The following is a 57671-nucleotide window of genomic DNA, read 5'->3' on the forward strand; positions in this document are numbered from 1 at the left end:
TCGGGGCGAAGCCTGCCTCATGCGATTCTCATGATGATGCCGCCGGCATGGGAGAACGACATCTCGCTTGATCCGGACGTGAGGGCTTTCTACGAATACAACAATTCCCTCATCGAGCCTTGGGACGGACCGGCCCTGATCGTCTTCACCGACGGAACCCAGGTCGGCGCCCAGCTGGACCGCAACGGTTTCCGTCCCGGTCGATGGCAGGTCAGTGACGACGGATATGTGGTGCTTTCCAGTGAAGCCGGCGTGCTTCCCGATGTCGATCAAGGCCATATCGTCGCCAAAGGGCGTTTGGAACCCGGCAAAATGTTCCTTGTGGACACGGCCCAGGGGCGGATCGTTCCCGACGATGAAGTAAAGCATGATTTGGCGTCCTTGCACCCGTATCGCGAGTGGATCGCCAATGACAGCGTCAAGCTTGACGAGCTTCCCGTTCGGGAACATGTGCGTCATTCAGGCGTGTCCGTGGCACGGCGTCAACGTGCATTCGGATATACCGAGGAAGAGCTGAAGATGCTTCTCGCGCCCATGGCGAACACCGGCAAGGAGCCGATAGGCGCGATGGGCAACGACACGCCTCAGGCGGTACTGTCTTCAAACAACCGACAGCTCTTCGACTATTTCACTCAGAAGTTCGCCCAAGTCACGAATCCACCGTTGGATTGGGAGCGTGAATCCATCGTCACTTCGCTGAATTCCGCAATAGGGCCGGAAACGGATATCCTGGAGGACATCGAGCCCGGAGCCCGTAAAATCATCATCGAGCAGCCGGTCGTGGATTCCGACGAGATGGCTCAGCTCAAGCGTCTCGACAAGGCCCCGGTCCTCGGAGGACACTACCGGCCCTTCGTGGTGCGCGGGCTGTACCAAGTGGCCGGAGGTGGTGCGGCCTTGGAGGGAAGACTCAGGGAGATATTCGATCAAGTGGATCGGGCCATAGCGAAAGGATACAATTTCATCATTCTTTCCGACCGTGACTCGAACCATACCTGGGCGCCGATACCCTCGCTGCTCCTCACCAGTGCGGTCCAACATCATCTTCTTGACACCCATACCCGTCCGGAGATATCCATGGCCGTGGAGGCGGGAGACGTGCGTGAGATCCATCACGTGGCGCTCCTCATCGCCTATGGCGCTGCCTGCGTAAACCCCTACCTTGCCTTTGAATCCGTCGAGGACCTCGCCCGTAGCGGCATGCTCACGGTGGATGCCGTCACTGCGGTGGACAACCTCAAAGCTGTGCTTTCCACCGGCGTGCTCAAGATCATGAGCAAGATGGGCGTATCGACGATTATGAGCTACCGTGGCTCCCAGCTTTTCGAGGCCGTGGGCCTGAACAAGGACGTCATCGATACGTATTTCACCGGCACGACTTCGCGGGTGGGAGGCATAGGTCTCAACGAAATCGCAGAGGAAGTGGCCATGCGTCATCGTGTGGCATATCCGAATCAATGGATGGCCTCGACGGCCTACAACAAATTACGCACCGGAGGTCAGTACAAGTGGCGGCGAACAGGAGAAGACCATCTTAACGACCCGGAAGCCGTTTTCCTGCTGCAGCAGTCAACCCAAAGGGGTGATTACGGGCTGTTCAAGCGCTACAGCGCACACGTCGACGACACATCCAACCGCATCATGACCCTACGTGGGCTCATGAGGTTCCATCCAACCAGGAAGCCCATAGCGCTGGATGAGGTTGAAAGCGCCAGCGAAATTGTCAAGCGTTTCTCCACAGGAGCCATGAGCTATGGGTCCATATCCAAGGAGGCGCATGAGACATTGGCGATCGCCATGAATACGATAGGTGCGCGTTCCAATTGCGGTGAGGGCGGAGAGGACGACGAGCGCCTCGCCGATCCGATGCGCAGCAGCAGGATCAAACAGATAGCCTCGGCCCGGTTCGGGGTGACCAGCAATTATCTGGTGCATGCGACCGATCTGCAGATCAAGCTCGCACAAGGAGCCAAGCCTGGCGAAGGCGGTCATCTGCCGGGTGCCAAGGTTCCGCCATGGATAGCCGAAGTTCGGCATTCCACACCCGGTGTAGAGCTCATCTCGCCGCCACCGCATCATGACATCTATTCGATAGAGGATCTCAAGCAGCTCATCAACGACGCGAAAATGGCCAATCCCGAGGCTCGCATCCATGTCAAGCTGGTTTCTGAATTCGGTGTGGGTACGGTCGCCGCGGGTGTGGCCAAATGCCATGCGGATGTGGTCCTGATCTCAGGTTCGGACGGTGGAACGGGCGCCGCGCCCCTAAACGCCATCAGACATGCCGGCACGCCGTGGGAGATAGGCCTTTCCGAGGCCCAGCAGACATTGATACTCAATGGGTTGCGTTCCAGGGTCGTGCTTCAGTGTGACGGCGAGTTGAAAACGGGCCGCGATGTGGTCATCGCCGCGCTGTTGGGCGCTGAGGAGTTCGGATTCGCGACCACTGCCCTAATGGCCGAAGGGTGCGTGATGATGCGGGCCTGTCATCTCAACACCTGTCCGCAGGGCATTGCCACACAGGATCCGGAGCTTCGCGCACGTTATACCGGTAAGCCACAATACGTCATCAACTTCTTCATGTACATCGCACAGGAAGTTCGCGAGATTTTGGCGCAGCTCGGTTTCCGCACCTTGCAGGAAGCCGTCGGGCACGTCGAGTGCCTGGACCAGGATGACGCAATCAGACGCTGGAAGTGCGACGGCATCGACCTGACCAACGTGTTGGCTCAATCAGGGCCGACGCCGGGCACCGTGCTTCACCACACCACGGCGCAGAACCACGAACTCGACGGCGTCCTCGATAGAAAGCTTATCGAACTGTGCGAGCCGGCTCTGCAACGGCGTGAACCGGTGCGCATCGATATGCCGGTGCGCAATGTGAACCGGACCGTAGGCACCATGGTGGGTTATGAAATCACCAAACGCTATGGGGCTCAAGGTCTCCCTGACGATACCGTGGATATGACGCTGACAGGTTCGGGAGGGCAGTCCATCGGAGCCTTCATACCCAAGGGGGAGACGTTGCGCGTGTATGGCGAAGTCAATGACTATGCGGGGAAGGGGCTTTCCGGTGGGCGCATCATCGTGCGCCCGGACCTCGACAGCTCATTCGACGCCCACACCAACGTCATAGCCGGCAATGTGACCGGTTTTGGTGCCACATCCGGTGAGATGTTCGTCGCCGGCCGTGCCGGTGAACGTTTCGCAGTACGCAACGGCGGCGCGACGTTCGTGGTCGAGGGCGTGGGTGACCACGGATGTGAATACATGACCGGCGGGACCGTGGTGGTTCTGGGGCCCACGGGGCGCAATTTCGGTGCGGGTTTCTCCGGCGGGAATGCATATGTGCTTGATCTCGACGAAAGCGACGTCAACCCCGATGCCTTGGCGGAAGGTTCACTCCTTCTTGAGCCGCTTACAGAGGAAGACGGTCTCATGCTGCGCTCCTTGGTCAGGAGACATGCCGAAGAGACCGGATCTGCGTTCGCCAAGGCTCTGGCGGATGATTGGGTTGATGCCTCCTTGCGGTTCACTCATATCGTGCCCCGGCAGTTCGTTGCCATGACGCGGGCGATGGCGCAGGCCAAAGCGGATGGCATCGATTTCACCGAGCCGGGTGCTTGGGAGACCACGTACGAACAGGTGATGATGGAAGGAGCGAATGCATGAGCGACCCCAAGGGATTCTTGAAGGTACGTGTCCGTCATGAACCGGCGGACCGTCCCGTCGCTGAACGGATACGGGATTGGGACAGTGTCCATGCCGAAGACGGACTACAGGAATGGACTTTTGAACAGGCCGCCCGTTGCATGGATTGCGGCACGCCTTTCTGCATGACCGGCTGTCCGTTGGGCAACCTCATTCCCGAGTTCAACGACTTGGTGAGTCGGGGCAAGTGGCAGGAGGCCTTCGAAAGGCTTTCGGCCACCAACAATTTCCCTGAATTCACAGGTCTGGTTTGTCCCGCTCCTTGTGAGCAGGCCTGCGTCTTGGGTATACACCAGCCGGCGACGATGATCAAAAACGATGAGGAGACCATCATTACCGAGGCGTGGAGGCGTGGGTACGTCAGGCCCATGCCTCCACAGAGGCTGACCGATATGACCGTGGCCATCGTGGGCTCGGGGCCAGCGGGGTTGGCCTGCGCCCAACAGCTCACCCGCGCCGGACATACTGTTGTGGTGTACGAGAGGGACGAGAAGGTCGGGGGGTTGCTTCGGTACGGCATTCCCAATTTCAAGTTGGACAAAACTCTCATCGACAGGCGAGTGGCGCAGATGGAGGCCGAAGGAACGGTGTTCCGCACGGGGATGGAGATTGGACGTGACATCGGTTGGGACGATTTGAGAAGCCGCTATGATGCCGTGGTGGTTGCCATCGGTTCAGGGGTTCCTCGCGACATAGCCGTGGAGGGGCGCAGGCTGCAGGGCATCAATTTCGCGATGGAATACCTGCCCGACACGACGCGACGACTTGATGGTGCCGCTACCAGGATGGGATTGGATGCTCGGGGCAAGAGAGTGGTCATCATCGGAGGCGGAGACACCGGATCCGACTGTCTTGGAACCGCTCTGCGGCAAGGGGCCGAAAGCGTCACGGTGCTTCAGATCAATCCCAAGGAGCCCCAATCGCGTCCTGATGGGCAGCCGTGGCCGACCTATGCACGCACTTATCAGAAGACGACCTCTATGCAGGAGGGAGGCGAGTATCTGTACAATGTGGACACGGTTGGTTTCATCGCAGACGCATCGGATCGCGTAAGCGGCGTGCGCGTGGTCGAGGTAAGGCGCATGCCCGATGGGGCCTATGCTCATGTCGAAGGCACCGAGCGGGTCATTGAGGCGGATATGGTAATCATTTCCACCGGTTTCCTTCATCCCGATACGGCAACCCTTGTCGATCAGATGCAGGTGGATCTTGATTCACGCGGCAATGTGGCGCGTAACTGCGTATTTGAGACCAGCCGCGAAGGCGTGTTCGCATGCGGCGATGCGGGAAGAGGACAGAGTCTTGTTGTCTGGGCCATAGCCGAAGGTCGCAGCTGCGCCAATGCGGTCGACACCTTTTTGGACAGATTGTCGAACGACGGAAACAAGCGCAGGGACGAATCGGTAGGTCTATACCGCAGCGAACTGCCTACACCAATTTCGCCTTCCCAACGCCCTATGTCCCTGCCAAGACCGTGATGCGCGCCTCCGCATGTCCTGTGTGCAGCGACTTCGGAAACGCCTAGGAAACGCTGGTCTCCTTCATGACGGTGTTGGCATGGTTCGTATTAAACTATGAAGGTATTGATTAGAGTTTCGTGTCGAAAGGAATCGTCATGCCGAATCGTGCTGAACGCAGGGCTCAGGCCAGACAGAGCCGTAAGGGTGGCTCGCCGGATCAGCAGGTCCGTGGGCGCGGCGCAGTCAATGAATACACGCTGCAGGAGCGTTCGCGTCGTCTGTCTGAATCCGGCGAAGCCGAGTGGAAACCCTCGGGCGGCAGCATCGTCGACCTCAGTGATGTATCCAGCGCCTCGAAGAAGCCTAAGTCGGTTAGCGCTCCCCATTCGATACGACAGTGGCTGCGCGTCGTCACGTGGACGCTCATTGTGCTTTCAGGCATCGCGTTCCTTATCGTGATGTGGTTGCCCAAGTCCCCGATGTGGCTCATCATGACGGTCTCGATCGTCTTCGTCATAGGTGTGCTCAGTCTGTTCTTTACAGCGGGCGATCCAAAGGACAATCCCAATCTGGACGCAAATGGCACAGCCGTCTGAGAGCCATTTCACCGCGGCATGAAGGTACTGGATGCTTCGTCAGGGGAGTGTTGCGCCTCGGCAGTTCGTCACGGACCTTGAAACCGGTCATGAGGAAGGTCGTCATATGCAAAGGAACGCATTGCGCTTAGACCGCGTTGAATTCCGTCGCGACGGCAGGGTCATCCTTTCCGACGTGAATCTGAATGTCGGTGTCGGTGAGAAATGGGTACTTTTCGGCCCCAACGGCATTGGGAAGTCCACATTGGTCAAGATGATGGCGTCCAGGGGCTTTCCCTCGGAAGGTACGGTCGATATTCTAGGCAATCGTCTGGGAAAAGTCGATGTATTTTCATACCGTAATCGCATCGGTCTGAGCTCCCTTGAGCTTTCACGCACCTTCCCAGCCGATGAGGATCCCCTGGACGCCGTCGTCACCGCCTTGAATGCCGTCGTCGGTCGTTGGAGGGACACATACGACGAAGAGGATTACGCGAAGGCTCGAAGGCTGATGGACCGGTTCGGCATCGGCTACTTGGAAGGCAAACGTATGCTGAAGCTTTCGCAGGGGGAGATGACCCGTGTGTTGATTTGCCGCGCGCTCATGGCAGACCCGGATCTGCTCATTCTTGATGAGCCGACCACCGGCCTTGACCTAGGAGGACGTGAGGTGACGTTGCGTGCTCTTGGAGAGATTGGCATGGATGCCACGTCCGACCGTGCCGTCGTGTTGGTCACCCACCGCTTGGATGAGATTCCACGAGGGTTCGATCATGTGGCCATCATGGGTAGGATGGGCGGTGGATCGGTCGAACACGGTGAGATTCGGCCCGTCGATGTTGATCCGAACATGGGAAGCGACCAGGTCGGACGAGCCGACCCTCAGCCGGGTACCATTATCTATGCCGGTGACCTTGCACATGGATTTACTTCCGAGCGGCTCAGTGCGTTGTTCGGCTTCAGGCTGAGGGTAATCCATCATGACGGGCGTTGGGACGCTCATGCCGAGTAGCGCCTCAGGCGGAGCATGGTGATGGAGCCGTCTTTCCGTGTTGGACTTCCGAAGGTTGGTTTCCGGCAATGCCGGTTTATGACCATGCCTTGAGACACCATTGAACCGTACGAACGGAAATCTGGACGAGGAAAACGGAGAAGCATGGTGAGGCATGGAGCGCTTGAGATCGGTGAAAAGGTGCAATTCACGGACCGAAAGGGCAATAAGATAACCTCACAATTGAAACGTGGAGGAACCACCCAGACATCGCACGGCATCATCCTGCATGACGAAGTGATCGGCATGACCGAAGGGGTTGTCGTCACCACTGTCCGTTCCAAGCGGGAGAACCTTTCCGAGCGTGATCGGTCCAAGCCTTGGAAGGCCACCAAGGCCATTGGCGGCTGGGATTTCGTGGTGATGCGTCCCCGTCTCGCGGATTATGTGCTCTCCATGCCTCGTGGGGCGCAGATCATGTATCCCAAGGACATCGCACAAGTGATCCAGCTCGGTGACATCCGCAGTGACATGCGCGTGCTGGAATCGGGCGCGGGTTCGGGTGCGATGAGCATAAACCTGCTCGACGCCGTGGGGGAACGTGGCTGCCTCACCACCATAGAGTTGCGTCCGGAATTCGCCAAGGTGGCACGGGCTAATGCCATCCTGTATTTCGGAGATCAGCCGCATTGGTGGGATCTACGTACCGGTGACTTCGATGCCGTCGCCGCGACGTTGCGCGAGCATTGGTTCGATCGCATCGTGCTTGATATGCTCGACCCCTGGAATCGACTCGAACAGGCTTGGCGTGTCATCGCACCGGGCGGTATCCTTACCGCCTATGTCACGACGACGACTCAGGTGTCACGCTTGTGCGAGGCGTTGCGCGCCGCAGGGTCTTGGAGCGAACCTGACGTGCAGGAGACTTTCGAGCGCAAATGGAAGGCGCAGGGGCTGGCGGTGAGACCGGATCATGAGATGATAGGCCATACCGGATTTCTTGTGGTTTCGCGTGCCATGGCCGAAGGTTTCGAAGCGTTGCGGCGGCGGGACCGCGCCACGAAGGACACCCGGACGGATGTTGATTCGATGAGCGAGGACGAACGTGCACAGCGTCTGGAGGACCTTGAACTGCGCGATATTTCGGATAGAAAGCTGAGGCACGTGCTGCGTGATCTTGGTGAGCAGGTCGGTGTCCTAGGCGTGGCAGAGGGTCGTGCAACGACGGAACGCTCTTCATGACCTTCCCTTATAACATGAATTTATAACGACACCTCAGCTGAGCCAATGCCTCATTGGCGCTCGTATTTGGTATTCTCAGAGCAGTGATCGGTCGGATTTTGGAGGATTCATGCCCACGTTAACATCAGTATCAGGTTTCCCTCGCATTGGCAGGGACCGGGAGCTCAAGAAGTCCATTGAAGCCTACTGGAAAGGCAAAACCGGTTTGGCTGAAGTGCGCGCCGTAGGTAAGGCCTTGCGCGCCGAGCATTGGAGGATTCAAAAAGACGCGGGCATCGACCTCATACCGAGCAACGACTTCAGCTACTACGACCAGATGCTCGACACGGCTATCCTGCTTGGCGCAGTGCCCCAACGTTACAAGCGGTTGGCGTTCGCTGACGACGAGGACACCCTTTTCGCCATGGGGCGCGGTTATCAGGGAGTCCAGGGTGATGTCACCGCATTGCCGATGAAGAAGTGGTTCACGACGAATTATCACTATCTGGTGCCCGAAATCTCCGCGGACACGCATATCCAGCTCAATTCGACGAAGCCTTTCGATGAGTTCAACGAGGCCAAGGCGTTGGGTATACTCACCAAACCTGTGCTTATCGGCCCCTATACTTTCCTTAAGTTGGCCCGTAATCCGCAGGCCGAGGAACTGGAGATCGACCGAGGCCTGATCAATGAGGTGGCTTCCGTCTACGCTGAGGTATTGGGCAGATTCTCCGAGCTTGGTGCCCAGTGGGTGCAGTTCGACGAGCCTTATCTGGCCCTTGACAAAGAGGACGGAGATGTCGAGCTTTTCAAGTCTTTGTACAGCATAGTCCTGCGGGCCCGTAATCGGTACTCCGAGGGGAGTGCCGCCGTGAAGGTGCTGCTCAACACTTATTTTGGCCATGTCGCTGACATTTACGAGACGTTGAAGCTGCTTGGATTTGACGGCATCGGGATGGACTTCGTCGAGGGGCGCGATGAGAACCTTGCTGCGCTGAAGGAGTACGGAGTCAGCGAAGATACTACGATTTTCGCCGGTGTCGTCAGCGGTCGCAACATTTGGCGCAATGATTACGCCGACAGCCTTGGCGTCATTGATGCCATACGTACCGTGACCGATCGTGTGGCAGTTGGCACGGCGTCGTCGCTTTTGCACGTGCCGTTCAGCACGCAAGGCGAAGACGGCTTGAATCCTACTGTGCTTCGTCACTTCGCCTTTGCCGTGGAGAAGCTTACCGAGGTCAAGGAGATTGCCTCTCTTGCTACCGCCACCGAGGAGGATCGCAGGGGATCGAGGGAGCTGGCGGCGAACCAGTCGCTGTTCGACGGTACTCGGGTGGTCGCCGACCGCCAGGTGACCGAGCGTCTGAACAAACTCACGGAGTCCGACTTCACCCGCAGCCCAGCCCGCGCCATCCGACGTGAGGCGCAGCACGAGGCACTTGGTCTTCCTCAACTGCCGACGACGACGATAGGTTCATTCCCGCAGACGGGTGAGGTGCGTTCCGTACGTGCAAAATTGCGTCGTGGCGAGATCTCGCAGGATGAATACGATCGTTTCATAGCCGGACAGATTGATGAGGTCATCGAACACCAGGAACAAATCGGCTTGGATGTTCTGGTTCATGGAGAGTTCGAACGCAATGACATGGTCGAATACTTCGGACAGCATCTGAACGGTTTCCTTTTCACCCGGAACGCGTGGGTGCAGTCATACGGTACCCGTTGCGTCAAGCCCCCGATCGTGTGGGGCGACGTATCGCGCGCCGAACCCATCACCGTACGTTGGAGCAAATATGCCCAAAGCCGTACCAAGCATGTGGTCAAAGGCATGCTGACCGGTCCGGTGACCATTCTCAACTGGTCTTGGCCGCGCGAGGACGTGAGCCATGAAGTACAGACCCGTCAGCTGGCCTTGGCCATCCGTGACGAGGTGCTCGACTTGGAAGCGGCCGGCATCAAGGTCATCCAGATCGACGAGGCGGCGTTGCGCGAGAAACTTCCGTTGCGTCGCACCGACTGGCATAAGAAGTACCTCGACTGGGCGGTGCCCGCCTTCCGTCTGGTGCACTCCGGAGTCAAGCCGACTACGCAGATACACACGCACATGTGCTACTCGGAATTCAATGACATCATCAAGGACATAGATGACATGGACGCGGATGTCATATCGTTCGAGGCATCCCGGGGCGATTTGGTGGTTCTGGACGCCATTCAGGAAGCGCGATTCGAGACGGAGGTCGGTCCGGGGGTCTACGACATCCATTCTCCCCGGATTCCAGGCACGCAGGAACTCGTCGAGCGAATCCATGCGATTTTGAGAAAGGCTGACCCAGACCGCGTGTGGATCAATCCGGATTGTGGATTGAAGACCCGAGGCAACGATGAAACCTGGCCAAGCTTGGAGCACATGGTGGAGGCGACCAGGCAGGTGCGTGGCGAATTGTCCAGCTCGTCGCAAGTCTGAGTGAAATGGAATGGGCCGCCTTCGAATGAAACGGGCGGCCGTTTGTGTTAAGGAAGTGTAGCGTGCATTCGCCGATTTTTTCGTTGGAGGTTTTCCCTCCGAACACCAGGACCTCGGTAAACACCATCTATGACACGATGGACGGTCTTAAGGAAGTGGAGCCTGATTTCGTTTCCGTCACATATGGGCATGGCGCGTTCAAGGATCGCACAAGAACCGCATGCATCGCCGCTACCATCCATAATGAGTATGGTTTCCCTGTCGTTGCGCATCTGACCGCGTTGTACAGCGATGAAGCCATAGTCGATCAGGCTTTGCAATATTTCCATGAAGCGAAGGTGGCCGGTGTTTTGGCTTTGCGGGGCGACCCCGTGGAAGGTAACGAACCTTGCGGGGTGTTTGAACATGCCAGCGATTTGGTGGCCTACATTCGCAGCAAAGAGCCGGGCATGCCGGTTTTCGGCGCCTGCTACCCCGAGGGGCATGTGGAATGCTCGTGTCTGGAGGAGGATATCGCGAACCTCAAGCGGAAGGTGGATGCCGGAGCCACCCATCTACTTTCCCAGCTGTTCTACAAGAACGACGACTTCTACCGTTTCCTTGACCTGGCGCGTGGTTCAGGGATAGAGGTTCCCATAGAGGCCGGCATTATGCCGGTGGTCAACGTGCGCAATGTGGAAACGATGAACCAGCGGAACAGCACTTCGATCGCACCGGCTTTACAACGCATGATCGACCGCTGGGGGAGCGACCCCAAGGCGTTGCGGCAGGCCGGTGTGGTGTATGCTTCGGAGCAGATCGCGGACTTGGTGGCCCATGGCGTGGATGGAGTGCATCTGTACACCATGAACCGGCCTTCGGTGGCCCGCAGCATTTGGCAGAACGTCGAGGGTCTGTTCGGGCGCGCCTGACCGCAATCGTTGCTGATGCCGTGTCCTGTTCGGTCGGAACTAGGCTGGAATTGTATAACAGGCGAAGAGTACATTGGAGGCATGGAAGAAAAGACGCATGCCTTGGGCAGCATGGCCCTGATACATGCCGGATTGCAGGATCTAGACGTGGCTCGGAGGTGTTTGGAATCCATTGAACGCTGCGGCGGCGTTCGTATCGAGTCGTTGTTGACGGCTCTTGAACGGGCGTGCGATCCCGACTCGGCGCTATTGGATTTTACCGACATCATACAGGAACAGACGAGTATCCGCACTCCCAAGGGGCAATCGTCGATTGTTCCCGCCGCCCTGGAGGTGATGGACGCCCCATCAGCCCCTGATCGTGGTGACGAAGAGGGGGATGAGGGTCGTACAGGGCATCAACCGTCACAGGCTGGAATCGTGCCTGGAGTCTTGGATGATGAGCGCGCCGTAGGCCGTGTGATTCGAGTGCTGGGTGCTTCGCAGGCCATGGGGCGGCTTATGCAGTCGCGACCGAAATTGGTGCTGGCAGCCGCATTCGACCCTTGCGGCAGCGTCGATTGGGATAGAGATGAACGTATTGGGCACATGGTGCACGCCGTAAAAGTCGCCGCTGCTGATGATGCGTCCAACGACGAAGGCATTTGCGCTGATTGTCGTGCCGATTCCTTCTTCGCCGTGCGTCCGGCCTCTGATCGGGGCGATCGATCGCGTCCCGGCGGTGACATCGAACACCAATCTGGTGTGGGCGGTCACGGCGGGCGCATGGCCCATGCCTCGCTGAATGAGGCGGTCTGCGCGCTGCGTCGCTCGTATTACGATCAGCTTGCAGCCATCATGGCGTTCGATCTTGAGGCCGACGATCCGGTGAGCATCCAACCCGAAGTAAGCGAAAGACTGTCCGATCTGGCAGACGCCACGTTGGAAGGTGCGCTCGCCATCGCCCGTTCTCAGGTAGACGGCAGTGAGGATTGCCGTTTCACCATCATGGCCATGGGCAAACTGGGAGCCAGAGAGCTCAACTATGTTTCCGATGTCGACGTGATGTACGTGGTGGAGCCGGCTGAAACCGCCCATGATACTTCGGAGCGGAAGGATTTTGTTCGGCAGCCGTCGTCTGTTGGAACGGTCGATGCCGCGGCATTGACCCGCATCGGCACTCAACTGGCCAAGTGTGTGCAGAGCGTCTGCCAAGGGGTCATTCCCGCGGTCACCGAGCCACCTCTGTGGCAGATCGACGCCAACCTGCGTCCGGAGGGCAAAGACGGGATACTGGTACGCACGGTCGATGGTTACCGCGGATATTATGAAAAATGGGCGAAGAACTGGGAATTCCAGGCGCTGCTCAAAGCTCGTCCAGCGGCGGGTGACAGGGAGGTCGGCGAGCATTTCCTCGCTATGAGTGAACCGATGGTGTGGCAGGCCTCCAAGCGTGACAATTTTGTGTACGACTGTCAAAAGATGCGGGTGCGCGTCGAAGACAACATCGAGCCCTCGTTGCGGGAAAGGGAAATTAAACTGGGCAAGGGCGGTCTGCGTGACATCGAGTTCAGCGTGCAGATGCTTCAGTTGGTTCACGGCAGGACTGATAAGGCGTTACGGCGGCGTTCCACACTCGGCGCCCTTGCCGCGTTGACGGACGGTGGTTACGTCTCGCGCAGGCAATCCCAGTGGCTTGGCCAGGACTATCGGTTCGAAAGGGTCATGGAACATCGCCAGCAGATGTGGCAGCTCAAACGCACCCACCTCTTCCCTGAAGTCAGAGTCGGGCAGGAGCGAAGTTTAAGGCATCAGGCCAGTGTGAAGGAGATAACGGGCAATCGCGAGTTGCGTCGTTTGGGAAGAGCGTTCGGTTTGCTGCCCGATCGGATGCTGCTCCGCTACCAGGAGGTACGGAGGGAAGTGCACCGGCTACATGCCGATATCTATTACCGGCCAATGCTTCCGATAAGCGCCCAACTGGATGATGATCAGGTCAATCTCGATGAAAAGGCGACCAAAGAACGTTTTGAATCCATAGGGTTTCAAGATCCTGACGCAGCTATGCGTCATGTTCGAGCATTGACGGATGGTGTTTCACGCGCGGCCAGGATCAACCGCATCCTGCTGCCTGCCGTGCTGGGATGGCTCGCCAATGGGCAGAATCCCGATATGGGGTTGCTTGGATGGCGCAAGCTAGAGGAGAATTTCGGTGACGGTAGCCCCTATTTGGGTTTCCTGCGGGATTCACCGCAAGCCGCTGAGAGGCTCTGCCATGTACTGTCCAACTCAAGGATGTTGTCCGAGGCCTTGTGCAGATCCGTGGAGTCGATCACTTGGCTTGGTGATGACGAAAAATTGAAAGCCACCAGTCGTGAGGCCTTGGAGGTGCGTTGTGGTGCGGCCATGGAACGATATCGCGATGCCCGCCACATAGAGGATTTCGCCACTTCGATTCGTGCGGTGCGCCGACGTGAGATCGAACGCATCGGTTTGAGTTGGATGAGTGGAGTTATGGGTAGCGACGCATGCCTTACTGCAATGACCGATGTATATGATGCGATGGTGGGGTCGGCGCTCAAATGGGCGGTGAACAAGTGGAACGCTCAATTGGGATTATCCGATTCGCCCGCTGATATCGCGGTCATCGCGATGGGCAGATACGGCGGTAGAGAAGTCAATTTCTCATCTGATGCGGATATCATCGTAATCTATCGGCCCAGGGAAGCCGATGACGTTGCATCATCGAGGATCGGCGGTGGGAGCGATGGACGCGTTATCTCCGCCTCGCGTGATGCATCGACGCCAGCTAGTGGTCGCATGTCCCAGGAGAAGGATGGCGGCGTCGGCCATGCAGGTAGGCAAGCCGTTGAACCTTCCGCCTTCGTGAATTCCGTGGTCACCGACATGCGTATGGTTCTTGAAGGTCCCATCAGCCGTGAGCGGGGCGTCGAATTGGATTTCGGATTACGGCCGGAGGGAAAGAACGGACCGATTGTCCGATCCTATGACTCATGCAAGGCGTACTACACGTCCTGGTACAGCACCTGGGAACGTCAGGCGCTGCTCCGTGCAAGATTCTGCGCCGGAGACGAAGCCTTGGCTGACGATTTCCTTCACGAGCTCGCCGATCCCCTGCGATACCCGGCGCGTCCTTTGAGCGATGACGAGCTGGGGGAGATCCGCAGACTCAAGGCGCGGATGGAGGCCGAGCGTCTGCCTCGTGCAGTCAGCCGCTCCAGCCATCTCAAGCTCGGGTCCGGTGGCCTGAGCGATGTCGAGTGGACCGTGCAATTGTTGCAATTGCAGCATGCCGGAACCGACAGGCGTCTGCGCACCACCTCCACTCTCCCTGCTCTGCGCGAATTGGAGGCCAGCGCCGTCATATCGCATGATGACGCTGAAACCTTAAGCGTCGCCTGGCGCTTGTGCACGGACGCCCGCAACGGCAATTACCTTTTCAGTGGGCGTGCGGCCCAGGCGGATGTCATTCCTTCCGATTATGGCGTGTTGGGCGCGGTGGCTACGTTTCTGGGCTACGACGCGCACAGGGGGCAGTATTTCGAAAATGACCTGCGCGCCGTGATGCGACGCTGTCGTGCGGTGATGCAAAGGCTGTTTTACGGTCAATGAAACAGCCGACGGCAGGGTCATCAGTGGTTGGATATGCTGGTTGTGTTCTCGAAGTAAGTTCTTCTCCACCCATGTGACTGCTTGAGGTATGCCTTGAGATATTGTATGGTGGCCCGATCTAGAAAGCAAAGATCCGATGCGTGGTGCTACTTCGCGGACTGATATGCTGAGGCTACATATCGTAAGGTGTCGGCCCCGCTGGAAAGTCTTTGCAAGATCGCGAACATCTTTCTAATCATGGTGGTTGCTCTAAGCTCCGTCGTACTGCTCCTGCGTTCGGTACGGTCCATGCGTTTCAGGCGATATGAAACCGGCGTATTACGTGCCATCGACATGAGGAAGGCGCAGGTCGCTCTCGACATGGTCATCGAAGTGATCGTCATGGTGGGTTTCTGCCTGGCGATAGGGCTTGGCGTCGGGGTCGTCGAGGCCGTCGTGACCGAGCCTGTGGCCGATTCGGTACTATCCGGGGAAGGTCTCCTCATACGAGGTCAAGGAGAAAGAGAAACAGAACAGACCAGGAGATGATGGCATGGTCGTCATCGGTTCGAACGGGTCAGTGCAAGCGGAACGTGCAGACACCAAAGATGGAAGTGCGCCTGAGTGCGCCCGTGGCGGGTCAGATGGCTGGGGTGTGCGGATAATCGATCTGCTGCCAAGCGTGGTGGTCTGGCTGCCATCAACCGATGGGAGCCGTGAAGAATTCTGTCGGAAAGGAACTGAGGTAATACGATGGGCATTCTGGTTTAAGACAAGTTGTCATTGCGTTACGATGGCAGCGTCAATCAAGTTCTTAGGAAGGTTACGGCTTCGTTCGACAAGGGTGATCTGATTTCCATCAAGGGTCGTCCGACTCGGGCAAAACGATTTTGCTCTCCCTGGTTTCGGGGTTGGATAAGGCCACCGATGGCCGTGTTCTGTACTGTGGCAAGGATGCCAGTCAAGTTGGATCGCGACGATTACTGTGCGCGGAATGCGGGCTTGGCGTTCCAAGGATATAATTTGCTGAACAATATGATCACATTGGAGAACGTCATGCTTTCCACGCGGGCCGCGGGGTAAAAAGCCGCGAAAAGAGGGGTGTCTTGGCACTTCTGACTCGGCCGGAAATCGATGAGTTCGAGGCCAACCACAAGGTGCCCAGGATGTCGGGAGAGGAGTAGCGGCGCATCGATATTGCAAGAGCTCTGGCGCATGATCCTGATGTCATTATAGCCGACGAACCCACGGGCAATCTGGATAGGGAATCCGAATGCAACATCATGTCCATTCTGCGGGGCATTGGCACATGAGCAGGGTAAGTGTGTGCTGGTCGTCACCCACTCAAGCGGGGTTGGGCGTATGGTCGATCGGTGCTGGGCTCTCCGATTCAGGAAACTGGAGCAAAGGAACGGAGTGTGTGGGGGGAAGGGGTGATGCGACCACGGACTTTTCCCGACATGATGTGTTGGTCCACTCGTTCAGTCTTCGTGCTCCGCCGTTCGTTCTCCAGGCAGCTTGGAGGAGATGCAGCAGAACCAAGGCAGCGCCACGACGATGAGCCCTATGGCACACGCGGAGAGCAGGGGGATGAACTCTCTCCCATCGAGGACGAACGAAGCGAACAGCGGACCGAGGATGTAGCCCATGGATTGGGCGGTGTTAAGCAGCCCGAACATACGTCCGCTGTATCTCGGACCTGCAAGTCTGGCCGCCACGACCGGCTGGGAGATGCCCAGCATGACCTCTCCGAGACCGAAGACGATGATGCCGAAGGAGGCTATGGATAGGACCACGGGCGTGGAATCGAATGCAAGAGCCAGGTCGATCAGAACCCAGGCGAGGGCCCAGAAGATGGGGACCGTCCTGAGCATGACCACGTGATTGCCGTCTTTGAGGCGCGGCAGGAGAATGACGTTCATGATGACGACCGCGAAGGTATTGACCACGTCCACCACCGAGAGCGACCAGCGTGGTATCTGGGGGTCGGAGATGAGGGTGGTCACCAGGCCTGAGTCGAACTGTGAGTAGCCGAAGATGTCCATGAAAAGCGTACCTATGGCGAGGAGCGTCATGGTCAGGACCACCTTGCGCATGAAGGACGAGTTGGTTGCCGTGTCCGGGGAGAACGAGCTTTTCACCTGAGGGACCTGTATTTCCTGGACCTGAGCCATATTTTGCCTCGTCAGTCTGCGCAGGTGGTAGTGCCGCTCCAGGAGCAGGAGTGCGAGGCTCACGAAAGCAAAGCCAATGCCTCTTGCGGCGAACCCCGCGCGGTAGAACAAGTCAGAGCCGGCTGCTGCAATCAGTCCACCGACGGCGGCACCCAAACCGATGCCCAGATTGAGTTCGGCCTGGTTGATGCCATACACGATGCTGTGCTGCTTCTCGTCGGTGATCAAGGTGAGTATGCTCGTCCAGGCGGTCATCATGGACATGCCCAGTCCTGACACGAATGCGGCGCCCAGGGCCATGGGGAAGGAGGTTGACACGGCGAAGATGATGGGGCCGACGATGCTGAACGCCAAGGCGATATGCATGGCGATCCAGGGTGAGCGCTTATCGGAGAGCCAGCCGATGATCGGGTTGCCAATAAGCGATGCGATGGAACTGACGGTCACGGTCAACGTCGCCTCGCTCATGCTGGCACCCAATGAGTGCGTGGTGAACAGGAGCTCGATGGGCATGACCAGTCCCGTCCCGAAACTGCATATGAGGTCGACGATGAGCATCGCTCGCAGATAGTTCGGCAGGCTCATGAATTCCCTTAACCAGCGCAAGCGGGTCTCCCTCCCGGATTGAAATGTGTGTTCCTGAGGATTATAGCCGAAGGGCGTGCCGTCCCATCGGCTTGGGGCGCAATTATGCATGGACAATCCGATGTGCTTGGTCGGGTTTCGGCCGGTCTGGTTTCGTGCAAGGTCACTGCATCGATCCATGTGTTCTTCTGTCGGGAACGGTCGCTATTGTGGTACAGGTCACGCAAGGTGACCACCTTAATGGAAGGTGGGCCGTTGTCAGTAACACAGAACGTATTCTCATCGCAATCGCGAGATGATGATTCCAAAGGCCGCGAATCTCGGACATCGATGGCCGGCCGCAGTCTGGTGACGTTGGACGACATCTCCACGGGTCAGATTCTGGAGTTGATACACAAGGCACGATACATCGAATCCAATCGGGAAAAAGTGGCGGGCACATGCAATGGCAGGGTGCTTGCCACTTTGTTTTATGAGCCGAGCACGCGAACCAGGCTCAGCTTCGAGACTGCCATGCTGCGCCTGGGAGGTCATGTGGTTGGTTTCCCCAGCGCTAAACTGTCATCGGCCACCAAAGGCGAAACCGTGTACGATACACTGAAGGTAGTCTCGAACTACGCGGATGTGGTCGCCATACGCCACCCCAAGGAAGGTGCCGTACTGGTGGCGGCGGACGCCGCGGATGTGCCGGTCATCAACGCCGGTGACGGCGGTCATATGCATCCCACGCAGACCTTGGCGGATTTGGCCACCCTTGACTCAAGGCTCGGACGATTCACGGATATTACCATAGGGTTGTGCGGCGATCTCAGGTTCGGCCGTACGGTGCACTCGCTGATCGAGACCCTGTGCCGCTTCGGCGGGGTCCGGTTCGTGCTGATTAGCCCGGAAGAGCTCAGAACGCCCCGCTATGTACGGGACGTCATCGACGCCAGCGCCACATGTTCGTATGTTGAGACAGGCAGCCTTACGGACGTCATCGGGGACCTGGACGCACTGTACATGACCCGCGTCCAGCAGGAGCGCTTCGAGAACGAGTCCGATTATCTGCGGCTGCGTGACACCTACGTGCTGGATACGGAGAAGATGACCCTGGCCAAACCGAACATGCCTGTGCTGCACCCCCTGCCCAGGGTCAATGAGATCGCCAGAGACGTGGACAAGGATCCTCGTGCCGCCTATTTCGAGCAGACGAGACAGGGCATGCTCATGCGCATGGCTCTGGAGAGTTCCGTGCTCGGTGATGAGCTTGCAGGCTACGATCCACTTGGTGGAGTCGATCTGACGGTACACGACGATGGTGCGCAAAACGGTCAGGACGAGGGGTCCTTTGCGCGGTTGGCACGCTCCTCAATACTCATCGATGGGGTCTGTCCCAATCCGCATTGCATTACCACGTCCGAAAACGGGCTTGAACAGCGCTGTTATCGAATCGTCACGGGTGACGACGTCCGGACCGGTGCGGCTGGGCGGCGTTGCGTCTATTGCGATGCGGAGCTGGACTGAGAGGCTGCTGCCCGATGGGTCAATGGCGTGGCCGCAGGCGGTTTGGGGGCAGATTTCCAGGCAAAGAGAACATGTAGGGAGGCGAAGGATGCTGACGTTGCGCGATGTTCGTGTGTGGGACACCGACGAGGTGATCGATGTGGTCGTTGATGCACCGGAAGCTGGTCGGACGCTCATCGAGGCGGATTCCGTCATCGAAGGCGATGTGGACGCCTCGGGACTGACGCTTGCACCGGGATTGGCCGACCCGCACGTCCATTTCCGGGATTTGGAACAATGTGACAAGGAGACGATGCTTACCGGTTCCCAGGCTGCGGCCGCCGGCGGCTACACGGATGTACTTGTCATGCCGAACACCCGGCCGAAAGCCGATGCCCGAAGGCTAAGACCGGACGAGTCCTGTGCGCTGGGTGACGAGAGGTGTGCGCGTGAAGGCTCGGCGGCGGACGAGCACGAGGGCGTTCAAACCAATGCCGCCGATTCCGCGGAGAAGGGGGAGGGGCGGCAGTCGGACGCCTTATCCCGACCGTGGAACGACCTCGAGGTCACGAGCGTGCTCGATTACCTCGACCGCTACGAGTCTTTGCGCGGAGTGCGTTTGCCAGTGGACTATGCGCTGTCAATCTGTGCTTCGTCAGGTATGGGCCCGCATGCGGTGAGCGCCCACGAGATTGCTGGTTTCGCCTCGTTACGCCACCGTCTGGCGGCAATCACCGATGATGGTGCCGCGATTGCTCCGCAGATGCTGGATGATGTGCTGTCCACGGCGAAGCATGTCGGGTTGCCCGTGCTGGAGCACTGTGAACATCATGACTCGGGCGTCATGAACGAGGGCACGGTGAACAGGGAGCTTGGCGTCGAAGGCATACCAGCGTCAACCGAGCTCGACATCGTGGAGCGCGACATCGAGGCGGTGCGCCACAACCTGGTGCATCTGCACTTCCAACATGTGAGCACTGCTGGGGCTTTCGAGGCAGTGCGCAGAGCCAAGGCGGAAGGCCTGCCAGTCACATGCGAAACCGCACCGCATTACTTGGCATTGTGCGATGAAGACGTACGTCGTTATGGTGCCATGGCCAAGATGAACCCACCGCTGCGCTCGCAGGCGGACATGGAGGCCGCTGTGCGGGCGGTCGCCGATGGAACCGTGGACATGATTGCCACTGATCATGCACCGCATACTGCGGCGCAGAAAGCGGCCGGATTGATTGATGCTCCCAACGGCATCGTCGGGCTAGAAACCGCTTATGGGGTATGTCATAAGGTTCTTGTTGACGCCGGGGTCATCACCGAGCGCAGGCTTGTCGAGCTTATGTCCGTGGCGCCCATGAGGCTCATGGGTGGCCATGAATGTGATATCGACGAACTGCTGGGCCGAACCACAGGCGTTCCGACCTGCAAGCGGACGCTTGATTTGCGCATCGCACGTCGCCGGCAGCGAGCCAACCTCACGGTGATCGACACCAATGCCGAGTGGACCGTTGATGCCGGAAGCTTCCATTCGAAGGCGCGTAATACGCCGTTCGGGGGCTGGAGACTGACAGGACGGCCGCTGGCCACGATTCTGGATGGCAAACTGTGCATGAGCAGACTGCCCGTCGCACGAATTCGAAGTGGAACCGTCGAGGTGAGGTGAGGGATGTTTTTAGCGCGACTCGGGTTGAGAGTCCATTCGAAGCGACCCCGGTTACTCATAATGACGGAATGCAGCCGAACGTGCGTAGCCTGCAAGCGGCGTGGCATGATATGGGCGGATAACCCGCTCGAAAAAGACCTGTACGGACATCATCGAAAGGAGCATCGTGGACAAACTCATTGAAGCCATCGAAGCCAAAGACAATCCCAGCGTCGTCGGGCTCGATCCCACCGAGGCGTTGATTCCGGCGCAGGTACTCGAGTCCTTAAACGGGCAGGCCGGCGAGGATGGCGATAACGTCGCGGTCGATCGGCAGTCAATCGCAGGAGAGGATGTTTCTTCACAGGCAAGCTCTTATCCGGCAGGTCAAGTGGCTGCCGCGTTCTATGATTTCAACCGCGCCGTCATCGATGCCGTCAAGGATATCGTTCCGGCCGTCAAGCCTCAGATTGCCATGTATGAGGCATACGGTGCCTTGGGAATCGACGCCTACAGACTGACTTGCGAGTATGCGCACAGTCAGGGGCTGTACGTGTTGGGTGATATCAAACGCGGTGACATCGGCTCCACAGCCGCTGCGTATGCGAAGCACCTGACGGGTGTCGGCGGTCGAAACGAAGAGCGCAATGGCCAGCCATGGACCGAGGATGCAATCACCGTGAACCCTTATTTCGGGACCGACGGCATCACGCCGTTCATGGACGCTGCAGCGGGGAATGGCAAGGACGTCTTCGCCCTGGTGCGTACCTCGAATCCTTCCAGCAGGGAGATACAGGAGCTGCGGTTGGAGGGCGGCGGGTGTCTGTATGAGCATGTGGCGGATCTAGTCGAGGATTGGGGCCGTGCGAGCAGAGGCGACCATGGCTATTCGCGTTTGGGCGCAGTGGTGGGTGCCACTCATCCACGTCAGGGTCTCGAGCTACGCAGGAGGATGGCACACACCTTCTTCCTGGTTCCTGGATATGGGGTGCAGGGCGGAACCGCGAACGATGTCGCCGGCATGTTCGACGACAATAGGTCGGGCGCCATCGTCAATTCCTCCCGCGGGATCATCGGCGCCTGGCAGAAGTCCGGGGAATACAGTCCGGACATGGACGCTCAGGAGGCGATCGATCTCGTGGCGAAGACAGCCCGTGCCGCAGTCATCGCCATGCGCGACGATCTGGCACAGGCTTTGAGGAGCCGATGATGCCGCATTCAATCCGGACCAGCATCGTGCCTTCCTGCCCGGTTCATCCTTCAACGCCGTGTCGGACAACCCCATTCGGCGGCGATTGGGATAATGCCTACAGTGACGATTTCGCGAATGCCGTTTCCCGACGCTTCCTTTGGTCCAGATCGCGGCGGGAGGCCCAAGTTCTATCCTCAGGACAAAAACGTGCCAGCCATATCATCAAACCGAGCCGACAAGGAGAGTAATGACTGCAACATCATTCATGTCAACGCGCCCTGGTGCTTCATCGCGCCAAGTGCTTGGCGGTTCCGTCAGGGCCGCCGACCAAGTGGTGGCCGAGGCTGCCGCCGCAGGCCGGATTCCAGGCCGTCGAACGACCCGTGTCGTCAGTCAGGAACTCCTGAATGACCATCAGGGGATATACCGCCTCGTGCTCAGCGACTCCTACACCGCGGCACACGCAGAACCGGCTCAGTTCGTGAATCTGTACCCGGCGAACAGTCAGATGCTGTTGCCAAGGCCTTTCGGTGTCGCCGGCGTCCACGGTCAGGATGTGGAGCTCATCTATCAGATCGTCGGTGCAGGCACCGAAGAATTCAGCCACCTGGTGTCGGGTGATTCCATCGATATGATGGGGCCACTGGGCACGCCGTTCGATGTGAGCGGACGGGCCGATTATGTCCTTGTGGGAGGAGGGCTCGGCATACCGCCGTTGTTGTACACCGCTCAGCTTTTGGCTGAGCGTGACGATGTCCAGGTGACCACGGCGTTTGGTTATCGTGACGGTCATTTCGCACAGGAGACGGCTGCACGGTACGTTCCTCCCGAAAGGATGCATGCCATCAGTGATGCCCAGGGTAATGTGGTGGATCTGCTCAACGACATCGAAGATGGGCTAGGGGATGCCGATTTACCTCCAGTCATTCTTTCATGCGGGCCAATGCCGATGATGCGTGCGGTGGCGAAGTGGGCCGCCCGGCGTGGCATGGCTTGCCAATTGAGTCTCGAGGCCCGGATGGGCTGTGGCTATGGCGCGTGTGTGGCGTGCGTGGTCGATACGCCACAGGGGCGTTTGAAGGTATGCAAGGATGGTCCGGTGTTCACTTCCGAGCGTCTTGGCTGGAACGTGTGATCGGCCTGTTGCTATGTGGACCGCAATGGGTGAGCGAGGGGTTTTCGTTTTGCCTGTCTCTCATCGGAACCTTCGCACTGGATTGGCAGGTACGGCATGACGATTTGGTGGCGTGGTGGGCTTGTCTGATCGGATGGGGTGTTCAAGGCAAGGATGACGCAGTACGTACTGCAGTGCACGGATGGGGAAAGCCGTCAAGATTCGAATGGAGAAAACAAAAATGACGCGAAGCAAGGAGCATACGTCGATGAACGAGTTGGACTTGCACAAATGGCGGTATCAAACGGTCGTCGCCGGCGTGCGGTGGAAGAATCCGGTTGGTACCGCCTCCGGCACGTTTCAGTTGGATGCCTGCGGCGACTACTATGATGTCAGCGGTCTTGGCGCGATTTGTACGAAAGGGGTCTCGCCTGTGCCGTGGGAAGGGAATCCCGGCCCACGCACTGCGGAGAGTCCGGCCGGTATGGTCAATGCGGTAGGACTTCAAAATCCAGGAGTGGACCACTATCTGGTGGACGAGCTCCCTAGGCTCAAGAGACTCGGGGCGATGGTGATCACCAACGTTGCCGGCCACAGCGATGACGACTATGCACAAGTGGTCGGAAAACTGGCAGACAGCGATGCTGATATGCTCGAAATCAACGTGAGTTGTCCGAACGTGAGCCACGGCGGCATGAGCGTGGGCACCGACCCCGTGGCGCTTGGTCGGTTGATTGCGCGGCTGCGCAAGCTAACCGACAAGCCGATGATCGTCAAACTCACGCCGAACGTGACGGATATCGTGGCTCCAGCACGTGCCGCCGTGGAGTCCGGAGCCGATGCGTTGAGCCTGATCAATACGCTGGTCGGGATGCGTATCGACATCGTGACGGGCGAGCCCATCATTGCCAATACCACGGGCGGTGTCTCGGGGCCGGCGATTCTTCCCATTGCATTGGGTTTCGTATGGCGCGTGAGGCAGGCGTTGCCGCAGGTTCCGATCATCGGCATCGGTGGCATTGATTCGGGAGAGAAGGCTCTGGAGTATCTGTATGCAGGTGCCAATGCCGTTGAAGTCGGTGCCGCGGCACTCAGCGATCCCACGGCGCCGATGCGGGTGGCCTGCGAACTTGATGAACTTCTGGAGACTCGCCCGGAGTTGGCTCGATGCCTGGCAGAAGGAAGGACATGGCGGTGACCGGTCTAGTGCCATGGTCTGTCTGTCGCGGGAGGTTCACAGCTGTTGGGGTCGCCTGGCTGTTCTGCGATGGTTGAGGGTCGCGCAGGATGGCTTCATGGAAGAGGCGGCGATAACTGATGGTTCGGCCGCTTCGGTGATTCCAAGCGTCCCTCATGGATAGAGGCCTGGCGGATGGTAGGTGCGGTGCCGCTGAACGACGGGAGAAGAACGACCGGGTATGCCGGGGTTCGGCGTATCATGTAAACCACTCGCTCGATGAAGCATAGGAGAACAACAATGACATCAGACAATCCACAGGATACGGCCGCTGGCGATTCACCACGGCATGCGGCATCGGCAAGGGGTGCTTCTGCACGCGGGGCACTGCGCAACCCCCCATCGCAAACCCCTCTGGGTCAGCGTTTCACGGAGTTCATGCTCCAGTCCAATGCGTTGAAATTCGGAGATTTCACTTTGAAATCCGGTAGGCGCTCGCCCTATTTCATCAATGCAGGAGCGTTCGATGACGGACGCAAGATCGCCACGCTCGGTGCTTTCTATGCCGAGAAGATTTCGCAGAGCATCACCGAGGGGAAGCTTCCCTCGCGCATCGACACCGTCTTCGGACCGGCGTACAAGGGGATACCGCTTGCGGTGTCCACCTCGATTGCATTGGCCAGCATGCAGGGCATGAACGTCGGATACACCTTTGACCGCAAGGAACCTAAAGATCATGGCGATGGCGGCATCATGGTCGGTTCGCCGCTGAAGGACGGCATGAAGGTGCTTCTTGTCGATGACGTCATGACCGCTGGAACGGCGGTGCGTGAGGTGGTGCCCAAGATCAAGGCGGAAGCCGATGTTCAGATCGTGGGGCTCGTGCTCAGTGTCGACCGCATGGAGAAGACCAAGGATTGCGACCTGTCCGCGGTCGACGCAGTCGAGCGGGAATTCGGGTTCCCTGTCATATCCATTGCGAACGTACGCGAGATCTTCGATTCCGCCAAGCGGATGGTCACCCTTGACGGATCGCGTCTGCTTACGGACGACGTCGTTTCGGCCGCGGATGAATACCTGGCGAAATACGGTGCGTGATCCGTCATGTGCAGGGGCGCTCGGCTGGTCGGCTTCTTGCGGATGGATCTCCGTTTTCGGTTCAAGTGTCGTACTATTCCCTTGTTTCATGGCCGTGCGCTTCATGTTGTGAGATGTCGTTGAAGGAGCGCCTGTCCGGCGTGCTGCCTGTGTCCAGCTTATACCGCGTCCGATGTAATCGTCGGACCGGCTGTACATCGGTGTGAATCTGATCCGGGAATGCCTCCTGCGCCATCGTTCTGATTTCATTTTGACTTGAAGTACTTTAAGTCCATAGACTGATGAACCATATCACGATGGCGGAAAGAGGTAAAGGCGTGGCACACTATGAAAACCAGTATTTCGAAGGTGAACGGCCGTTGTTTGGGGAACATGGGGCTTCATTGAGGGGCGTGACGTTTGGAGAAGGCGAATCACCGCTCAAAGAGGGGCGCGATCTGGATCTCGATCGCGTTGTTTTCAAATGGAAATACCCCCTGTGGTACTGCAGGCATGTAACCGCTGCGAATGTGATGTTCGAGGAAATGTCTCGTTCGGGAATCTGGTATACCGATGACGTCACCGTCAGCGACAGCACCATTCAGGCGCCTAAGCAGTTTCGGCGCTGTCACGGGGTGAGACTCAAGAACGTCCATTTTTCCGATGCCGAGGAGACGTTGTGGACCTGCAGCAACGTGGATATCGAAAACGTCACCGTGCACGGCGATTACTTCGGAAAGGATTGCATCGGAGTCAAGGTCAGCCATATGGATCTCATAGGCAACTATGTCTTTGACGGAGGCCGTGACATTGAGGTGAGCGACTCCAAACTCATGAGCAAAGATGCCTTCTGGAATTGCGAAAACGTGACGTTGAGGAACTGCTTCATCGACGGCGAGTACCTTGCTTGGAACACCAGGAACCTCATATTGGAGAATTGCGTGATCGAGAGCGATCAGGGCTTGTGCTACGTCGAAGGCTTGACCATGCGCAACTGCACGCTCATCCATACGGACCTTGCTTTCGAGTACTGTTCGGACATCGATGCGCAGGTCAGTTCGAACGTGGAAAGCATCAAGAATCCCATAAACGGGGTAATTCGTGTGGAAGGGGTCGATGAGCTTATCATGGACGAGACGAAGATCGATCCAAGCAAGACTAAGATACGCATCGGAGCGGATAATGGTGCCCGTCCGGAGAACGTTTCTCCTCGCGGGCGGGCTGGTCAATCAGGGAAGGCGGCCATGGTCAATGACGGAATATGATTTCAGATCGGCACCGGACAGACGCGGCACCGACTCGGTCAAATGGGATGTGCGTGACGGCGAGCTGCCGATGTGGATAGCGGACATGGACTTCAGGACCGCCCCCGAAATCGTGGATGCAATGCGGCGCAAGGTGGATTTTGGCATATTTGGCTACGAGGAGCCACATGACGATTACTTCGTCTCGGTGGCGAACTGGTACGAAGCGGTCCATCATGTCCATGCTGATACCGGATGGATGGTGCTGTGCACGGGGGTGGTGCCCGCCATCTCCTCGATCGTGCGGCGGGTGAGTCATGTAGGCGACAACGTGTTGGTGCAGCAGCCGGTGTATAACATATTCACCAATTCAATAGTCAACAACGGCCGTCACCTTGTTTCCAGCGACCTGGTTTATGACGATGCGGACATGGCTTACGAGGTTGATTGGGACGACCTCGGGCGTAAGCTTGCTGACCCGCTGACCACGCTCATGATTCTGTGCAATCCTCATAACCCGACGGGCCGCGTGTGGACGCGGTCCGAACTGATGCGCATCGCGACGATGTGCGTGGAGAATCATGTGGTGCTTCTCAGCGACGAGATTCATGGCGACTTGGTGCTGGACGGTCCTGATTACACTCCAGTGTTCACCCTACCGCAACCATTGAGAGACAATTCGATAACGCTGGTCTCACCAAGCAAGACGTTCAACCTTGCGGCGTTGCACGTGGCCACGGTCATCGCCCCCGAGACCAATCTTCGCGAAAGTGTCTCCCGAGGACTTAACAGCGAGGAATTGGCGGAGCCGAACCTGCTTGCCATCCCAGGTACCATAGCCGCGTATACCAAGGGTCAGGCGTGGCTTACCGGTCTAAAACACCAGCTGAGGAGCAATCGGTCGGTCGTAGGGGATTTCCTGGGGAGTCACCCGCTGGGGGTGCGCTTGGTTCCCGGGAGGGCCACCTATCTGCTGTGGCTCGACTGTTCCGCGATAACTCGGGACAGCACGGCGCTGGCCGAGGACATCCGTGCCAGGACCGGTCTGTATCTGTCCTCGGGAGCCATGTATGGGGGCAATGGGTCGCTGTTCCTGCGTATGAACATCGCTTGCCCTCCATCGAGGATTGAGGATGGTCTGCAGCGGCTTGCGATGGCGTTGTAGGGCCGATGAAAGGTGTGTCATGAGAATTGGAGGACGCAGCGGTTTGCGGAGCGTTCGCCGGGCTGGGAACATACTCAGGTCGGTGAGGTTCACGTACGGCATGAGCGTAAGCATGCTTATCAATGAAAACAACGTTTTTGATTTTTTACCCTGATTTCGCGAGATCAAGGGTAAACAGGGCCTTGATAGGCCGTCTTGACGACGATGTTGAGGTGCGGGACATGTATCAGTCAGTCGTATCTGCGATTCATCATCGATGTGGAAGCGGAAAGCCGCATCCTCGGAGCTGCCGACCGGGTCGTGATCCAATTCCCGGTGTATTGGTACAGTTTTCTGGCATTGCTCAAGCAATGGGAGGATGACATCATGCACATCGGCCAGTGGTCGGGCAAGGAAATGCTTGTGGCCGCGTCATTCGGTGCGAACAACTACGGCAGGGGCCAGTCGGTGAAGTATACCGCCAACGAATTGCTGAGTCCTTTCCAGGCGACGGGGCGGCTGACCGGAATGAAGTATCTTAAGCCTTTCACAGTCACGGGGCTTCGAGCATTACCGATGACGACCTTGATGGCCAGGCTCGGGAATATCGCAGGTACATCGTAGATCCCGATGTGCCTGTGTTGGGTGATTTTGAGTGAAGGACGAAGCGGTGGGGTGGCTCCTCCATCGAGCTGCCGCGCCTGAAACAGGAGGTCATCATGGAATACGCAAAGTTGGGGAATTCGGGCATCACGGTCTCGAAAATGGCTGTCGGGTGCATGAGTTTCGGTGAGCCCGGGAGCATGCACGATTGGACGCTGGCTTATTCCGAAACGAAACGGACGGTGAGTCATGCCCTTGATCTGGGCATCAATTTCTTCGACACGGCCAACGGTTATTCGAAGGGAACGAGTGAGGAATATATCGGACGCGCTTTCAAGGAATTGGGCGTCCCCCGAGAGAAGGTAGTCATCGCCTCCAAAGTCTATTTCAATCCCGGAAGGCTTTCAAGCCAGGCGATTCATCGGGAGATCGAGGGCACTCTCAAGCGGCTTGGAACGGACTATCTGGATCTGTACATCATCCACCGTTTCGATTATGACCATCCCATTGAGGAGACGATGGAGGCCTTGAACGATTTGGTGAAACAAGGGAAGGTGCGCGCATTGGGCGCCTCGGCGATGTACGGCTACCAGTTCCAGGACATGCAGCAGGTGGCGAAGGACAACGGTTGGGCGCGGTTCGAAGCCATGGAGAACCATTACAATCTGCTGTACCGTGAGGACGAACGTGAGTTGATCCCCATATGCAAGGAACAGAATGTTGCGTTGATGCCATACAGTTCATTGGCCGGCGGCCATCTCAGCCATCTAGGCTGGCGGACCAACACGCTACGCAGTGAGACGGACCGTGTTCTCAAAGGCAAGTATGACAAGATGGAAGAGTATGACTTGCGTATCGTCGAGCGTGTCAATGATGTGGCGCAGGCTCATGGTGTCTCGATGACCGAGGTGGCGCTTGCTTGGCAATGGGCCAAGGGCGTGACAGCTCCCATCATCGGGGCCACGAAGGCAAGCCACTTCGACAGTGCAGCTGCGGCGAAGGATCTCACGCTTACTCCCGAGGACATTGATTTACTGGAGGAGTGCTATGTGCCGCATGAGATCGTGGGAGCTCTCGACCACAACCCTCCCGAGGGTACGATTCTGGTTGATGAGAAGAAGTGACAGGCAGTGACCGGCAGTGACCGGTGGACGGGTTTTCTCCAGCGGACTGCGGCCCATTCAAGCCCGAGTTCACAGAGGGCGCACGGGAGCGTGACGTTGTCTATTCCTGGCGGAATCTAACTGCAGTTGCCTGTTCGATTGATGTTTCGATGTGGATGGTTCGAATATTTGATGGCAAGTCACCATCGGTGTTGAGTACAAGCGGCGGTGGAGGTTTTCTCTTGTTCGCCGCCGCTTGAATTGGTCCATGCATCAGGTTCGGGCAATGACCATTCGCCCTCACTTGCCGCTGTACACCGGGAAATGGCTGAACTCTCCGTAATCCTTAATGGGTTGCACGGCCTTCAGACTCTCCATGTCCTCCTCGGAGATTTCGAAGTCCACGTCGGCGTTGCTGCGCATGTGCTCCGGATTTCCCGTCTTGGGCAAGGCCACGGTCCCTAGCTGCAGATCATAGCGAATGCACAGCTGTGGTACGCTCACCCCGTATTTCTCCGCCATCTGTGCCATTTGTGGGCTTTTCAGCAGGACTCCATGAGCCACGGGGGAGTACCCTTCCACGAGGATGCCCTGTTTCTTGCAATAGTCCATCAAATCAGAAGGCGTGTTGGAGACGTGCACGAGGAGCTGATTGACCACGGGTTTCACCGTGCACGAGGAAAGGATGTTCTCGATGTCGCTCTTCTTGAAATTGGAGACCCCTATGGCGCGGATTCGTCCGGACGTGTAGAATTCCTCCAAAGCCCGCCATGCCTCCCGGTTGCCCTGGGAATAGTCCCCGCCGCGGAAGTCGTCCCACGGTTGAGGTGCATGGATGATCATCATGTCGATGTAGCCGATGTCGAGCTTGTCGAGGGATTCCTGAATCGCCTTCCTGGCGCTCTCGTAGCTTTTCGCTTCGGCTGCGAGCTTCGTGGTCACGAAGATGTTCTTGCGCTCGATGCCGCAGGTACGCACGCCCTCTCCGACGCCGCATTCATTGTCATAGGCCTCAGCCGTGTCGATGAGTCTGTAGCCGATGGACACGGCGTCACGCACCGCTTGGGCTGCCTTGTCATCATCGATGAACCATGTGCCCAGACCAAGTTTGGGGATGTCCATGCCGTTCGCCATCGTGTACGTTTCATTCAGTATATTGCCACTCATAAAATTCCTTTCTTCCGTATCGACTCGAAGATCCGGATGACCGTAGCGGACCCTGTGCAGACCGATTCATTTCATCGTACGTCTTGAAGTCGCCTTTAAGCCAAATCGTGGCACTGATCCATGCGAGTCGCCGTGAGGCGGCTCTGTGGCACCGGAAGCGATGACGTGTTTAGCAGGTTGGAGGAGCGTTGCTGCTGCATGGCACTGGTGAGGTGTGATGGCCACGGGGAATTCTGTTGGTGTGGTTCGTTGTCCGTGAGTATGTCCGAGTTCCTGGCTGTTTCGCAGCCTCATCTGATTTGTTGCTTTATGTGCTTGCCGACATCCGGCTGCGGCCGTGTTCCACGCGGGCAGCGATGGACGTTCGCGTGCATACGGTTCCGGTGGGCTATGCTCTCAGTAATTCTTTCTATCCATGAATGAAAATATATGCAAGTGTTTTTACGCTTCGTTAAGGTTCGTATGTCGTGTTCGAAACACTGTTTCCCATTTGGAATCGTGGTTTGCAGATTAATGAGGTTGACGGCCTCATGAGGACGCTGCTTGAAAAGCGTCATGAATGCGAACCGTGCCTTCGCGAGATCGTCGAGGCAGGCTTGAATGGCCTGTTGCCATTCAGGAGGATATGTATAAATACGGGATTAGCTAATAATGGAGTACGGCAAACCCGGTCGTTGTATTCATGGGGACATAGGCTGAGCCGTGAACGAACAAGCGAGTTGAACTTGAAGGGCGATGACGGTCCGATCTGTTGACAGGGCAGCGCTGAACTTGGATAGTACCGGGCAGGACGAAACCAATGGAGGTCTGCTGTGAACATCATATTGAAATATCTGGGCATGAGCCGGAAGAATTTCGGTATTTTTCTGGTCATTACGTTTTCGACGTGCATCTATTGGTGGTCGGGAATCAAAAGCGTCATTTATGAACCGTTTCGAAAGGCTTTGGGCGTTTCCAACACACAACTTGGATTCCTGCTCGGTTTGATAGGCTTCGTACAGATATTCGGATATTTATTGCTGGGATGGATTCAGGATTTGGTTTCGATTCGTGACTTGATATTCATGGATCTTTGGGGATATGGCATCTTCGCGCTCATTTTGGGCCTTGTGCCGAATCTGCCTTACTGGTTCCTTATCGTGGCATTCATGGCTTTCGGATTGTTTGGTGATGCCATCTATTGGCCTACGGTTCAGAAAACCACCAAAGGGGTGGCGTCGGAGACCACGCAGGCCGCGACGTTCAGCACTCAGGAGGCGATACGTTCCATCATGGGGCTGATCATCACACCGACGACACTGGCCTTGTTCACCATAGCCGGTTCTCATGTCTCCAGTGCACGTGTACCCATGATCGCGTACCCAATCTTCATGATGCTCTTCTCATTCGTGGTGCTGCGCTTCATTCCCAAGGACTTCATGCACGAAAAGGACGTCAGGACGTCCAACGCCGATAAGCCCAAGACCAGAAACGGGTTCCTGATGATCGTGAAGGCCATGAAGCTTCCGGTCGTATGGACGACCGGATTCGGAGCGTTCGTCGCATATCTTATTTATGTCGCCACAAGCACTTATTTCCTGCCGTTCGTACAGGCGTCATTCCATCTTTCCGATACCGCGGCCGGCCTGTTCGGCATCGTGAATTCAGGGTTGATGGGTGTCATCGCTGCGCTTTTCTCAGGAATTCTCTCTACGACCCGGTTCAAGACTTCGCCGCAGTGGATGGCGTTGCTGTATGCGATAATCGGTTGCATGTGCCTTCTCATTACGGTGGTTCCGCATACCCCCGCGATGATGTTTCCCGTGGTCATCATCTGCTGTCTGACCACTTTCGTTTGCGTCGCCATCAGGGCCGTGTATTATGCCCCCATCGGTGAGTACGGAGTTCCGTCCGACATCTCGGCCACGGCCATGTCCATCGCCTCGTTTATAGGATATTGCCCTGCCTTTTTCGGTTATATGATGTTCGGGGCAATCATCGATGGTTTCAGGACGCAGACCGCGTACCGGATCATCTTCCTGCTGCTTGCGGCCATGAGCGTGGCCGGCATCGTCATCTGTCTGCTCGGGCACGGGGTCATCATGTCCAAGCGCAAGCGGGACGCAGCCGTGACGCAGCCGATCGGGGAGTGAACGCTGTCATTGCATATCTAATTCTGCCTATGGTCGCTGAGGAGAGGGCATGGGCTTGTGAAAAAGAGACAAAGGAGAATCATGAAATTACAACATCTCGGTACCGCTGCGGCGGAGCGTATTCCAGGCATATTCTGCATGTGCGATCTGTGCATGCATGCACGCGAAGTTGGTGGGAAGGAGATTCGGACACAATCCCAGGCCTTGATCGACGATTCTGTCCTGTTGGACTTTCCGGGCGATACCTACTTTCATTACATCCAATACAAGTTCGATTTGCCCGCCATTACCACGCTGTTTGTGACCCATTGGCATTCCGACCATTTCTACGGCGAGGACCTGGCATATCGTATGAGCGCATACGCCAATGACAATCCCACGCACATGGATGTGTATGGTTCGGAGGCGGTGGGCGGATTCTACGAAAGGGCCTTCTTCCTCGAAGAACAGTATGACCACAGCCGGCTGTCCTACCATGTCCTGCGTCCTGGAGACTCGGTGACGGTCAAGGCGAGCAACGGTAAGGAATACACGGTATATGCCTTTGAAGCCAAGCATGGCCATGATTTCGGCGACTGTCTGTTCTACGGCATCACCGATGGGCATTCCTCGGTGCTGTACGCTCATGATACGTGTTATTTCCATGAATCCGCCTGGAAGGATCTGGCGAAAGCCGGGCTGAAGTACGATTATGTATCGTTGGACTGCACACACGCCTTGGTTGAGGACATTCAGACGTCGGTGCATATGAGGTTCATTGACGACCTCAAGGTCCGCGACCGTCTTGTGAACATGGGTTTGGCGGATTCGAGCACGATTTTTGTTGCCAACCATTTCTCGCATAACGGACTGGCGACGTACGAGCAGATGCAGGCGGCCGCCGTCAAGGAAGGGTTCATCAGTTCCTACGACGGCATGACGACGGAATTCTAAGTCCGTCGTCGGCTTCGGACCCGTTGGATCATGAATCCGAAAATGCCTTCGTGGATTTACGTCTCATCTTTCGACAGGGTCCGTCATCGTGGTGATGCGATGGCGTACCCTCGTCTTTTCCTGTAGCAGGTTGCAGCCGTTGGTTTACCAATTCGTCGTGGCGCGGCAAACCTGTACGATGTCATGATCGACGTCGAGGATTCACACGCGCAGGACGTGCTCAGGATTCGATCACACTGTAACCATGATGTGCGATGACCTCTTTGAGACGGCTTAAATATGTTCTGGCTGCCTGGGAGAGCGTCACGCGCTCGTTGCCGATCCAGCCAACGAGCATGCTTTCTTCGCTTTCCAGAGGAACCGTGACGATCTTTTCGTTGTTGAGATCTCCGTTGTCGATGCCTGTACACACCGTGTATCCGTTGAGGCCGATGATGAAGTTCAGAATGGTGGCGCGGTCGGTAACGTTTATTTTCTTGGGTGAGTATTTCGGGCGGAGCGCCTCCTCCGCGAAGTAGAAGCTGTCGTCGTCGCCCTGTTCGTATTGTATGAACGGAAAGGGTTTGAGGTCGTCCATGGTGACCTTTTCGCGGCCGGACAGCGGATTGCTCCGTGCGATGAACACATGCAGCGGGGCGCGGAAAAGCGGGTGGAACTCAACATGCCGGGCTCGCATGAACTTCGAGACCACATCTTTGTTGAAGTCCGAAAGATAGAGGATTCCGATTTCGGAACGCAGATCGGCCACACGGTCGATGATGTCGCGGGTGCCGGTTTCCCTTAAGGTGAATTCGTATTCGTCGGACCGTATGGAGTCGATCATGTCTACGAAAGCCTCCACCGCGAACATGTAGTGTTGGGTGGACACGCTGCACAGCTGTTTGTGCGGCTTGGCGCGTTTGTAACGCTCATCAAGCAGGGCGGCCTGGTCGAGCACCTGACGCGCGTATGTCAGGAATTCGGCGCCGTCTTCTGTCAAGGCGATTCCTTGGGATGAGCGGGTGAAGATACTGATGCCCATTTCATGCTCCAGTTCGCGCACTGAAGAGCTCAACGCGGGTTGTGAGATGAAAAGCTCATGCGAGGCCTCGTTCATTGATCCGCATTCCGCGATCTTTACGATGTACTTCAACTGTAACAGGGTCATAATCCCAAGTGTAATGCAAACGGTCCATGGTCAGGAGACGGCTTTACATGCTGGACGTTCATGGGTTGCAGTGTTGGGTTTTTCATCGCCGTGCCGGCTTTTCGTCTCCGGGCCGAGGCTGACGCATTCGTTTCCGAGCGCTGCGAAAGGCATGGTGTCATGAGCCAGGGTCAGACCATGACGCCTTGTTCGGAAAGGAAGGCGCGTGCCTGTGGCTCGCCGTTGAAGAGATGCGCGTGGATGCCGAGGGCGTTTGCGGCTGCGACGTTGTTTGGCATGTCGTCGATGAAAGCGGTCTCATCGGCCTTGATGCCCCAACGGTCGAGGGCCAAGTCGAAGAACGCCGGGTCCGGTTTTCGCATATGTTCGAAGCCTGACACCACGATTCCGTCAAGCATCCGCTCGATCTGCGGGAACTTCTCACCGACATAATGGTATGTTTCGCTTGACCAGTTGGTCAGTCCCCAGACCTTGCACCCTGCGGCCTTCACGTCGAGCACCAGCTGTTCCATGCCTTCGGTCATGGATTTCATCGTTTCGTCGTAATGCTCGATGTAATGACGGAACGCTTGGGCCATCTCGTTTCCGTACTCCCTGCGGTAATCGTCCATGACTTCCTCAAGGAGCGCGCCACCGTCCAATCTGTCTTCATAAGACCAAAAACCGTAGGAATCCGGTGAGCTGCAGATTGCCTCGAGGGTTTCCGGCGGGCAGTGACCGTCAAGGCAGGTGCGGTAGTCCTCGTTGCTGATGAGCACGGTTCCGAAATCGAAGATCACGTTGTGAATGGAATTCGTCGAGCTTGTCGTCATGTGAAGAACAATACCGAAACGGCTCAACTTTTCAGCGGGCTTGTTCCATAGCGCGTTCAAAGGCTTCTGGTATGGCTTCGACGATGTCGGAGGCGATGATCGGATGTCCGGCATGTGGGTCATCCAAGGTCAGGATGCTTTCGGCGGGGTCCATCAGGAACGGCGGCTGCCATCCGCAAGCCGTAGTTCCTGAGGCGATCTGCCCGGCAAGACCGTGGATGTAGGCTGCGCTCGCGGCGGTCAGTGCCACTTTTTCCGGATCGTGCTGCAGTGAACCTTCATCCTGCTGTGCCAGCAGCGCGCCCATGATTCCTGCCAAGACGTCACCTGAACCGGCCGTGGCGAGCCAGGCCGGTCCGCTGCCGCAGATCCGTACGGTCGTCGTGTGGTCGTCGCCCGTTTGCCTTGGTGCCGCTCCCAGCACCGCCGTCACCGCGCCTTTGAGCAATACCGTCGCTCCGGTGAGGTCATGGACTCTGGCCGCGCAGTCGATGGGGGAGTCTTCGACCGTCTCGCGGGTGGTGTCTTCGTCCAAGCGACGGAGCAGTGATGCGAGTTCGCCGGCGTGCGGCGTGAGCACGACATGCCCTGGTACGTGCCGTGGCAAGAGATCGAGTGCCCCGGCATCCACGCAGATGGGAGGCATGTTCATGGCCCGATCGGCATCACGGCCCAGGTCGTAGTTTCCCAGAAGCGAACGAATGGCTGTTCGTTGCTCATCCGCGGCCTGCGCATGTTGGGCATCGGGGACTCCCGATCCCACCACCCAAGCCTGTACATGGCCTTTTGCGGCGACGGCCTCCGGTAAGGCGGAGACTACGCTTCCGGCGACAGCTGCCGGGCCGAGGTAGCGAATCATACCCACGTTGGCCCTCGCTGCAGCCTTGCTGCTCAGCACGGCCGCGCCCGGAAAGCGTGCTGAGCCGGTGATCAGTCCGACAACTCCGCGTGAATATTTCGCATCCTTGGCTCGAGGAAGACGGATAGCCGATGATACGTGCGGCCCGATGGATTCGCATGCAGGTGTCACTCCGTCGATGTCGAAACCGAAGTCCACCAGGATCACCTTTCCGCAGGCATATGAAGCCGGCGGAAGCATGGCGCAGGGCTTCAGTGCCCCGAACGTCATCGTCACGTCAGCGGGGACGTGAATCCCCGGTAAGGTGCCGTCATCCACGCCCACGCCCGATGGGGTGTCGACCGCAAGAACCAGCGGAGCGCCGCTGTGACCGGTGGGAACGGTGCCGTTCGTGTGGTCGTCGTTCTCCTGATCCGTTCTGCCGGCTCGCTTCATGAAGCCTTGGGCGAGGGTGGCTGGCAGCCCTCTGAGTGGCCCTCGTGCCCCGATGCCGGTCATGGCATCGATCACCAGATCGGATTCGATGGCGATGTCGAGCGCCGCCTCAAGTCTTTCCCCGGCCTCGCCGAGTCCGAAGCCGTTTGAGGTGCCGGGTATTCGGGATTCCGGATCAAGGACCAGGACCTTGCCTCCGGCCTGCATGCAAGCCAACAGAGCGGAGGAGTGCAGTGATTTTCCGACCGCGATGACCGTGAGGGTGGCGCCTCGCCCGGCCAGTGCAGCGGCGGCATATAGACCGTCGCCGCCGTTGTTCCCCGCTCCGGCGAGTAGTACGACGTTGGCCTCGTTCACGTGGATGCCGTTTTTCTCCAACAGGCGTATGGCCTCCTGCGCCGTGGTTTGCGCGGCCATGCGCATGAGGGGCACGCCACGTTCCAGAAGGGGGTGTTCCATGCCGCGCACCGTTTCGGCACTGAACGCACGGTTGCGCAAATCCTGGGCGCGTTTTTCGCTTCGCTGAATCATACGCATTGGAGCTCCTTTATCAGACGTATCCATATGTAGTTATACCCGCATGTAGTCATACCCCGCTCCGTGATGCGCCGTTCGAACGCCTGCTTCGCGGCGACCCCATGAACTCGGTGATGTCTGTTGGCTTAGGTATTCGCCTATTCCTCTGCCACGAGATCGAGGTAATCGTCGTTCCACATGTCTTCGTCGCCATCGGGCATAAGCAGCACACGTTCGGGGTTCAGCGCCTCAACGGCGCCCTCGTCGTGCGTCACGAGCACGATTGCGCCCTCGTACTTGGCTATCGCCTTCAGTATCTCCTCGCGTGACGCCGGGTCGAGATTGTTTGTGGGCTCGTCGAGAAGCAGTACGTTGGCGCGGCTCGTAACGAGTGTGGCCAGCGCGAGCCTGGTCTTCTCTCCGCCGGAGAGCACTTTGGCCGGCTTCATGGCATCATCTCCGGAGAAAAGGAAGCTGCCAAGTATGGACCGTGCGTGTGTGTCGTCGAGTTCCGGCGCCACATGCTGCAGGTTCTCTAACACCGTGGAACCGAGGTCCAGAGTGTCGTGTTCCTGGGCGAAATAGCCGATTTTGCAGCCGTGGCCGTATTCCACCACACCGGCGTCGGGCTTTTCCTCGCCGGCCAGGATGCGCAGTGTCGTGGTCTTGCCGGCTCCGTTGTACCCAAGGATCACTACGCGAGAACCTTTATCGATCGCCAGATCGATCCCGGAGAAGACGACGTTCGATCCGAATGCCTTGGATATTCCCTCGGCCATGATGGGGGTCCGGCCGCAGGGAGCCGGTTCGGGAAAGCGTATGTCCGCCACTTTTTCCTTCGTCTCGGCTTCGCTGGTGTTCGCCAGAAGCCGTTCTGCGCGTCTCATCATGTTCTGTGCGGCCACTGCCTTGGTGGCCTTGGCGTGCAGGCGGATGCCCTGTTTCATCAGACGCTCGGCCTTCTTCTCGGCGACTTCACGTTCCCTTCGGCGGCGTTCTTCATCCACGGCGCGCTGTTTGAGATAGGCCTTCCAACTGAGGGAATACATGTCAATCTGAGCGGTCTGTGCGTCCAGGTGCCAGACTTTGTTCACTACTTCGTCCAACAGTTCCGTGGAATGGGATATGACGAGGAATCCGCCTTCGAAACGCTTGAGGTAGGAGCGTAGCCATTCAATGGAATCCGCGTCAAGATGGTTGGTGGGTTCGTCAAGGATGAGGGTGTCGGCGTCCGAAAACAGAATCCTGGCGAGTTCGATGCGCCGTCGCTGACCGCCGGAAAGGGTTCCCAGTGGCTGCTGCATCACATCCTGGGGCATGCCCAGGCTCGCTGCCATGGAGATGGCTTCGCTTTGTGCGGCATAGCCTCCGGCTTTGTCGAAGGCCTGCATGGCCTTGTCGTATTTGTCCATCGCGCGCGTCATCACCTTGGCGTCAGGGCTGGTCATCTCCTTCTCCGCCTTGCGTAGGCGTTTGATGATGGAGGCGATGTCACGGGCGCTCATCATGCGATCAAGTGCACTTTGCTCTGGGTCGTCGGCGTGGGTATCCTGAGGCAGGTAGCCCAGTTTGCCGGTTACGCGAACCTTGCCTCCGGACGGCAGCGTTTCGCCGGTGATGACACGTGTCAGTGTCGTCTTCCCGGCTCCGTTGCGGCCGACCAAACCGATTTTGTCGCCTTTGGACACATGGAAGTCCGTGGGATTGAGCAGCGTCCGTGCGCCTATCTGAATCTCCAGTTGTTGTCCCTCAATCGCCATACGTTCCGTCCCTGCTGCAAACCTGAATCGCGTCCTTCATGTTTCACTGCGCATCGCGGGTGCGTGGTGAAACATCAAGGACCATGAGTACATCTACTTCCCTTTCGGGATACTTGAGTAATCATAGCGACACGTATGCCAATCGAACACTTGTTCGAACCCATGCCGTATACTGTCCTTCTGAGGTAATGAGACGATAGCGTGGAGGTATCAGTGGCAGGAAGCATGGATGGGACGGTGGCGAACGAGGGCATCGGCAGGACAGGAAAGGACGTGGCGGTAGGCGTCGGTGGGGTGATGGCGCAGAAACTGGAGGACAGCGACACCTTTCTTTCCAAAGCCATCGCGGCCGCGCCGCTACGCGAGAAAAACGGTTCGCTGGTGGCTGACATATCGCATATCCCGAGTGATTTGAAAATCACCATTCAAGGTGCACGCGAGCACAATCTCAAGGACGTGGACATAGCCATCCCACGCAGCCGCATGGTCGTCTTCACGGGTCTGTCGGGCTCCGGCAAGTCCTCGCTGGCGTTCGATACCCTGTTCGCTGAAGGGCAGCGGCGCTATGTCGAGTCCCTGTCCGCCTATGCGCGCCAGTTCCTCGGACAAATGGACAAACCGGACGTCGATTTCATCGAGGGCCTGAGCCCTGCGGTGTCCATCGATCAGAAGACGACGAATCGCAACCCGCGTTCGACAGTTGGTACCATCACCGAGATCTATGATTATCTGAGATTGCTTTTCGCTCGTGTAGGAGTGCCGCATTGCCCTGTGTGCGGGGCGGTTGTGAGCGCGCAGACGCCGCAGCAGATGGTCGACGCTCTGATGGGCAATGAGGAGGGGACACGATTCCAGGTTCTGGCGCCTGTGGCGCGAGGTCGTAAAGGGGAATTCGAGGATCTCATCGATCTGTTGCGCGGCGACGGGTATTCCCGTGCCCTGATCGACGGCAAGATGATGCAGCTTTCCGATGACATCAAGCTCGCCAAACAAAAGAAGCACACGATTGAAGTGGTGGTGGACCGGCTTGTCGTGAAAGAGGGGATGCGCCAGCGGCTGACGGATTCCGTGGAGACCGCGTTGCGTCTGGCCAAGGGCATCGTCGTCATCGACTTTGTGGACCGAGACGAAAAGGACCCCGGCAGGCGCCAACCATTCTCGGAGAAACGTTCTTGTCCTAACGGGCATCAGCTTGAACTCGATGAGATCGAGCCACGCACGTTCTCCTTCAACGCTCCGTACGGCGCCTGCCCTGAATGTACGGGCATAGGGTATAAGCTCGAGATCGACCCGGAACTCGTCATCCCCGACCCATCCAAGTCCCTCAACGAAAACGCCATCGAACCGTGGGGGATGACCAAAGGAACCGGTGAATATTATCACCATGTTCTTGAGGGGCTGGCCAAGGAGATGGACTTCAGTCTTGACACTCCATGGGGCAAGCTCCCGAAGAAGGTCCAGCAGGCGGTGATGTACGGCCATGACTTCAAGGTCGAGGTGAAGTACCGCAATCGCTGGGGGCGCATGCGCGAATATACCACCGGGTTCGAAGGTGTGGTCCGCACTCTCATGCGTAGACATGACGAAACCGATTCGGACTCCATGAAACTCTATTACGAATCCTATATGCGAGAAGTGCCATGCCAGGCATGTCAGGGCCGTCGTCTTAGGCCCGAGGTACTCGCGGTGACCATCGATGGTGAGTCCATCGCCGATGTCTGCGATATGGCCGCCGAGCAAAGTCTGGAATGGATCAATGGTTTGAAGCTGCAGGGATCGGCTCTGAAAATAGCCGGTGAGGTGCTCAAGGAGATCCGTGCACGACTGGGCTTCCTCAACGATGTGGGCCTGAACTACCTTACGCTTTCGCGTGCGGCGAAGACCCTCTCGGGCGGCGAGGCGCAGCGCATCCGCCTGGCCACTCAGATAGGATCCGGTCTTGTCGGCGTCATGTATGTGCTCGATGAGCCGTCCATAGGATTGCACCAGCGCGATAACGAACGACTGATCAAGACGCTGCATCACCTGCGTGACCTTGGCAATACTCTCATTGTGGTGGAACATGACGAAGACACCATAAAGAGGGCGGACTGGTTGGTGGACATCGGACCGGGGGCGGGCGAGCAAGGCGGCGAGGTCATCTATTCCGGCCCCGCAAGCGGCATCACCCAGGCGAAGCGCTCCATAACGGGCGATTACATCGCAGGCCGAAGAAGCATAGAAGTGCCGGGCAAGCGCCGCAGGACGTACAAGACCAAGCAGCTCAAGGTCGTCGGCGCTCGTGAGAACAACCTGAAGAACATCGATGTTTCCATCCCTTTGGGTGTGATGACATGCATCACGGGAGTCTCGGGGTCGGGCAAGTCGACACTGATCAACCAGATCCTTTATCCATCGCTCGCCGATAAACTCAACGGCGCCCGCATCGTGCCCGGCAAGCACAGGCGTGTCGAGGGCATCGATCTGTGCGACAAGGTGATCCATGTCGATCAGAATCCCATAGGGCGGACCCCTCGATCCAATCCAGCCACCTACACCGGCGTGTGGGACAAGATACGCCAGCTGTTTGCCAAAACGCCCGAGGCCCAGGTTCGCGGCTATGGGCCGGGCAGGTTCTCGTTCAACGTGAAAGGTGGACGCTGTGAGGCCTGCCATGGTGACGGCACCATCAAGATCGAGATGAATTTCCTCCCCGATGTCTACGTCCAATGTGAGGAGTGCCACGGCAAGCGGTACAACCGTGAGACCCTTGAGGTGAAGTACAACGGCAAATCCGTGGCGGACGTGCTCGATATGCCCATCAGTGAGGCGGCGCAATTCTTCAAGGCATATACCAGCATCTCCCGTTATCTTGATACTTTGGTGGACGTCGGCCTGGGCTACATTCGTCTTGGACAGCCTGCGACCACGCTGTCCGGCGGAGAGTCGCAGCGAGTTAAACTTGCCACAGAGCTGCAACGCCGTTCCACGGGAAAGACCGTATACATCCTTGACGAACCCACTACCGGGTTGCATTTCGAGGACGTGCGTAAATTGTTGCAGGTGTTGCAGAGCCTTGTGGACAAAGGCAATTCGGTAATCGTCATCGAACATAACCTTGACGTGGTCAAGTCGGCTGATTGGATCATCGACCTTGGCCCGGAAGGCGGGTCGGGAGGCGGCACGGTGGTGGCCGAGGGTACGCCTGAGCACGTTGCCCGGTGTGAGGACAGCTGGACAGGCAAGTTCCTCAGGCCGATGCTCGGGTTGGAGTAAGAAGTGTGAACGTCGGTCTCGGCTGGTGCCGCCGGTTCGTGATGGTCGAGTGCGGCGTCATGCCGTGCATCGTCGTTTTCCGGACGTTGGACTGAGCGCCGTGGGTGTGACGGTTCGGCGGCGGGTTTGGAGTGCGGTTGGTCCGTGTCGATAGCCAAATAATAACGATAAACAAAGGAACGGAGCAAATGGCGCAAGAGGGGGACGACACCGGAAGCTGGCGCAGGACCGAACGTCAGTTGGGGGATTCGCGCGATCTTTTCCGGCCGCGAACTTCGGACATCCCCACCGATCCAGGGGTATACAAGTGGCGAGATGGCAACGGCCGCGTCATTTACGTGGGGAAAGCGAAGAACCTCCGAAGCCGTCTGACGTCCTACTTCCAGCCGCTGAACCAACTGCATCCGCGCACCCAGAACATGGTGCTCACCGCACGGAGCCTCGAATGGACGGTGGTGGGTACCGAACTTGAGGCGCTCACTCTGGAGTACACATGGATCAAGGAGTTCGACCCCCGTTTCAATGTCGTGTTCAAGGACGACAAGACCTACCCGTATCTCGCCATCTCGTTGGGGGAGGCAGTGCCCCGAGTTTGGATTACGCGCAACCGCAAGCGTCGTGACACCCGCTATTTCGGCCCTTATGCAAAAGTCTGGCCGCTGAGGCAAAGTCTGGATGGTCTGCTCAAGGCTTTTCCCGTGCGCACCTGCACCAAAAGCGTCTTTCATCGTGCCCAGATGACCGATCGTCCCTGCCTGCTGGCCTCTATCGGAAAATGTTCGGCACCTTGCGTCGGCAGGATAGGAGTCAAAGAGCATCGCCGTATGGCCGAGCAGCTCATCGGCATACTCACTGGTCGAATCGGGAGGAACTTCATCTCCGGGCTTACGGTGCAGATGAAGCAGGCCAGCGACGACATGGAATTCGAAAAGGCCGCCAGACTCAGGGACCAGATTTCCATGCTCAAGACGGTGGGCGAGCAGAACGCGGTGGTGTTCGACAGCGATGTTGACGCCGATGTGTTCGGTTTGGATTCGGATGAGCTGGAGGCTTCGGTCCATGCCTTCTTCGTAAGGGCTGGTTCCATTCGTGGGGAGCGCAACTGGAGTGTGGAGCGGGTGGAGGATATCGACGACGCGTCGTTGATGAGCGATCTGATCGTTCAGGTCTATTCGGACGTCATGAAGCAGGCGAACGACGAACGCACGCAGGTCCGCCGCATCGAGGACAGGTTCGGTCCTGACATGCATGTGGGTACTGACGTTTCAGAGTTGGGGGATTGGGGTCTTCAGGCTGCGCGCAACGGCCTCGACGATGAAGCCGTCGGACATGACGAAGGAAGATCGCAGGACCGTCAGGTCTCGATTGAAGAACGTCGCGATGCCATTGCACATACCCAAAGCATGACGGCGACGGATGCCGTCTCTCGTGCGCAGGCCACCCGAGCCCGTAGGGAGCGTCAGGCGCAGACCGGCCGCAATGATTTCCTCGATCCTATCTCGCCGGTGCCTCGCGAGGTGCTTGTTCCCATAGAACCCGACAGACGTGAGGAGCTTGAGACTTGGCTTACCGATTTGCGTGGTGCGGCCGTGACCATCCGCATCCCAGGTCGCGGCGAGAAGCGGGCTCTGATGGAGCGTGCCGACGAAAATGCCAAGCAAGCGCTTGCCCGCAGTAAGATGAGTCGTATCCGCGATATCGGTACACGTACTCAGGCGATGAACGACGTGGCCGAGGCACTAGGGCTCAAGCAGGCTCCGTTGCGTATTGAAGGCTATGACATATCCAACACCATCGGCGGCATCTTCCAGGTCGCGTCCATGGTGGTATTTGAGGACGGTGTTGCGAAGAAATCTGAGTACCGCCGGTTCGCCATTCGCGGCAAGGACGGGAACGGCGCGCTTGACGACCTCAGCGCCGTGTATGAAACCATCACTCGTCGTTTCAGGCACGGCAACATCGCCGGGGACACCGGTGACAGCATCGACAATGAGAAACGCATTCAGCGTGCCGAGAAACTCGCCGGCGCAGCCGGCAGACCGGAGGGAAAACCTACGCAATTCGACGCCGCCTTGCCTGGCGCATCGGTGCGTATTTCTGACGCAACAGCGTCCGTAGCTGGAACTTCGGGAGCAGTGACGACGGATGCTGTGCCCGACGCGACTCATCCAAACTCTCAGTCAGGAGCGATCGTCCAGCAGGATACGAACCTTCGACATTTCGCTTACAAACCGAATCTCATCGTCGTTGATGGCGGCAAACCTCAGGTGCAGGCCGTGATGCGTGCGCTCCAGGATTGCGGCGTGGACGATGTTGCGGTGTGTGGATTGGCGAAACGCCTTGAAGAGGTGTGGGTTCCGGATGATGATTATCCGATCATACTCAAACGACAGTCTGAAGGGATGTACCTGCTTCAGCGGGTACGTGACGAATCCCATCGCTTCGCAATCACGTACCATCGTCAATCGAGGCGTAAGGGTGCGTTGCGCTCAGAGTTGGACGCCATTCCCGGAATCGGTTCCGCTTTCCAGAAACGCCTCCTTGCCAAGTTTGGTTCGGTCAAATCGATGCGCAAAGCCAGCATCGAGGAGCTGCAGCAGGTAAAGGGCGTGGGCAAGGCCAAGGCCGAGGCCATCTATCGCGGGTTGCATGCTCAGGCTGGCTCGGGCGACTAACTATTTAAGGCAGGAGGACGGTGCTGATTCGTCTGTCAGGCCCGGCGTTCTATGTATCAGCTTTTTTATTGTATGGTCCATACTGGTTCATGGTGACGGATAGGTGTGGCCGTCGCCGTTCTCAATGCTCTCGTTTAGGATGGAGTGGGGTTTCAGAAGGAGTTCGGATGGGACAAGTCAATCATCGGTGCGCCGTGCTCGGCAACCCGATTGCGCACTCGCTTTCACCGGTGTTGCATGCGGCTGCCTATGCCGCGTTGGGATTGGATAACTGGCGCTACACTCGTCAGGAGGTTGCGCAGGACGGTCTTGTGCGTTTCTTGGAAGGACTGGATTCGTCGTGGGTTGGGCTAAGCCTGACCATGCCGTTGAAGAAGGCCATACAACCCTATGGTGCGGCTTGTGATTTCTGGTCCCGTTGCCTGCACGTGTCGAACACTGCCGTTCTTGACTGGGCGAAGGAAGGCGGGTGTCGATCGCGACCCTTCATAAGATTATACAACACTGACGTCGATGGCATCTCGCTTGCCTTCGACCATGCATGGACGAAGGCGTCGGTACGTTCTTCATCTGTGGCGCACGCCGCCGATAACGTCGCATTCATACCGGACTGCCGGGATGAAGGTGCCAGTGCGGTCCTTCTTGGCAATGGCAACACTGCGCTTTCGGCCTTGGCTGCTCTAACGCGGCTTGTGGTCCCCGGCAAGGGGCCAGTGAAAGAAGTGTTCGTATGCGCTCGGGACACCGGGAGCGACGGTGAGTTCCGTATGCTGCTGGAACGGTTGGATGTTCCTGTCACATTGGTTTCCGTTCCGCTGTCCGGTGCAGAAAGATACCTTCACCGTGCGGATGTAGCCGTCAGTGCACTTCCGCCGCACGTGGCCGACGGTTTGGCGGGCCGTTTGGCCTGTATGAAGCCATTCCCTACATCCATGTTTCCGACGCTCCTCGATGTGGCCTATGCTTCTCGTCCAAGCGCCTTGGTTCATGCATGGACACGACTGGGTGGCATCGGCATCGGTGGTGAAGAGATGCTGCTGTACCAAGCCATCAGGCAGGTGGGGTTGATGACCGAAGGGTACTTGCCGGCAACGAACGCTTCGGATTCTTTCGGATCACTGGTTTCGGACGAAGACGCCGGTAGAGGCGGCATGCTCGAACGACATATGAGGGAAGCCTTACAAACTAGGATGAGGGTGACAAATGAGTGAAGATATACGTGGTGGAACCGATGGGGATGACGGGCGCGTCGTGCCTGCTCGGCAGCCAGGCGAAGGCCATGAGTCGAATCAGGCTGACGATGCCGGGGTGGGGTTCGAGGTCCTCCTTATAACCGGGATGAGCGGAGCCGGAAGGTCAAGAGCGGCCGACTGTGTGGAGGACATGGGCTGGTATGTGGTGGACAATCTTCCTCCACAGCTGTTGGTGCCCTTGGTGGACATGATGACTTCCTCGGGATCTAAGGTGCACCGTTTGGCGGCAGTTATCGACGTGCGTTCCCGAAGTTATTTCGATGACCTTTCGGCGGTGCTCGGGCATTTGGACGATCTGGCCGTCAAAACCCGCATCCTTTTCCTTGATGCGAGGGACGAGGTCTTGGTGAAACGTTATGAATCAGTGCGTAGACCGCATCCTCTTCAGCGAGGCAACCGCCTCATCGACGGCATCAAGGAGGAACGTGAGCTGCTTGTCGGTCTGGAGCGCAGAGCCGATATCGTTGTGGATACATCGAATCTGAGCATTCATCAGCTTTCCACGAAACTGTATGAGGCGTTGTTGGGCGCTGGTCCCGAGACCGTGGCCGTGCATATTTTCAGCTTTGGATTCAAGTACGGCATGCCGCTGGATGCGGACTTCGTCGCGGACGTCCGTTTCCTGCCGAATCCCTATTGGGTGCCTGAGCTTAGGGAGCTCAACGGCATGGACGCATCAGTGAGTCAGTATGTGCTTTCCAGCCCTGGCGCCAAGGAATTTCTGGACGCGTACGAAAGGGCCGTGTGCCTTGCGATTGACGGATATGCGCATGAGGATAAGCATTTTGTGACTATAGCGATAGGTTGCACCGGAGGTCAGCACCGTTCGGTGGCCATGAGCGAAGAGCTCGCCAGACGTCTGCGCAGACGAGGACTTACGGTGTCTGTTTCCGCCAGGGAGATGCAGCATCATGGACGTCAGTGATTATGGTGCGACTGTTCGAGCATGTCTGCCGCATCCTGGTCCCGATTTTGTCACCCATTTCGCAACGGTGTATATTGGCCCATGGAGATGCGGATAATATGCAGGGCGAATGTCGTGAGAAAGCGCACAAATCAAGGCTGAGTGACGGTTTTTGTCCAAGTCATTCGCTATCACAGTTAACTGCGGCAATGCGAAGTTTGACTCGCCGGTTGGCCGGATTGTTGATGCACAAATGGGAAGTAGGAGGTTGGGCTTTGGCTCTTCTCACTGATGTCAAAACAGAGTTGGCATCGATTGATTCGGATACGCCGGCGGCGAAGATCGCCCAGGCGGCTGCCATGATGCGTTTCGGTGGTGGTCTCAGGCCTGTGAACAACCAGGCGATCATTCATGCTCAGTTCGATTCTCTTGAGGCCGTCGAATGGCTCCGCAACGTCATCACGCGTTATTTCGGTCGTGAGGCGAAGGTCAGTCGGGTGCTCCGGGAGACTCCGAACGGCCGTGTGCAGCGTTATGACCTCATTGTCGACCACGGAGCCACTGCGCTGGCCTTGCAGACCGGGTTGCTTGACAGGCGCATGCGTATCGTCAATGGTTTGCCGGCCGAGGTGATTAGCGGTAACATCGCCCAGATCAAAGCGGCCTGGAGAGGGGCGTTCCTCGCTCGAGGCACGATTTCGGACCCTGGTCATACCAGTTACTTGGAAATCGTGTGTCCGACTGGCGATGCCGCGAAGGCTTTGCAGGGTACGGCAAGGCGCTTGGGAATCACCGCTCAGACCCGCAGGTTGCGCAGTTCCGAGCGTGTTACACTGCGTGATTCGGATTCCATCGAGCGCATGCTCAATCTCATGGGTGCCCCGCAATCCGCACGAGAATGGACCGGAAAGCGCACTGAAGGGGAGACACGCGGCAAAGCCAACAGACTCGCGAATTTTGATGACGCGAACATGCGGCGCAGCGCCAAAGCGGCGGCGGAGGCAACTCAAAAGGTCAGCCATGCATTCGAGGTGCTGGGTGACGATATCCCCGAAAACCTTCGCGCGGCAGGCCAACTGCGACTCGATCATACCGACGCCAGTTTGGAAGAGCTGGGTCGTCTGGCCGATCCGCCAATCACAAAGGACGCCATAGCGGGGCGGATACGTCGTCTGCTGCAGCTGGCTGCGAAGACGGAGAAGGCAAGGGGCATCCAATCGGCGGGTTCACTGTCGTAGGCTCCTCGTCCCTTTGGCTCGTTGAGTGGGTCTCAATGGTTGCGGCGGTGCCGCGGTGAACGTTGACATTTTTTGTTTGTTGCTGACTGTAATATTGAAGCTGATCGTGCAGCATCTGCACAGACGGGCGGGGTCGCGATTGCTGCGGGTCCGCTGTAGCAGGGAAGGATATTTATGAAGACACTTAAGGATTTGGGAGATCTGCGAGGTAAGAAGGTTCTGGTCCGGGCGGATTTCAATGTGCCGCTCAAGGCGACCGAAATCACGGACGACGGGCGCATCAGGGCCGCGTTGCCTACACTTCAGGAGCTCCGTACGCAGGGGGCCAAAGTCATCGTCATGGCGCATCTGGGCCGTCCGAAGGGCAAGGTCGTTCCCGAGCTTTCCCTTGCACCTGTGGCCAAGCGGCTCGGTGAGCTTCTCGGCTGCGATGTGACGCTTGCTGAAGACACCTATGGTGAGGACGCCCAGGCGAAGGTCGCCGCCATGAACGACGGTGATGTCGTTCTCTTGCAGAATGTTAGGTTTAACCCCGAAGAGACCAGTAAGGACGAGGCCGAGCGCTCTGAGTATGCCAAGAAGATCGCCGCCCTCGCGGATGTGTTCGTTTCCGATGGCTTCGGTGTGGTTCATCGTGCCCAGGGTTCCGACTACGACGTGGCCAAGGTGCTGCCCAGCGCCGCGGGAAAGCTCATCGAGAAGGAAGTCAAGGCGCTCTCCCGCGCAACGGAGAACCCGGAACGCCCCTTCACCGTCGTCTTGGGTGGTTCGAAGGTTTCGGACAAGCTCGGCGTGATCGAGAACCTGCTTTCCAAAGCCGACCGTCTGATTATCGGCGGCGGTATGGTCTTTACTTTCCTCAAGGCGAAAGGCTATGAGGTAGGCACGTCTTTGCTTGAGGAAGATCAGCTGGAGACCGTCCAGGGCTACATCAAGACCGCGCAGGAGCGTGGTGTGGAATTGGTGCTTCCCACGGATATCGTGGTCAATCCCGGTTTCCCGTCTGACGACACCCCGGTGGCTCCCGAGGTTGTGCCGGCCGATGCGATTCCTGCCGATAAGATGGGCCTTGACATAGGACCGGAGTCCGGTAAGCTCTTCCACGACAAGATCGTCGATTCCAAGACCGTGGTCTGGAACGGGCCAATGGGCGTGTTTGAGGTCAAGGAGTTCCAAGCCGGGACCAAGGCGGTGGCTCAGGGACTTGTCGATGCCACGAAGGCCGGTGCCTTCACCATCGTTGGTGGCGGTGATTCCGCTTCCGCTGTGCGTCACCTTGGATTCAAGGATGAGGACTTCTCGCACATCTCCACCGGTGGCGGTGCATCGTTGGAATTCCTTGAAGGCAAGACGTTGCCAGGGCTTGAAGTCCTGCAGTAGTCTGGGCTTTCGAAGGCCCAAAGGGCGTGGCCATTATGCCGCGCGGTTCAGGCTTTCAGATTGACCTGAAGACGAGCTGTTATGCGGGCATGTCCGGTGACGTGCCCGCATCGTTTTCAACGCAGTGAGTGGTGGAGGCTGGGGGAGTGATCGGTGGTTTTCGCTTCGTCCCTCCGAAAGGAAGTAGCATGGCATCGGTACGCACACCATTGGTCGTGGGCAACTGGAAGATGAATTTCGACCATCTGGAGGCGACGTATTTCGTCCAAAAGCTGGCGTGGCTCCTTAGAGATGCCCATTTCGACTACAAGCGTTGCGAGGTGGCGCTTATGCCATCCTTTACCTCGCTGCGAAGCGTGCAGGTCCTCGTCGATGCCGATCGTCTCAACATCAAATACGGCGCCCAGAACGTCTCGGTCACCAACCAAGGTGCGTTCACAGGCGATGTCTCCGCGGACATGCTCGCCAGGCTCGGCTGCTCGTATGTGCTGATCGGGCATTCGGAGCGCCGCAAATACCATCCGGTAGACGATGCCAACATCGTCGATCAGGTGAGGGCCGTGCTTACGGCGGGTATGCGTCCGATTCTTTGCGTCGGAGAAGGTTTGGAGGAGAGGCGCGAAGGAATCGAACTTGAATACGCCGTCAGCCAAGTCCATGATGTGACCCGTGACCTGTCCGATGATCAGGCGTCCCAACTGATTGTTGCTTATGAGCCAGTGTGGGCGATTGGTACCGGTATGGTCGCGACCCCTTCCTCCGCCCAGGATGCGGCAAAGGCCATACGTGAGGACCTTGCCCAGACGTTCAACAATCATGTGGCTCAGGCGGTGCGCATTCTTTATGGTGGCTCCGTTAGCTCCAAGAACGCCGTCGAGACCCTTGATCAAAACGACGTAGACGGCTTTCTCGTTGGGGGCGCGGCGCTTGACGCGGATGAGTTCTCTCTGATTTGCCGCTTGGCGCAGAAGACATACGAAGGCAGATGATCTTCGCCATCGTGTTGTTGCGCTCATGCGCTATGATAGTTGGAGACTATATATATTTGGAGGTTAAAGCCGTGTCACCTACAGCGATTCTTGTGATCACTCGAATTCTAAAAGTGTTCCTTGCTATTACCAGTGCTTTCCTGATTCTGCTCATCCTCATGCATCGAGGCAAAGGCGGTGGACTTTCGGATATGTTCGGCGGCGGCCTGACCAAGAATGCGGGCACTTCCGGGGTGGCGGAGAAGAACCTGAACCGTTGGACGGTAATCATAGCCCTCATCTGGGTCGCCATCATCATCGCGCTTGGATTGATGTATAAATTCCACCTGATCTGACGGTCTCGTACTGTCGGTGAACGGTGTCGCTCATTCTCGGATCTGTACGCTTGTATGGATTTTAGGATGGGCGTTTTTTTGTGGTCACATGCCGTTTTCCTCGGGCTTGGAAGCGTTTTACTGGCCATGTCGCGTACGTGTTTCTTCACAGTACGTTCGGTCAAAGCGAGTCAGGATTCATTGCAGGGCACCATGTCCATGCCCAACCTTGGAGCAGCTTCGACTTTCCGGTCTGGTTCCCGGACTATGGTGCGCATATACCGATTGGACTGGTCTTGGTGAATGGAGGTCTGCATGGCGTATACGAGTGCAGGTGTTAAGCCTCATGGTTTCGTGGCAAGGTTGTTTCGTGCCTTCCTGTCATTGGTTTCCGTGTTCTTCACGTTGTGTTCTCTCGTGGGGGCAGTATTCAGGGTTCTTCCCGAGGAACTGCAAAGACTGCCGTACGTGCCTGAGGTTGCGGCGCTGGCGCCCGAATTTGTGATTGTGGCTGTTCTTGGTTTGCTATGTGCCTTGGCATCGCGGCGATGGTTTACGGCTCTGCTTGCTTTGCTTTGCTCCTGCACTTTGGCTTGGTACCAATATCCTTTCTTCGTGCCGTCCGCAACATTCCCTTCGGCTGCGCAGCAGGCCGTGTCGGAACGGGTTCCCGATACGCGCGATGGCTATGTCAGGGTGATGACCGCGAACGTCTATATGGGGCAGGCGGATCCGCAGGCCATTGTGAATATGGTCCGAGACGAGCGAGTCGAGGTGCTTGCCTTGCAGGAGACTTCGAAACGCTTCATCGGGGGACTGGAGAGAGCGGGAATCGACGATTACCTGCCCTATTCACAGGTCTCCTCATCGGATGGCAGGTTCGGGAACGGGTTATGGTCGGCGACGCCGCTTGATTCACCTTCAAACGATGATGTCCATTCACGCTCATCGTTCATGCCTGGCGGCACGTTGAGTTTTCCCGGAGGCAAGGGCGATGTCCGTTTCGTCAGCGTCCACACCACCTCGCCGCAGCCCGGCAGCTGGGCTCAATGGAGCCGGACTCTCGACGATCTCTGCGCGAAACGTGCCGACACTTCGAAGCGGTACGTGTTCTTGGGTGATTTCAACGCGAGTTATGATCATACGGCCTTCAGGAACTTCCTCGGTGATCGGTTCACGGATGCGGCACGAGAATCAGGTCATGGGTTGGTGTTCACTTGGCCGGATGACATTCGCGGCGTTCCACGATTCGTTGGCATCGACCATGTCATACTTGATCGTGGTATGAGCGCCGGTCAGGTTCGGTCCGAGCCGGTTCCCGGTTCGGATCATGCGGCGCTTCTCGCCACCATTGCCGTGTGAGGGTGAGTTGATCGTCAACCGTCGTTCATCTCGTGGAAAGCCGATTGAACGTGCCGCCGTATCGTTGACGCACGCCTGTACGAATCGGTTGACGGCATTATCACGCAGAATTTGTCTTCGGGGCAAACTCTTTAAGGTCGTCTTTAATTAGTCTACCCGCGTTGATGGTTGAAATATATCCCGATTCCGGTCTCGGTGGCATTTGCTCGCAACGGTTTCAGCATGGGTGCAGACCGTGGTTTTCGGTTCGGCCCCGGTTCTTGTGGTCCACCGGCCATCGTGGATCACATTGACAGGTGACGGAAGTGTTTCCCGTCAAGATTCGTGGCAGCTATTTCATACGAGGTATTGCTTTTGAGTAGGACGACGGCGCGAAATGGGACGTGCGATCGTGTATTATTGTGCCTTGGTTGAGGACTTCCTGGCTGGATAATATGGGCTGGAGCTTGTGTTTATGGTTTGCTTACCGGTGGGCCTTTGTACGCTCCGTTTACGGTTTCCGCGTTCTGGCTACCTGCGACCGCGCTGGTCAGCCGGACCTGGCTATCTGCCTACGGTTCCTGCGGTCCGCTTATGGTTCGCACGCTGCAATGATCTGGTCTGTTTCCTGCGTACCGCAATCGACTGGGGCCACAGGCGGCCGACAGTGGATAATAACCTGGTATTGGAAGGTATCGGTTTTCGGATTCCGACCTTCATGACCCAGAGGGCCGTAGTGGGTCGTCGTTTCGGTTTGGTTCATCAGGCATCCTTCGATTCCAGTGGTGCGGCGCTCTGGCGGAACCGGAAGTGAACCTGATGCGGTCATTCCAAAGACTCTGCATGCATCGTGCCCAAGAAATCAGAGAAACCAACCAAATACGATGGTTCGGTTTCAGGGATTGCACGTCCATGACGGAAACGGTTGCGAGTCGCCGGTATGCGGGCTATATGGATTGCTGTAAATCGCCTTGCCGCCATATTATCCGAGACCATCCATGAAAAATAGTTACGGATCATGCCAGTAAATGGCACATGCTGATGCTGTTACGCGACGGCATGTGCCTGAGTTTCGGATGAAGCTGTTGGACGTCACTCATTGTCGATTCAAGGCATGTATGCGACGTATTTCGTCTTTTCATGTCATCCTGACTTGAGCATTACATCCGGAAATGGGTGCCGTTCTCGGCATCGTCGATTGACGAAAATCGTCGTGCGGCGTACCTGCGTCGGCATATGCGCCCAGTGAGGTGCTCTATTCCAGATTCGTCTGCGTTCCGGCGGTGGCTGCCGTAGATTCCTGTACGCTTTGAGCCTTTTCCAACTTAGCGCGCACGTCAGTGAGCAACGACTGGGCACGGTTGGCCAGCGCCTCTCCAATCTCCCATTGGCGCATTGACTGGTCGAGGTTGAGTCCACCGGCTTCAAGGGCCTGCACCGTCTTGATCAGGCGGTCCCGGGCTTCCTCGTAGGGCAGCGACGCGATTTCCTCACGCTCCTTGTCGGTCAGGCTTGAAGCGGGCGTTGCGGTTTCGTCACGGTTGTCGTTCGTACTCATAATTCTCCTTGTGTTCATTGGATGTGAATCCGATTGTGTCTCATTCGTTATGTGTTCGTTAGGTTCGGTTAATCTGACACGTCGTCTATTGCTCTGGATTGACGCTGGTGACCTCGCTGACGACGCTGCCGCGTTTGAGTGTCATCGTCAGTGTTTGCCCGACATCGACTCGGGAGGCGTCGTCCAGCACCTGTCCATCGGCCTGCTGTACAACGGCGTATCCACGGTCCAGGGTGGATTGTGGGCTTAATGCGGTCAGACTGGCATGCAGTTTCTCCACGGTCATCTCGGCATCATCGACGATCCTCGTCAATCCTAGCGTCATGCGTTGCCTCGCCTCGTCCACGAAGCGTTCATGTGGTTCGAGCATGGTCTGCGGTCGGGTGAGGCTTGGCCGGCTGGCATACCCGTCGATAAGTCGTGTCTCGTTCTCAATCCTCGCCTGAACTCGCATGCGCATTTGCTCGATTGCATTCGTGACCAACTGCCACTGCTCGCGCACGTCGGGCACCACCTTCTTGGCGGCGTCCGTGGGAGTCGATGCGCGTACATCGGCTGCCAGATCGATGAGTGTCCAGTCGTCCTCGTGCCCAATGGCCGAGACGATCGGTGTTGTGCATGCGGCTGTTGCGCGTACCACGCCTTCGTCCGAGAAGCCTATAAGGTCCTCGAAGCTGCCGCCTCCTCGCGCTACGATGATGACATCGACATCGCGATCGGCATCGAGCTTCGCTATCGCCGCCACGACATCGCCGGGACATTGCGCTCCTTGGACATGGGCGTGCACCACTTTGAAACGCACCGCCGGCCAACGGAGGTTCACGTTGGTGATTACGTCCCCCTCGGCCCTGGCTTGCGGAGCACAGATGAGACCGATGCATTGGGGAAACTCGGGGAGTGCAACTTTGTTTTCGGCGTCGAACAGTCCTTCGCCTTTGAGTCTCTTGCGCAGCTCGTCGATCTGCGCCTTGAGGTCACCGGCGCCGACGCGGCGTATGTCGTCGGCTACAAAGCTCAACCTGGTGGCCTTGACCCAGATATCGGGTCTGCCATGAATCACCACCCTGTCACCTTGCCTGAACTGCCTGGCCATGGTCACGAAACGGCTGAAGCCCATGACTGATATCGATATCTCTTCGAAATTGTCCCGTAGGGTGATGTAGCCGGAACTTGGCCTGCGCATGTTGATCTCCATGATCTGGCCTTCAACCCACGCTCCGGGCCATTTTGCGACCGCGTTGTGGTATTTCTGGCTCAGTACGCTCACGGGCCAGGGGTTTTCGGCGGTGGTGTCCCTTGCCAGCCTTGGCAAAGGTTCCACCGGACGGGTCGCCGTTCCGGTGGATGTCTCCGCGGTCGGAGGAATTGGATTCATCTCAGTCATACCTATAAGGTTCCTCAGGTGAACGGACAAAATGTACGTAGGCCGCCTTGGCGGCTTGTACGGACGAAGTGGCGAAGCTGTGATGCATTTCATGAATCGCCGTCGTGGACGTGTCGCAACGCGACATGCCGTAGGAAGCCTAGGGTATGGCCGTTACACTATATCTGGTAACGAAATGAATTCAAAACACTAGATATGGTGATATAGTTACATATGTCGCATGGAGTTACACCTTTGTCGTTTGATGGTAAATGCGGTTTTTGTGGTAAGAGAATAGTGATAGGGAGCACACATGATTGAGTCTCAGGTTCGTGATGCGCGGATGATGTCGCCAACTGCGTCGAATGACGATGAAGTTCAAAACGATACGGTGGTGGACTCGCGCGTTCTGGTGCAGAAGCGTGATGGCCGGGTGGTTGATTTCGATCCGATCAACATCATCGAGGCCGTTAGGTCGGCTTTTCAGGATCTGGACAAGGAAGTGGGCCCTCAGGAGGAGCAGTTGATCCGCGATCTTGCCGATCAGGTCGAGGGTGAGATCCAAGGGCGCTACAAGGGGCCAGCCCGTATCGAGGACATCCAGAGCCTCGTGGAACACGGTTTGGTTGAGGACCACCTTTACGATGTGGCTCGCTGCTACACCACATACAGGCTTAACAAGGACATCGACCGAGCCAAGGCGACGGACATTAACGAAGCCGTCAACCGTCTGGTGAACCGGGACCCGAAGTTGGTCAAGGAGAATGCGAACAAGGATTCCAACGTCTACGCCACGCAGCGTGATCTGTTGGCCGGCGCGGTCTCCAAGGCGTCCGCCTTCTCGATGCTTCCCAAGGACGTCGCCAACGCTCATATGAAGGGCGATATACACTTCCATGACGCCGATTATTCGCCGTTCACAGCAATGACCAATTGTTCGTTGCCTAATTTCGCCAACATGCTCAAGGAGGGTTTCGAGTTGGGCAATGCCATGATGGATTCACCGAAGTCCATCGGCACCGCGGCCACGCAGATCACCCAGATCATCAAGGACATCGCGGGCGACCAGTACGGTGGGCAGACGGTCAATCGTGCGGATGAGATGCTTTCCGAATATGCCAAGAAAGATTACGACAAGCATCTGAAGATGGCTCAGGCTCTGATTCCCGATTCCATGTCCATTGCTGTAGCCCGCGACATGGTTGACGGTTTGAAGGCGCAGGAGCCCGACAACCTTCACTTCGAAGGGCGTGATCCTTTACCGCAGGATGAGCCGTTCCACGCGGACGCTCCAGAGCTTGAGCGCATTCGTGAGGTCTATGCCAAGATCATGACCCGTAAGGCCATCTATGACGCCATGCAGACCATGGAATACCAGATCAACTCCAATCGTGTCTCCAACGGTCAGACCCCGTTCGTGACCGTCGGCTTCGGCCTAGGTACGGACTGGTTCGCGCGCGAGATTCAGCGTGCCATCTTCCTCAACCGTATACGCGGACTGGGCAAGGACCGGCACACCGCCATCTTCCCGAAGCTTGTCTTCACGGTCAAGCACGGCATCAACGCCGATAAATGTGACCCGAACTATGACATGAAGAAGTTGGCGCTGGAATGCTCTACCAAGCGCATGTATCCGGACATCGTGTTCTATGAGAACATCGTCAAGATCACCGGTTCGTTCAAGGCGCCCATGGGTTGCCGTTCCTTCCTTCAGGGCTGGGTTAACCCCGAGACCGGAAAGGACGAGGAGGACGGGCGCATGAACCTTGGCGTGGTCACGGTTAACATACCTCGTATCGCTTTGGAGTCGAGAGGCGACAAGGATCGTTTCTGGAAGATATTCGATCAGCGCATGCAGGTGGCTCATGAGGCGCTTCAGTTCCGCATCATGCGCTGCAAGCAAGCCACTCCCGTCAATGCCCCCACTCTGTACCGCTATGGTGCCTTCGGACGTTTGGCCGCCAACGATAATGTGGATCAGCTGTTTAATCGTTCGCGTTCCACGGTGTCGCTTGGATACATCGGCCTGTATGAGGCCACGAGCGTCTTTTATGGCAAGGACTGGATGAGCGATCATGCCTGGGACCCGGAAGGCAAGGAGTTCGCCCTTTCCATCGTCCGACGCATGAACGAGCTCTGCAAGCAGTGGGAGAACGCGGAGGGTTACCATTACTCGGTG

General features: G+C 57.4%; 39 protein-coding genes (2 of these 39 only partly in view). 31 read left to right on the plus strand and 8 right to left on the minus strand.

The window, feature by feature from the left end:
* From gltB to BBOMB_RS01155, 9 genes are all read left to right on the plus strand, one after another.
* On the plus strand, positions 1–3672 hold the 3' portion of the coding sequence (gene gltB, locus BBOMB_RS01115; protein WP_044086422.1) for a glutamate synthase large subunit. It extends 906 nt beyond the left edge of the window; the window shows 3672 of its 4578 coding nt (coding positions 907–4578); its start codon lies beyond the left edge, outside the window; the stop codon is at positions 3670–3672.
* Positions 3669–5189, plus strand: a complete 1521-nt coding sequence (locus tag BBOMB_RS01120; RefSeq protein WP_044086423.1) for a glutamate synthase subunit beta — start codon at positions 3669–3671, stop codon at positions 5187–5189. The genes gltB and BBOMB_RS01120 overlap by 4 nt, the downstream gene beginning before the upstream one ends.
* 137 nt (positions 5190–5326) lie before the next feature.
* A complete protein-coding gene (locus tag BBOMB_RS01125; protein ID WP_044086426.1) occupies positions 5327–5767 on the plus strand; it encodes a membrane protein in 441 nt (146 codons plus the stop codon).
* 106 nt (positions 5768–5873) lie between these two features.
* The gene (locus BBOMB_RS01130; RefSeq protein ID WP_044086837.1) at positions 5874–6758 is read left to right on the plus strand and encodes an ABC transporter ATP-binding protein; all 885 of its coding nucleotides are present in this window, start codon (positions 5874–5876) and stop codon (positions 6756–6758) included.
* Positions 6759–6902: 144 nt separating this feature from the next.
* Entirely contained in the window at positions 6903–7979 is a 1077-nt protein-coding gene (locus BBOMB_RS01135; RefSeq protein ID WP_044086428.1) for a tRNA (adenine-N1)-methyltransferase, read from the plus strand.
* 109 nt (positions 7980–8088) lie between these two features.
* Entirely contained in the window at positions 8089–10425 is a 2337-nt protein-coding gene (gene metE, locus BBOMB_RS01140; RefSeq protein WP_044086430.1) for a 5-methyltetrahydropteroyltriglutamate--homocysteine S-methyltransferase, read from the plus strand.
* A gap of 62 nt (positions 10426–10487) precedes the next feature.
* The gene (locus BBOMB_RS01145) at positions 10488–11336 is read left to right on the plus strand and encodes a methylenetetrahydrofolate reductase (protein WP_044086431.1); all 849 of its coding nucleotides are present in this window, start codon (positions 10488–10490) and stop codon (positions 11334–11336) included.
* Between the two features lie 81 nt (positions 11337–11417).
* Entirely contained in the window at positions 11418–14948 is a 3531-nt protein-coding gene (locus tag BBOMB_RS01150) for a bifunctional [glutamine synthetase] adenylyltransferase/[glutamine synthetase]-adenylyl-L-tyrosine phosphorylase (protein WP_044086432.1), read from the plus strand.
* A gap of 186 nt (positions 14949–15134) precedes the next feature.
* Entirely contained in the window at positions 15135–15476 is a 342-nt protein-coding gene (locus BBOMB_RS01155; RefSeq protein WP_330934675.1) for an FtsX-like permease family protein, read from the plus strand.
* Between the two features lie 932 nt (positions 15477–16408).
* Here BBOMB_RS01155 and BBOMB_RS01165 read toward each other — a convergent pair.
* Positions 16409–17686 (minus strand): MFS transporter, encoded by a 1278-nt coding sequence (locus BBOMB_RS01165; protein WP_044086436.1) that lies wholly within the window; start codon positions 17684–17686, stop codon positions 16409–16411.
* A gap of 255 nt (positions 17687–17941) precedes the next feature.
* Here BBOMB_RS01165 and pyrB point away from each other — a divergent pair, with 255 nt between their 5' ends.
* The 10 genes from pyrB to BBOMB_RS01215 all read left to right on the plus strand — a co-directional run bounded on the left by pyrB (position 17942) and on the right by BBOMB_RS01215 (position 29482).
* On the plus strand, positions 17942–19192 hold the full coding sequence (gene pyrB, locus BBOMB_RS01170) for an aspartate carbamoyltransferase (protein WP_238549846.1): 1251 nt from the start codon (positions 17942–17944) through the stop codon (positions 19190–19192).
* Between the two features lie 88 nt (positions 19193–19280).
* On the plus strand, positions 19281–20828 hold the full coding sequence (locus tag BBOMB_RS01175) for a dihydroorotase (protein WP_044086437.1): 1548 nt from the start codon (positions 19281–19283) through the stop codon (positions 20826–20828).
* Between the two features lie 166 nt (positions 20829–20994).
* Positions 20995–22017, plus strand: coding sequence for an orotidine-5'-phosphate decarboxylase (gene pyrF / locus BBOMB_RS01180; RefSeq protein WP_044086438.1), 1023 nt, complete (start codon positions 20995–20997; stop codon positions 22015–22017).
* Positions 22018–22264: 247 nt separating this feature from the next.
* The gene (locus BBOMB_RS01185; RefSeq protein ID WP_081867358.1) at positions 22265–23134 is read left to right on the plus strand and encodes a dihydroorotate dehydrogenase electron transfer subunit; all 870 of its coding nucleotides are present in this window, start codon (positions 22265–22267) and stop codon (positions 23132–23134) included.
* Positions 23135–23381: 247 nt separating this feature from the next.
* Positions 23382–24311 (plus strand): dihydroorotate dehydrogenase, encoded by a 930-nt coding sequence (locus BBOMB_RS01190; protein WP_238549847.1) that lies wholly within the window; start codon positions 23382–23384, stop codon positions 24309–24311.
* 417 nt (positions 24312–24728) lie between these two features.
* Positions 24729–25388, plus strand: a complete 660-nt coding sequence (gene pyrE / locus BBOMB_RS01195; RefSeq protein ID WP_044086841.1) for an orotate phosphoribosyltransferase — start codon at positions 24729–24731, stop codon at positions 25386–25388.
* Positions 25389–25705: 317 nt separating this feature from the next.
* Positions 25706–26632, plus strand: coding sequence for a DUF3737 family protein (locus BBOMB_RS01200; RefSeq protein WP_152570085.1), 927 nt, complete (start codon positions 25706–25708; stop codon positions 26630–26632).
* The gene (locus tag BBOMB_RS01205; RefSeq protein WP_044086440.1) at positions 26619–27776 is read left to right on the plus strand and encodes a MalY/PatB family protein; all 1158 of its coding nucleotides are present in this window, start codon (positions 26619–26621) and stop codon (positions 27774–27776) included. The genes BBOMB_RS01200 and BBOMB_RS01205 overlap by 14 nt, the downstream gene beginning before the upstream one ends.
* 204 nt (positions 27777–27980) lie before the next feature.
* Entirely contained in the window at positions 27981–28379 is a 399-nt protein-coding gene (locus tag BBOMB_RS01210; RefSeq protein ID WP_052377326.1) for an NAD(P)H-dependent oxidoreductase, read from the plus strand.
* A gap of 95 nt (positions 28380–28474) precedes the next feature.
* Complete coding sequence (locus BBOMB_RS01215) at positions 28475–29482, plus strand: aldo/keto reductase (RefSeq protein ID WP_044086442.1); 1008 nt, start codon at positions 28475–28477, stop codon at positions 29480–29482.
* 279 nt (positions 29483–29761) lie between these two features.
* On the opposite strand, the gene BBOMB_RS01220 is transcribed toward BBOMB_RS01215, so the two are convergent.
* On the minus strand, positions 29762–30628 hold the full coding sequence (locus BBOMB_RS01220; RefSeq protein WP_044086444.1) for an aldo/keto reductase: 867 nt from the start codon (positions 30626–30628) through the stop codon (positions 29762–29764).
* Positions 30629–31440: 812 nt separating this feature from the next.
* Here BBOMB_RS01220 and BBOMB_RS01225 point away from each other — a divergent pair.
* The gene (locus tag BBOMB_RS01225; protein ID WP_044086446.1) at positions 31441–32760 is read left to right on the plus strand and encodes an MFS transporter; all 1320 of its coding nucleotides are present in this window, start codon (positions 31441–31443) and stop codon (positions 32758–32760) included.
* Positions 32761–32841: 81 nt separating this feature from the next.
* The gene (locus BBOMB_RS01230) at positions 32842–33693 is read left to right on the plus strand and encodes an MBL fold metallo-hydrolase (protein WP_044086448.1); all 852 of its coding nucleotides are present in this window, start codon (positions 32842–32844) and stop codon (positions 33691–33693) included.
* A gap of 220 nt (positions 33694–33913) precedes the next feature.
* On the opposite strand, the gene BBOMB_RS01235 is transcribed toward BBOMB_RS01230, so the two are convergent.
* The 4 genes from BBOMB_RS01235 to BBOMB_RS01250 all read right to left on the minus strand — a co-directional run bounded on the left by BBOMB_RS01235 (position 33914) and on the right by BBOMB_RS01250 (position 39222).
* Entirely contained in the window at positions 33914–34840 is a 927-nt protein-coding gene (locus BBOMB_RS01235) for a LysR family transcriptional regulator (RefSeq protein ID WP_044086450.1), read from the minus strand.
* Positions 34841–35010: 170 nt separating this feature from the next.
* Positions 35011–35652: an HAD family hydrolase gene (locus tag BBOMB_RS01240; protein ID WP_044086843.1), complete on the minus strand. Its 642-nt coding sequence runs from the start codon at positions 35650–35652 to the stop codon at positions 35011–35013.
* A gap of 31 nt (positions 35653–35683) precedes the next feature.
* Complete coding sequence (locus BBOMB_RS01245; RefSeq protein ID WP_044086452.1) at positions 35684–37483, minus strand: bifunctional ADP-dependent NAD(P)H-hydrate dehydratase/NAD(P)H-hydrate epimerase; 1800 nt, start codon at positions 37481–37483, stop codon at positions 35684–35686.
* A gap of 137 nt (positions 37484–37620) precedes the next feature.
* A complete protein-coding gene (locus BBOMB_RS01250; RefSeq protein WP_044086455.1) occupies positions 37621–39222 on the minus strand; it encodes an ABC-F family ATP-binding cassette domain-containing protein in 1602 nt (533 codons plus the stop codon).
* A gap of 297 nt (positions 39223–39519) precedes the next feature.
* Between BBOMB_RS01250 and uvrA the strand changes: the two genes are divergently transcribed.
* The 9 genes from uvrA to BBOMB_RS01295 all read left to right on the plus strand — a co-directional run bounded on the left by uvrA (position 39520) and on the right by BBOMB_RS01295 (position 52592).
* Positions 39520–42477, plus strand: a complete 2958-nt coding sequence (gene uvrA, locus BBOMB_RS01255; protein WP_044086844.1) for an excinuclease ABC subunit UvrA — start codon at positions 39520–39522, stop codon at positions 42475–42477.
* A 188-nt stretch (positions 42478–42665) separates the two neighbouring features.
* Positions 42666–45152: an excinuclease ABC subunit UvrC gene (uvrC, locus tag BBOMB_RS01260; protein WP_044086456.1), complete on the plus strand. Its 2487-nt coding sequence runs from the start codon at positions 42666–42668 to the stop codon at positions 45150–45152.
* Positions 45153–45319: 167 nt separating this feature from the next.
* The gene (locus tag BBOMB_RS01265) at positions 45320–46363 is read left to right on the plus strand and encodes a shikimate dehydrogenase family protein (RefSeq protein WP_044086458.1); all 1044 of its coding nucleotides are present in this window, start codon (positions 45320–45322) and stop codon (positions 46361–46363) included.
* 40 nt (positions 46364–46403) lie between these two features.
* Positions 46404–47330, plus strand: a complete 927-nt coding sequence (gene rapZ / locus BBOMB_RS01270) for an RNase adapter RapZ (protein ID WP_044093302.1) — start codon at positions 46404–46406, stop codon at positions 47328–47330.
* A 254-nt stretch (positions 47331–47584) separates the two neighbouring features.
* The gene (gene whiA / locus BBOMB_RS01275; protein ID WP_044086846.1) at positions 47585–48547 is read left to right on the plus strand and encodes a DNA-binding protein WhiA; all 963 of its coding nucleotides are present in this window, start codon (positions 47585–47587) and stop codon (positions 48545–48547) included.
* Positions 48548–48721: 174 nt separating this feature from the next.
* Complete coding sequence (locus tag BBOMB_RS01280; RefSeq protein WP_044086461.1) at positions 48722–49927, plus strand: phosphoglycerate kinase; 1206 nt, start codon at positions 48722–48724, stop codon at positions 49925–49927.
* Between the two features lie 188 nt (positions 49928–50115).
* Complete coding sequence (tpiA, locus tag BBOMB_RS01285) at positions 50116–50916, plus strand: triose-phosphate isomerase (protein WP_044086463.1); 801 nt, start codon at positions 50116–50118, stop codon at positions 50914–50916.
* A gap of 95 nt (positions 50917–51011) precedes the next feature.
* Positions 51012–51251, plus strand: a complete 240-nt coding sequence (secG, locus tag BBOMB_RS01290; RefSeq protein ID WP_414133060.1) for a preprotein translocase subunit SecG — start codon at positions 51012–51014, stop codon at positions 51249–51251.
* 294 nt (positions 51252–51545) lie between these two features.
* Positions 51546–52592 (plus strand): endonuclease/exonuclease/phosphatase family protein, encoded by a 1047-nt coding sequence (locus tag BBOMB_RS01295; protein ID WP_081867208.1) that lies wholly within the window; start codon positions 51546–51548, stop codon positions 52590–52592.
* A gap of 1234 nt (positions 52593–53826) precedes the next feature.
* On the opposite strand, the gene BBOMB_RS01300 is transcribed toward BBOMB_RS01295, so the two are convergent.
* Positions 53827–54129 (minus strand): exodeoxyribonuclease VII small subunit, encoded by a 303-nt coding sequence (locus BBOMB_RS01300; RefSeq protein WP_044086464.1) that lies wholly within the window; start codon positions 54127–54129, stop codon positions 53827–53829.
* 85 nt (positions 54130–54214) lie between these two features.
* Complete coding sequence (gene xseA, locus BBOMB_RS01305) at positions 54215–55504, minus strand: exodeoxyribonuclease VII large subunit (RefSeq protein WP_238549908.1); 1290 nt, start codon at positions 55502–55504, stop codon at positions 54215–54217.
* Positions 55505–55835: 331 nt separating this feature from the next.
* Between xseA and nrdD the strand changes: the two genes are divergently transcribed.
* Positions 55836–57671, plus strand: the 5' portion of a protein-coding gene (gene nrdD / locus BBOMB_RS01310; RefSeq protein WP_044086850.1) for an anaerobic ribonucleoside-triphosphate reductase. 567 nt of this gene lie beyond the right edge of the window; only the first 1836 of its 2403 coding nucleotides appear in the window; its start codon is at positions 55836–55838; the stop codon falls past the right edge of the window.

Source organism: Bifidobacterium bombi DSM 19703, from assembly GCF_000737845.1.
GTDB lineage: Bacteria > Actinomycetota > Actinomycetes > Actinomycetales > Bifidobacteriaceae > Bifidobacterium > Bifidobacterium bombi.

Excerpts from the sequence above, each read along its gene's own strand:
- metE (WP_044086430.1), top strand. The coding sequence starts at position 8,089 with ATGCCCACGTTAACATCAGTATCAGGTTTCCCTCGCATTGGCAGGGAC.
- BBOMB_RS01220 (WP_044086444.1), bottom strand. The coding sequence starts at position 30,628 with ATGAGTGGCAATATACTGAATGAAACGTACACGATGGCGAACGGCATG.
- BBOMB_RS01215 (WP_044086442.1), top strand. The coding sequence starts at position 28,475 with ATGGAATACGCAAAGTTGGGGAATTCGGGCATCACGGTCTCGAAAATG.
- BBOMB_RS01185 (WP_081867358.1), top strand. The coding sequence starts at position 22,265 with ATGTCAACGCGCCCTGGTGCTTCATCGCGCCAAGTGCTTGGCGGTTCC.
- BBOMB_RS01175 (WP_044086437.1), top strand. The coding sequence starts at position 19,281 with ATGCTGACGTTGCGCGATGTTCGTGTGTGGGACACCGACGAGGTGATC.
- tpiA (WP_044086463.1), top strand. The coding sequence starts at position 50,116 with ATGGCATCGGTACGCACACCATTGGTCGTGGGCAACTGGAAGATGAAT.
- BBOMB_RS01230 (WP_044086448.1), top strand. The coding sequence starts at position 32,842 with ATGAAATTACAACATCTCGGTACCGCTGCGGCGGAGCGTATTCCAGGC.
- BBOMB_RS01205 (WP_044086440.1), top strand. The coding sequence starts at position 26,619 with ATGACGGAATATGATTTCAGATCGGCACCGGACAGACGCGGCACCGAC.
- BBOMB_RS01120 (WP_044086423.1), top strand. The coding sequence starts at position 3,669 with ATGAGCGACCCCAAGGGATTCTTGAAGGTACGTGTCCGTCATGAACCG.
- uvrC (WP_044086456.1), top strand. The coding sequence starts at position 42,666 with ATGGCGCAAGAGGGGGACGACACCGGAAGCTGGCGCAGGACCGAACGT.
- BBOMB_RS01245 (WP_044086452.1), bottom strand. The coding sequence starts at position 37,483 with ATGCGTATGATTCAGCGAAGCGAAAAACGCGCCCAGGATTTGCGCAAC.
- BBOMB_RS01300 (WP_044086464.1), bottom strand. The coding sequence starts at position 54,129 with ATGAGTACGAACGACAACCGTGACGAAACCGCAACGCCCGCTTCAAGC.
- BBOMB_RS01280 (WP_044086461.1), top strand. The coding sequence starts at position 48,722 with ATGAAGACACTTAAGGATTTGGGAGATCTGCGAGGTAAGAAGGTTCTG.
- BBOMB_RS01250 (WP_044086455.1), bottom strand. The coding sequence starts at position 39,222 with ATGGCGATTGAGGGACAACAACTGGAGATTCAGATAGGCGCACGGACG.
- BBOMB_RS01165 (WP_044086436.1), bottom strand. The coding sequence starts at position 17,686 with ATGAGCCTGCCGAACTATCTGCGAGCGATGCTCATCGTCGACCTCATA.
- BBOMB_RS01240 (WP_044086843.1), bottom strand. The coding sequence starts at position 35,652 with ATGACGACAAGCTCGACGAATTCCATTCACAACGTGATCTTCGATTTC.
- xseA (WP_238549908.1), bottom strand. The coding sequence starts at position 55,504 with ATGAATCCAATTCCTCCGACCGCGGAGACATCCACCGGAACGGCGACC.
- BBOMB_RS01190 (WP_238549847.1), top strand. The coding sequence starts at position 23,382 with ATGAACGAGTTGGACTTGCACAAATGGCGGTATCAAACGGTCGTCGCC.
- BBOMB_RS01210 (WP_052377326.1), top strand. The coding sequence starts at position 27,981 with ATGTTGAGGTGCGGGACATGTATCAGTCAGTCGTATCTGCGATTCATC.
- BBOMB_RS01150 (WP_044086432.1), top strand. The coding sequence starts at position 11,418 with ATGGAAGAAAAGACGCATGCCTTGGGCAGCATGGCCCTGATACATGCC.
- uvrA (WP_044086844.1), top strand. The coding sequence starts at position 39,520 with ATGGCGCAGAAACTGGAGGACAGCGACACCTTTCTTTCCAAAGCCATC.
- BBOMB_RS01130 (WP_044086837.1), top strand. The coding sequence starts at position 5,874 with ATGCAAAGGAACGCATTGCGCTTAGACCGCGTTGAATTCCGTCGCGAC.
- BBOMB_RS01135 (WP_044086428.1), top strand. The coding sequence starts at position 6,903 with ATGGTGAGGCATGGAGCGCTTGAGATCGGTGAAAAGGTGCAATTCACG.
- BBOMB_RS01235 (WP_044086450.1), bottom strand. The coding sequence starts at position 34,840 with ATGACCCTGTTACAGTTGAAGTACATCGTAAAGATCGCGGAATGCGGA.
- BBOMB_RS01295 (WP_081867208.1), top strand. The coding sequence starts at position 51,546 with ATGGCGTATACGAGTGCAGGTGTTAAGCCTCATGGTTTCGTGGCAAGG.
- BBOMB_RS01125 (WP_044086426.1), top strand. The coding sequence starts at position 5,327 with ATGCCGAATCGTGCTGAACGCAGGGCTCAGGCCAGACAGAGCCGTAAG.
- BBOMB_RS01265 (WP_044086458.1), top strand. The coding sequence starts at position 45,320 with ATGGGACAAGTCAATCATCGGTGCGCCGTGCTCGGCAACCCGATTGCG.
- pyrE (WP_044086841.1), top strand. The coding sequence starts at position 24,729 with ATGCTCCAGTCCAATGCGTTGAAATTCGGAGATTTCACTTTGAAATCC.